This is a genomic window from Nocardia sp. NPDC051756, assembly GCF_040681495.1.
In the GTDB taxonomy this organism is placed as follows: domain Bacteria; phylum Actinomycetota; class Actinomycetes; order Mycobacteriales; family Mycobacteriaceae; genus Nocardia.
On the sequence record NZ_JBFAYV010000001.1, the window covers coordinates 906,733 to 960,604 of the forward strand.

Annotated in this window: 62 protein-coding genes and 5 tRNA genes (1 of these 67 cut by a window edge); 38 read left to right on the plus strand and 29 right to left on the minus strand. The window is 67.9% G+C overall.

Annotated elements, in window-relative coordinates:
- Positions 1-465 precede the first annotated feature (465 nt).
- A complete protein-coding gene (locus AB0M22_RS04435) occupies positions 466-663 on the plus strand; it encodes a hypothetical protein (protein ID WP_364720923.1) in 198 nt (65 codons plus the stop codon).
- On the opposite strand, the gene AB0M22_RS04440 is transcribed toward AB0M22_RS04435, so the two are convergent.
- Positions 660-1,823, minus strand: a complete 1,164-nt coding sequence (locus tag AB0M22_RS04440; RefSeq protein WP_364720925.1) for a saccharopine dehydrogenase NADP-binding domain-containing protein — start codon at positions 1,821-1,823, stop codon at positions 660-662. The two genes, AB0M22_RS04435 and AB0M22_RS04440, sit on opposite strands and share 4 nt — an antisense overlap.
- Before the next feature lie 53 nt (positions 1,824-1,876).
- On the opposite strand from AB0M22_RS04440, the gene AB0M22_RS04445 reads away from it, so the two are divergent.
- Positions 1,877-2,320, plus strand: a complete 444-nt coding sequence (locus tag AB0M22_RS04445; protein WP_364720928.1) for a hypothetical protein — start codon at positions 1,877-1,879, stop codon at positions 2,318-2,320.
- On the opposite strand, the gene AB0M22_RS04450 is transcribed toward AB0M22_RS04445, so the two are convergent.
- Complete coding sequence (locus tag AB0M22_RS04450; RefSeq protein WP_364721670.1) at positions 2,299-3,129, minus strand: PaaX family transcriptional regulator C-terminal domain-containing protein; 831 nt, start codon at positions 3,127-3,129, stop codon at positions 2,299-2,301. The genes AB0M22_RS04445 and AB0M22_RS04450 overlap by 22 nt on opposite strands.
- Before the next feature lie 124 nt (positions 3,130-3,253).
- Between AB0M22_RS04450 and AB0M22_RS04455 the strand changes: the two genes are divergently transcribed.
- On the plus strand, positions 3,254-4,300 hold the full coding sequence (locus AB0M22_RS04455; RefSeq protein ID WP_364720930.1) for an alpha/beta fold hydrolase: 1,047 nt from the start codon (positions 3,254-3,256) through the stop codon (positions 4,298-4,300).
- A 218-nt stretch (positions 4,301-4,518) separates the two neighbouring features.
- On the opposite strand, the gene AB0M22_RS04460 is transcribed toward AB0M22_RS04455, so the two are convergent.
- Positions 4,519-4,926, minus strand: a complete 408-nt coding sequence (locus AB0M22_RS04460; RefSeq protein ID WP_364720933.1) for a hypothetical protein — start codon at positions 4,924-4,926, stop codon at positions 4,519-4,521.
- A 198-nt stretch (positions 4,927-5,124) separates the two neighbouring features.
- On the opposite strand from AB0M22_RS04460, the gene AB0M22_RS04465 reads away from it, so the two are divergent.
- A complete protein-coding gene (locus AB0M22_RS04465) occupies positions 5,125-6,525 on the plus strand; it encodes a pentapeptide repeat-containing protein (protein ID WP_364720935.1) in 1,401 nt (466 codons plus the stop codon).
- A gap of 3 nt (positions 6,526-6,528) precedes the next feature.
- On the opposite strand, the gene AB0M22_RS04470 is transcribed toward AB0M22_RS04465, so the two are convergent.
- The 4 genes from AB0M22_RS04470 to AB0M22_RS04485 form a co-directional block, all read right to left on the minus strand.
- Entirely contained in the window at positions 6,529-7,629 is a 1,101-nt protein-coding gene (locus AB0M22_RS04470) for an SGNH/GDSL hydrolase family protein (protein ID WP_364720937.1), read from the minus strand.
- Positions 7,630-7,894: 265 nt separating this feature from the next.
- Positions 7,895-8,290, minus strand: coding sequence for a VOC family protein (locus tag AB0M22_RS04475; RefSeq protein WP_364721672.1), 396 nt, complete (start codon positions 8,288-8,290; stop codon positions 7,895-7,897).
- A 139-nt stretch (positions 8,291-8,429) separates the two neighbouring features.
- Positions 8,430-9,512 (minus strand): histidine kinase, encoded by a 1,083-nt coding sequence (locus AB0M22_RS04480; RefSeq protein WP_364720940.1) that lies wholly within the window; start codon positions 9,510-9,512, stop codon positions 8,430-8,432.
- A complete protein-coding gene (locus tag AB0M22_RS04485) occupies positions 9,509-10,156 on the minus strand; it encodes a response regulator transcription factor (RefSeq protein ID WP_364720942.1) in 648 nt (215 codons plus the stop codon). Before AB0M22_RS04485 ends, AB0M22_RS04480 begins: the two co-directional genes overlap by 4 nt.
- A 202-nt stretch (positions 10,157-10,358) precedes the next feature.
- Here AB0M22_RS04485 and AB0M22_RS04490 point away from each other — a divergent pair, with 202 nt between their 5' ends.
- Positions 10,359-11,717: a DUF418 domain-containing protein gene (locus AB0M22_RS04490; RefSeq protein WP_364720945.1), complete on the plus strand. Its 1,359-nt coding sequence runs from the start codon at positions 10,359-10,361 to the stop codon at positions 11,715-11,717.
- 47 nt (positions 11,718-11,764) lie between these two features.
- Positions 11,765-12,877, plus strand: coding sequence for an alcohol dehydrogenase catalytic domain-containing protein (locus tag AB0M22_RS04495; RefSeq protein WP_364720947.1), 1,113 nt, complete (start codon positions 11,765-11,767; stop codon positions 12,875-12,877).
- An 8-nt stretch (positions 12,878-12,885) separates the two neighbouring features.
- On the opposite strand, the gene AB0M22_RS04500 is transcribed toward AB0M22_RS04495, so the two are convergent.
- Complete coding sequence (locus AB0M22_RS04500) at positions 12,886-13,326, minus strand: MarR family winged helix-turn-helix transcriptional regulator (RefSeq protein ID WP_364720950.1); 441 nt, start codon at positions 13,324-13,326, stop codon at positions 12,886-12,888.
- Between the two features lie 92 nt (positions 13,327-13,418).
- Here AB0M22_RS04500 and AB0M22_RS04505 point away from each other — a divergent pair, with 92 nt between their 5' ends.
- From AB0M22_RS04505 to AB0M22_RS04515, 3 genes are read left to right on the plus strand one after another with little or no spacing between them, the layout of a single operon-like run.
- Positions 13,419-13,841 carry a hypothetical protein gene (locus AB0M22_RS04505; protein WP_364720952.1) on the plus strand — a complete coding sequence of 141 codons (423 nt, stop codon included), beginning with the start codon at positions 13,419-13,421 and terminating at the stop codon, positions 13,839-13,841.
- Between the two features lie 49 nt (positions 13,842-13,890).
- Positions 13,891-14,166 (plus strand): type II toxin-antitoxin system Phd/YefM family antitoxin, encoded by a 276-nt coding sequence (locus tag AB0M22_RS04510; protein ID WP_364720955.1) that lies wholly within the window; start codon positions 13,891-13,893, stop codon positions 14,164-14,166.
- Positions 14,163-14,588, plus strand: a complete 426-nt coding sequence (locus tag AB0M22_RS04515; protein ID WP_364720957.1) for a type II toxin-antitoxin system VapC family toxin — start codon at positions 14,163-14,165, stop codon at positions 14,586-14,588. The genes AB0M22_RS04510 and AB0M22_RS04515 overlap by 4 nt, the downstream gene beginning before the upstream one ends.
- Here AB0M22_RS04515 and AB0M22_RS04520 read toward each other — a convergent pair.
- The gene (locus AB0M22_RS04520; RefSeq protein ID WP_364720960.1) at positions 14,585-15,409 is read right to left on the minus strand and encodes an alpha/beta hydrolase; all 825 of its coding nucleotides are present in this window, start codon (positions 15,407-15,409) and stop codon (positions 14,585-14,587) included. The two genes, AB0M22_RS04515 and AB0M22_RS04520, sit on opposite strands and share 4 nt — an antisense overlap.
- Before the next feature lie 134 nt (positions 15,410-15,543).
- Between AB0M22_RS04520 and dapB the strand changes: the two genes are divergently transcribed.
- The 7 genes from dapB (at position 15,544) to AB0M22_RS04555 (ending at position 22,011) form a co-directional block, all read left to right on the plus strand.
- Positions 15,544-16,290, plus strand: a complete 747-nt coding sequence (gene dapB, locus AB0M22_RS04525; protein ID WP_364720962.1) for a 4-hydroxy-tetrahydrodipicolinate reductase — start codon at positions 15,544-15,546, stop codon at positions 16,288-16,290.
- A gap of 22 nt (positions 16,291-16,312) precedes the next feature.
- A complete protein-coding gene (locus AB0M22_RS04530) occupies positions 16,313-16,822 on the plus strand; it encodes a hypothetical protein (protein WP_364720965.1) in 510 nt (169 codons plus the stop codon).
- A 344-nt stretch (positions 16,823-17,166) separates the two neighbouring features.
- Complete coding sequence (locus AB0M22_RS04535; RefSeq protein WP_150405769.1) at positions 17,167-17,622, plus strand: flavodoxin family protein; 456 nt, start codon at positions 17,167-17,169, stop codon at positions 17,620-17,622.
- Positions 17,623-17,787: 165 nt separating this feature from the next.
- Positions 17,788-18,474 carry a response regulator transcription factor gene (locus tag AB0M22_RS04540; protein WP_150405770.1) on the plus strand — a complete coding sequence of 229 codons (687 nt, stop codon included), beginning with the start codon at positions 17,788-17,790 and terminating at the stop codon, positions 18,472-18,474.
- Between the two features lie 86 nt (positions 18,475-18,560).
- A complete protein-coding gene (locus AB0M22_RS04545; RefSeq protein WP_364720969.1) occupies positions 18,561-19,754 on the plus strand; it encodes an ATP-binding protein in 1,194 nt (397 codons plus the stop codon).
- Positions 19,747-20,766 (plus strand): hypothetical protein, encoded by a 1,020-nt coding sequence (locus AB0M22_RS04550; protein ID WP_364720971.1) that lies wholly within the window; start codon positions 19,747-19,749, stop codon positions 20,764-20,766. Before AB0M22_RS04545 ends, AB0M22_RS04550 begins: the two co-directional genes overlap by 8 nt.
- Before the next feature lie 45 nt (positions 20,767-20,811).
- On the plus strand, positions 20,812-22,011 hold the full coding sequence (locus AB0M22_RS04555) for a crosslink repair DNA glycosylase YcaQ family protein (RefSeq protein ID WP_364720978.1): 1,200 nt from the start codon (positions 20,812-20,814) through the stop codon (positions 22,009-22,011).
- Here the strand turns inward: AB0M22_RS04555 and AB0M22_RS04560 are convergent, their stop codons facing one another.
- Positions 22,012-22,455: a hypothetical protein gene (locus AB0M22_RS04560; protein ID WP_364720981.1), complete on the minus strand. Its 444-nt coding sequence runs from the start codon at positions 22,453-22,455 to the stop codon at positions 22,012-22,014.
- A 147-nt stretch (positions 22,456-22,602) separates the two neighbouring features.
- Here AB0M22_RS04560 and dapA point away from each other — a divergent pair, with 147 nt between their 5' ends.
- Together dapA and AB0M22_RS04570 are read left to right on the plus strand one after the other, a co-directional pair.
- Positions 22,603-23,511 (plus strand): 4-hydroxy-tetrahydrodipicolinate synthase, encoded by a 909-nt coding sequence (gene dapA / locus AB0M22_RS04565; protein ID WP_364720984.1) that lies wholly within the window; start codon positions 22,603-22,605, stop codon positions 23,509-23,511.
- 142 nt (positions 23,512-23,653) lie between these two features.
- A complete protein-coding gene (locus tag AB0M22_RS04570) occupies positions 23,654-25,693 on the plus strand; it encodes an RNase J family beta-CASP ribonuclease (protein ID WP_364720986.1) in 2,040 nt (679 codons plus the stop codon).
- A gap of 60 nt (positions 25,694-25,753) precedes the next feature.
- Here AB0M22_RS04570 and AB0M22_RS04575 read toward each other — a convergent pair whose 3' ends face one another.
- Positions 25,754-26,314 (minus strand): hypothetical protein, encoded by a 561-nt coding sequence (locus AB0M22_RS04575; RefSeq protein ID WP_364720989.1) that lies wholly within the window; start codon positions 26,312-26,314, stop codon positions 25,754-25,756.
- Positions 26,315-26,343: 29 nt separating this feature from the next.
- Positions 26,344-26,712, minus strand: a complete 369-nt coding sequence (locus AB0M22_RS04580) for a DUF4189 domain-containing protein (RefSeq protein ID WP_364720991.1) — start codon at positions 26,710-26,712, stop codon at positions 26,344-26,346.
- A 173-nt stretch (positions 26,713-26,885) separates the two neighbouring features.
- Between AB0M22_RS04580 and AB0M22_RS04585 the strand changes: the two genes are divergently transcribed.
- Both AB0M22_RS04585 and AB0M22_RS04590 read left to right on the plus strand, forming a co-directional pair.
- The gene (locus AB0M22_RS04585; protein WP_364720994.1) at positions 26,886-27,509 is read left to right on the plus strand and encodes a TIGR03085 family metal-binding protein; all 624 of its coding nucleotides are present in this window, start codon (positions 26,886-26,888) and stop codon (positions 27,507-27,509) included.
- A 222-nt stretch (positions 27,510-27,731) separates the two neighbouring features.
- Positions 27,732-30,305: a DNA translocase FtsK gene (locus AB0M22_RS04590; protein WP_364720997.1), complete on the plus strand. Its 2,574-nt coding sequence runs from the start codon at positions 27,732-27,734 to the stop codon at positions 30,303-30,305.
- Between the two features lie 21 nt (positions 30,306-30,326).
- Here AB0M22_RS04590 and AB0M22_RS04595 read toward each other — a convergent pair whose 3' ends face one another.
- Complete coding sequence (locus tag AB0M22_RS04595) at positions 30,327-30,896, minus strand: CGNR zinc finger domain-containing protein (RefSeq protein WP_364720999.1); 570 nt, start codon at positions 30,894-30,896, stop codon at positions 30,327-30,329.
- A gap of 120 nt (positions 30,897-31,016) precedes the next feature.
- Here AB0M22_RS04595 and AB0M22_RS04600 point away from each other — a divergent pair, with 120 nt between their 5' ends.
- Positions 31,017-31,505: a DUF417 family protein gene (locus tag AB0M22_RS04600; protein ID WP_364721001.1), complete on the plus strand. Its 489-nt coding sequence runs from the start codon at positions 31,017-31,019 to the stop codon at positions 31,503-31,505.
- A gap of 314 nt (positions 31,506-31,819) precedes the next feature.
- Positions 31,820-33,415 carry an ATP-binding cassette domain-containing protein gene (locus AB0M22_RS04605; protein ID WP_364721004.1) on the plus strand — a complete coding sequence of 532 codons (1,596 nt, stop codon included), beginning with the start codon at positions 31,820-31,822 and terminating at the stop codon, positions 33,413-33,415.
- A 30-nt stretch (positions 33,416-33,445) separates the two neighbouring features.
- Here the strand turns inward: AB0M22_RS04605 and AB0M22_RS04610 are convergent.
- From AB0M22_RS04610 to AB0M22_RS04640, 7 genes are all read right to left on the minus strand, one after another.
- Positions 33,446-33,521, minus strand: a tRNA-Arg gene (locus tag AB0M22_RS04610).
- Between the two features lie 28 nt (positions 33,522-33,549).
- Positions 33,550-33,623 (minus strand) — tRNA-Leu (locus tag AB0M22_RS04615).
- Positions 33,624-33,633: 10 nt separating this feature from the next.
- Positions 33,634-33,705 (minus strand) — tRNA-Arg (locus AB0M22_RS04620).
- An 11-nt stretch (positions 33,706-33,716) separates the two neighbouring features.
- A tRNA-Tyr gene (locus tag AB0M22_RS04625) sits at positions 33,717-33,795 on the minus strand.
- A gap of 27 nt (positions 33,796-33,822) precedes the next feature.
- Positions 33,823-33,895, minus strand: a tRNA-Trp gene (locus AB0M22_RS04630).
- Positions 33,896-34,164: 269 nt separating this feature from the next.
- Entirely contained in the window at positions 34,165-34,791 is a 627-nt protein-coding gene (locus AB0M22_RS04635; RefSeq protein ID WP_364721006.1) for a hypothetical protein, read from the minus strand.
- A 35-nt stretch (positions 34,792-34,826) separates the two neighbouring features.
- A complete protein-coding gene (locus tag AB0M22_RS04640; RefSeq protein WP_364721008.1) occupies positions 34,827-35,663 on the minus strand; it encodes a class I SAM-dependent methyltransferase in 837 nt (278 codons plus the stop codon).
- Between the two features lie 133 nt (positions 35,664-35,796).
- On the opposite strand from AB0M22_RS04640, the gene AB0M22_RS04645 reads away from it, so the two are divergent.
- Complete coding sequence (locus AB0M22_RS04645; RefSeq protein WP_364721011.1) at positions 35,797-36,780, plus strand: TerC family protein; 984 nt, start codon at positions 35,797-35,799, stop codon at positions 36,778-36,780.
- 15 nt (positions 36,781-36,795) lie between these two features.
- On the opposite strand, the gene AB0M22_RS04650 is transcribed toward AB0M22_RS04645, so the two are convergent.
- From AB0M22_RS04650 to AB0M22_RS04660, 3 genes are all read right to left on the minus strand, one after another.
- Positions 36,796-37,323, minus strand: coding sequence for a hypothetical protein (locus AB0M22_RS04650; RefSeq protein WP_364721012.1), 528 nt, complete (start codon positions 37,321-37,323; stop codon positions 36,796-36,798).
- A gap of 159 nt (positions 37,324-37,482) precedes the next feature.
- Positions 37,483-37,767 carry a YciI family protein gene (locus AB0M22_RS04655; RefSeq protein WP_364721013.1) on the minus strand — a complete coding sequence of 95 codons (285 nt, stop codon included), beginning with the start codon at positions 37,765-37,767 and terminating at the stop codon, positions 37,483-37,485.
- Positions 37,768-37,783: 16 nt separating this feature from the next.
- Entirely contained in the window at positions 37,784-38,350 is a 567-nt protein-coding gene (locus AB0M22_RS04660; protein ID WP_364721016.1) for an amino-acid N-acetyltransferase, read from the minus strand.
- A 143-nt stretch (positions 38,351-38,493) separates the two neighbouring features.
- Here AB0M22_RS04660 and pgsA point away from each other — a divergent pair, with 143 nt between their 5' ends.
- The 5 genes from pgsA to AB0M22_RS04685 all read left to right on the plus strand — a co-directional run bounded on the left by pgsA (position 38,494) and on the right by AB0M22_RS04685 (position 42,340).
- Positions 38,494-39,153 (plus strand): CDP-diacylglycerol--glycerol-3-phosphate 3-phosphatidyltransferase, encoded by a 660-nt coding sequence (pgsA, locus tag AB0M22_RS04665; protein WP_364721019.1) that lies wholly within the window; start codon positions 38,494-38,496, stop codon positions 39,151-39,153.
- Complete coding sequence (locus AB0M22_RS04670) at positions 39,150-39,698, plus strand: CinA family protein (protein WP_364721021.1); 549 nt, start codon at positions 39,150-39,152, stop codon at positions 39,696-39,698. The genes pgsA and AB0M22_RS04670 overlap by 4 nt, the downstream gene beginning before the upstream one ends.
- 115 nt (positions 39,699-39,813) lie before the next feature.
- Entirely contained in the window at positions 39,814-40,296 is a 483-nt protein-coding gene (locus AB0M22_RS04675) for a helix-turn-helix transcriptional regulator (RefSeq protein ID WP_364721023.1), read from the plus strand.
- 200 nt (positions 40,297-40,496) lie between these two features.
- Complete coding sequence (locus AB0M22_RS04680; RefSeq protein ID WP_357378723.1) at positions 40,497-41,327, plus strand: PspA/IM30 family protein; 831 nt, start codon at positions 40,497-40,499, stop codon at positions 41,325-41,327.
- A 137-nt stretch (positions 41,328-41,464) separates the two neighbouring features.
- Positions 41,465-42,340: a hypothetical protein gene (locus tag AB0M22_RS04685; protein ID WP_364721027.1), complete on the plus strand. Its 876-nt coding sequence runs from the start codon at positions 41,465-41,467 to the stop codon at positions 42,338-42,340.
- 161 nt (positions 42,341-42,501) lie between these two features.
- Here AB0M22_RS04685 and AB0M22_RS04690 read toward each other — a convergent pair whose 3' ends face one another.
- Both AB0M22_RS04690 and AB0M22_RS04695 read right to left on the minus strand, forming a co-directional pair.
- Positions 42,502-43,341: a hypothetical protein gene (locus AB0M22_RS04690; RefSeq protein ID WP_364721029.1), complete on the minus strand. Its 840-nt coding sequence runs from the start codon at positions 43,339-43,341 to the stop codon at positions 42,502-42,504.
- Between the two features lie 414 nt (positions 43,342-43,755).
- On the minus strand, positions 43,756-43,950 hold the full coding sequence (locus AB0M22_RS04695; RefSeq protein ID WP_150405801.1) for a hypothetical protein: 195 nt from the start codon (positions 43,948-43,950) through the stop codon (positions 43,756-43,758).
- Positions 43,951-44,332: 382 nt separating this feature from the next.
- Here AB0M22_RS04695 and AB0M22_RS04700 point away from each other — a divergent pair, with 382 nt between their 5' ends.
- Together AB0M22_RS04700 and AB0M22_RS04705 are read left to right on the plus strand one after the other, a co-directional pair.
- The gene (locus AB0M22_RS04700) at positions 44,333-44,500 is read left to right on the plus strand and encodes a hypothetical protein (protein WP_364721032.1); all 168 of its coding nucleotides are present in this window, start codon (positions 44,333-44,335) and stop codon (positions 44,498-44,500) included.
- A gap of 36 nt (positions 44,501-44,536) precedes the next feature.
- Positions 44,537-45,325 (plus strand): PRC and DUF2382 domain-containing protein, encoded by a 789-nt coding sequence (locus tag AB0M22_RS04705; RefSeq protein ID WP_364721035.1) that lies wholly within the window; start codon positions 44,537-44,539, stop codon positions 45,323-45,325.
- Between the two features lie 99 nt (positions 45,326-45,424).
- Here AB0M22_RS04705 and AB0M22_RS04710 read toward each other — a convergent pair whose 3' ends face one another.
- Together AB0M22_RS04710 and AB0M22_RS04715 are read right to left on the minus strand one after the other, a co-directional pair.
- Positions 45,425-46,336, minus strand: coding sequence for an AfsR/SARP family transcriptional regulator (locus AB0M22_RS04710; RefSeq protein WP_364721038.1), 912 nt, complete (start codon positions 46,334-46,336; stop codon positions 45,425-45,427).
- 2 nt (positions 46,337-46,338) lie between these two features.
- Entirely contained in the window at positions 46,339-46,833 is a 495-nt protein-coding gene (locus AB0M22_RS04715) for a cupin domain-containing protein (protein ID WP_364721040.1), read from the minus strand.
- Between the two features lie 100 nt (positions 46,834-46,933).
- Between AB0M22_RS04715 and AB0M22_RS04720 the strand changes: the two genes are divergently transcribed.
- From AB0M22_RS04720 to AB0M22_RS04730, 3 genes are all read left to right on the plus strand, one after another.
- Positions 46,934-47,866 (plus strand): LysR family transcriptional regulator, encoded by a 933-nt coding sequence (locus tag AB0M22_RS04720; protein WP_364721042.1) that lies wholly within the window; start codon positions 46,934-46,936, stop codon positions 47,864-47,866.
- Positions 47,867-47,991: 125 nt separating this feature from the next.
- Positions 47,992-48,162, plus strand: a complete 171-nt coding sequence (locus tag AB0M22_RS04725; RefSeq protein WP_191094238.1) for a hypothetical protein — start codon at positions 47,992-47,994, stop codon at positions 48,160-48,162.
- A 240-nt stretch (positions 48,163-48,402) separates the two neighbouring features.
- Complete coding sequence (locus AB0M22_RS04730) at positions 48,403-49,119, plus strand: PIG-L deacetylase family protein (protein WP_364721045.1); 717 nt, start codon at positions 48,403-48,405, stop codon at positions 49,117-49,119.
- On the opposite strand, the gene AB0M22_RS04735 is transcribed toward AB0M22_RS04730, so the two are convergent.
- Entirely contained in the window at positions 49,116-49,721 is a 606-nt protein-coding gene (locus AB0M22_RS04735) for an HD domain-containing protein (RefSeq protein ID WP_364721048.1), read from the minus strand. The two genes, AB0M22_RS04730 and AB0M22_RS04735, sit on opposite strands and share 4 nt — an antisense overlap.
- Before the next feature lie 142 nt (positions 49,722-49,863).
- On the opposite strand from AB0M22_RS04735, the gene AB0M22_RS04740 reads away from it, so the two are divergent.
- From AB0M22_RS04740 to AB0M22_RS04750, 3 genes are all read left to right on the plus strand, one after another.
- The gene (locus tag AB0M22_RS04740; protein WP_364721050.1) at positions 49,864-51,027 is read left to right on the plus strand and encodes a glycosyl transferase; all 1,164 of its coding nucleotides are present in this window, start codon (positions 49,864-49,866) and stop codon (positions 51,025-51,027) included.
- Between the two features lie 69 nt (positions 51,028-51,096).
- A complete protein-coding gene (locus AB0M22_RS04745) occupies positions 51,097-51,288 on the plus strand; it encodes a DUF3046 domain-containing protein (RefSeq protein WP_150405823.1) in 192 nt (63 codons plus the stop codon).
- Entirely contained in the window at positions 51,285-52,529 is a 1,245-nt protein-coding gene (locus AB0M22_RS04750; RefSeq protein WP_364721053.1) for a phosphotransferase, read from the plus strand. Before AB0M22_RS04745 ends, AB0M22_RS04750 begins: the two co-directional genes overlap by 4 nt.
- 3 nt (positions 52,530-52,532) lie before the next feature.
- On the opposite strand, the gene AB0M22_RS04755 is transcribed toward AB0M22_RS04750, so the two are convergent.
- Complete coding sequence (locus AB0M22_RS04755) at positions 52,533-53,051, minus strand: CGNR zinc finger domain-containing protein (RefSeq protein WP_364721056.1); 519 nt, start codon at positions 53,049-53,051, stop codon at positions 52,533-52,535.
- Positions 53,052-53,205: 154 nt separating this feature from the next.
- Here AB0M22_RS04755 and AB0M22_RS04760 point away from each other — a divergent pair, with 154 nt between their 5' ends.
- Both AB0M22_RS04760 and AB0M22_RS04765 read left to right on the plus strand, forming a co-directional pair.
- Positions 53,206-53,667 (plus strand): VOC family protein, encoded by a 462-nt coding sequence (locus tag AB0M22_RS04760; RefSeq protein WP_364721058.1) that lies wholly within the window; start codon positions 53,206-53,208, stop codon positions 53,665-53,667.
- Between the two features lie 47 nt (positions 53,668-53,714).
- On the plus strand, positions 53,715-53,872 hold the 5' portion of the coding sequence (locus AB0M22_RS04765; protein ID WP_364721061.1) for a pyridoxamine 5'-phosphate oxidase family protein. The gene runs 730 nt beyond the window's last position; 158 of the gene's 888 nt are visible here — the first part of the coding sequence; it begins with the start codon at positions 53,715-53,717; its stop codon lies off the right edge, out of view.

A 53,872-nucleotide genomic window follows, 5' to 3' on the forward strand; every position in this document is an offset into this window, starting at 1 on the left:
GACGTTCCCCGAACCACCGCAAATGTTGCCCGCCGCACACTGGACCGCCCGCCCGCACCCGCATCAGTCCGCTGTGCACGCATCGCTCCGCCCCACCTGAATTAGCCAAGCAATTCCGTGCACGACCGAAGGATTCGTGCGCGGGGGCGGGTAGCGGCGTTGAGGGCGCTGATGAGTGGAATGGCGGGAAAGCGATATAGATGGGCTTTTTATCGGAAGTGCGAAGAGTTGGTGCTGAGTGAGGATCGAGTGGTCCGCAACTCATCATCGGATCTGGAGATTCCACCATGCCGCACGACACTCAGGGCCGGACGCAGCAGTTGCTCGATTCGCTTGTCGAGTCGGGGCGGGAAGTCGGTTGTCAGGTGGCCGCGTATTACCAGGGCGAGTTGGTGGTTGATGCGTGGGCAGGTGCGGCGGATTCGGCGGGGGAGAAGACCGGATATCACAGCTTGACGTTCGGGTATGTGGTCGCGGAGTCGGTGCATCGACACGGCCACCGAGATCCGGCGGCGTGATGTCGACGAAATCCTGGGCGTACCGGCGACGAAGTCGCTCGGTTACGTGCATGCCGACGGTGTCTCCGGCGGGTTGGAGGCCGCGTTCGGGTTCGGCGGATTGGGTGGGGCGGAGGCGTATGCCGCACTGGGTATTTCGTACTAGGACTGTTCGATGACGACCCGGCAGGAGTGTTCGGCGAGATCGTCGAAGAACCGGTCGAGGTCGAGTATCGCCTCGGGTGGATGCACGCCCGGTCGCAGCACCGAACCGTCGATGAGCTGAGAAAGCCCGAGCGCCAGCGGGATTCCGGTGGCCTCCGCCATATTGTCGATCAGCCCACCATCGAGGTGCGCCAAGACCGTGAGTGCCACACCGTCTTTGCGGCCCGAGGCGGCGGCGAAGAACGGCGGCAAGGTTCCCGGCGCGGCGAATCGCCGGGAACGCACCATCGAACGCAGCCCACGCCGCAGGGAGGGCGCGGCCAACTCGGCGGCCGCGGACTCGTTGGTGAGGGTGCCGCTGTCGATATCAGTGCGCAATATGTCCAGGAACGCGGCGGTGCCCGGCGTGACGACCATCAGATTTGCCGCCCGCCCGGCTGGTGCGAGGGTCCAGTGCAGGGTGACCGGTTCGGGATGCCCGACGGTGTAGGCCGTCCCGGCCCGCCCACCGGGTAGTGACAACGGCACCGGACGCAGCGGCGACTCCTGCACCAGCTGTCCCGAGCGAACGACGGCGACCGTGCCGCTGATCTGCTGCATCCAATGCACCGCAGCGGCCGTCGGCGCCCCAGAAGGACCGGTGAGCTGGGCGTCGTCCGGATTGCCCGCACCGGGCACATCGACGGGCCAGGCGGTATAGACGTCCTCGACGTGGTCGAGTTGCCGAGCGGCGCGCGCCGCGAGCAGATTGCTCACCCCGGGACTCGCGCCGATCCCGACGATCGCGCAGACCCCCGCGGCCCGCGCGTCGGCGTCGTATTCGAGCATCTGCATCGTCGGTTCCCAGTCGTCGCAGATGTCGAGGTAATGCGTGCCCGTCTCGATCGCCGCCCGCAGCACCGCCAAGCCGAATCGGTAGTACGGGCCAACGGTATTCAAGACAACGTCGGCCTCCCGGAGCGCGTCATAGAGCGCCGCCCGGTCGGTGATGTCGACCCGTATTGCCCGCACCTCGGCACCCGGCAGCGTGCGAACGAGATCCTCTGCCGCGGCCGAATCGCGATCGGCGACGACGATCTCCCGCACGCCGGGCAACCCTGCCGCCGTCCGCACCGCCGCCGCCCCCATCGCACCCGCTCCGCCCAGCGCCAGCACCTTCATGTCTCTCCTCCGCCTACGCAATATCGTTCATTGCGGTTACGATCGACGGTAACATGAACGATTCGAGAGTGAGTTTCCTGCGCGGACGACCGCTCGGGCCGATGCGGCGACTAGTCCTCCTCGAGGCCGCGGGCGGCATCGCGTTCGCGGCTGTCGCGCTGCCGTCGAGCGGCCCCGCGGACCGGCTCCAGGACTGGATTCAGCTGCTCGGCCTGGGGTTGTTGATCGCGATGTTCGGCCTGACCGCGCATACCTGGCGAATAGTCATCAGCCCCCGTGCATGGTCGGGCGCTACTGCTCAGCAGCGGCAGATTCGCAGCGAGCGGCGGCTGCGACGGGCTGCGGTGCTCTATGCGGTGCTGGCGGTGGTCCTGACGCCGTTGCCGCCGGCCTGGACCCAGTTCTGGTTCGCGACGACAGTGTTCACCGCGATTTCGGCAGTCCTGGTCCTCGTGCCTGCGGTGTTCGGCGCGGCCTACGAAACCCGTCCAGCATGAACGGCCACATCGCGGATCACGTCGCCGTAAGCACGGAAAAGCCTTGTCGGAGCGTGTGTCTCGGTGGCAAGCAGCAACGACCAGCACTCCGCGACCATCCCGCGCGCCTTGGTGCCGGCCCACGGCTGCGGCAGCAACTGCGGCGGGAGCAAGGGATCGGGCTCCATCGCGCGGGTGAATTCGGCAGCCAGTTCGATTGTGACGGTGAGCAATTCGGTGTCGTCCAGCTCGGTCTCGCGCAACCGTCGCAGCGTGCGCCGCGCGAAATCCAGCAGCCGCCGATGCCGCGCCGCGATATCGTCCAGCGGCCACAGCCGTGCGGCGATCCGGCGCGGCGACTCGGTCTGCCCGATCCGCAGGTCCGCACTGGTGAACGTGGTGATGTGGTCGCTCACCTCGAGCCCAGCGGCGAGCGCGTCCAGCTGTGCCTCCCACGCGTTCGCGCTGACGTACAACCCGCCCTGGACCGGCGCACCGCCGAGCCGAACGATCCCGTCGCGCATGGCATCTCGGGCCGGCCGCGCGGCCTCGGGAATCGCGAACGCGACCAGATGCCAGCACCCGTCCCACGGGGCCGCACCGCGATCCTGCTCGAACATGAACCGCACGAACTCCACGTCCGGCGCGAGCGTGCGCATCGTCGCCGCGGTGGCGCGCAGGATCGCTTTGCGCCCCCGGCCCTGCTGGGTGAACTGACCGTCGGCGACCAGGCGGCGAACGCACAACCGGACCTGCTGATCCGTCATGCCCAGCGCGTTCGCGACCGTGTAGAGCTCACCGCCGTCGATGGTGGCGTCCTCCCGGACCATGCTCTCCACCAGGGTCCGGGTCGTCACCTCAGCGCTGTGTGTCGCCACCGTCCACCTCCCTCGATCGATGCTGATCCGCTCAGCATACAAACGATGGTTTCCAGAACGAACGATTGGAGCGGCCATGCCGTCGGAAACACCCCGCGCTGAACCCGTTTCGCGCCGCCGTCGAATACTCGTGCCGGTCACGGTGATCCTGGTGCTGATCGCCGCGGCGGGCGGCTGGGTCGTCTACCAGAACAGCTACGACCTGCGCGAACAACGGGTGACCATGCCCGGCAGCGCGCAGCCGCTGCACGGTGTTCTCGCGCTGCCGAAAACCGGCACGGCACCGTTCGGCCTGGTGGTCTTCGTCCACGGCGACGGCCCGGCCGACGCCACCCACGACACGTTCTACCGCCCGATCTGGGAATCGTTGGCGCGAGCGGGTTATGCGTCGCTGTCGTGGGACAAGCCCGGTATCGCGGGCGCGCCGGGCGACTGGCTGGACCAGACCATGGCCGATCGGACCACCGAGACCCTCGACGCGATCGCCTGGGCCAGAACACGATCCGAGATCGATCCGGCCCGGATCGGATTGTGGGGAGCCAGCCAAGCCGGCTGGGTCCTGCCCGCGGTCGCCGCGCGCGACCCCGGCGTGCAATTCATGATCGCGGTGTCACCGGCCGTGAACTGGCTCCAGCAAGGCCGCTACAACACGATCGCCGAACTGACTGCCGCGCACGCGAATCCGGCAGAGATCGATGCCGCGGTCGCGGCCAGCGACCGCACCCGCCAATTCCTGCGCGACGGCGCGAGCTACGAACAGGCCCGCGCCGCAGCGGTCGTCACCGCGGACACGACCCCGCAACGCTGGCGGTTCATCCAGCGCAACTACACCGCCGATGCCGCCGCCGACCTGGCCGCGGTCCGCATCCCGGTGCTGCTGGTCTTGGCCGACCACGACCTCAACGTCGACATCGTCGACACCGAAACCCGCTACCGCCAACTGATTCCCGCCGACCTGCTGCACGTGCGGCACTACCGCGACGCCACCCACGCCTTGATACGCAAGAACATCGAGGACAGCACGGTCAAGACCGTCGCCGTGGCGATCGCCGCACCCCGGTCGTTGTTCGCGGAAGGCTTTCTGAGCGATCAAGCCCAATTCATTCGGGATCTTCACCGATGAACACGAATCACGTCGACGTTCAGTAGCTTCGGCAACCCGCGAGGGCTCGATGGTCGCCCGCTGCCGACACGTCGTCCGCCACCCAGCTCGGGCTCGCGGCGGCCACGGTCGCGACGATGCGCGCGGGCCGGCGACCAGTCGTCCGCCGATGTAGCCGGTCGCGCCGAACACCACACATCGCATGGACAGTTTCCGGGGCGTTGACGGCACCGCGGGTGTCAGTCGCCGGGCGCCTCGGTCTCGTGCAGCACCCGCCAGCTGTAGCGGGGCGGGAGGCCCTCGGCGGTCAGCACCGCGGTCGTCCAGCGATCGGCGTGTTTGCCGTCGAAGTGGTGCCGCTCCATGAACCGGACGACGGTCACATTCCCCTCGGCGAAGAGCACCTCCACCTCGGAGATCTCGATATCGAGGCCGGGCCGGGCGTTGCGCGCGCGCCGCAGCCCGGACAGCAGCTCGGAGCGGCTCAGCCGCGTGCCGCCGGTGGTCACCATGGACATCGTGTCGTGCTGAGTCGCGGCGAAACGTTCGAGAACCTCCGGCTCGGCGTCGGTCCCCAACCAGGTGGCGAGCAGCGCGTGCACGGCCTCGACTTCGGCCACCGGATCGAGCGAATCGGAAGCAGACATGTCCGCAGACTACTCGAGCGGAACGTCCGAGTCGCCCAGCGACGCGACGGCCGAGCGGTGTCCGTTATGCGCCATCCGACGCCAACGAGCCGCATGCTGTGCCCTTCGTGGATAGAGGACATTTGAAAGGGTTTGGGGCGCAGGGATAGCCGATCTTGTCCGGTAGTCGGCGGGCGGCAATGCGGCTACCATGCGCTAATGCGATGGGGGAGGTTGGGCGACCGACTGCACCGCGCGGCGTTGCTGCTTGCGGTGCTGGTAGCGGTTGTCTGCGGCCTCGGCATCGCGGCGCTCACCTGGTGGCTGCTGTGGCTGGCGCTCGGGGCGAAGGCCGAGACGCCGAATCAGCTGGATCTGACCAAGATCGCGTTGGCGGTCGCGGCCGGCGTCGGTGGCGCCGTCGCGTTGGTGGTGGCTTATCGGCGGCAACGAGACCTCGAACGCGGCCGCTTCGCCGAATTGTTCGGGGCTGCCTCGCGGCAGCTGGGCGATTCGGATGTGGCGGTGCGGATCGCGGGGGTCTACGCGATGACCGGGATCGCCGACGAGTTCCGGTCAACGAGTCGGCGTCAGCAATGCGTCGACGTGCTCTGTGCTTACCTCCGTCTGCCCTATGACCCGGTCGCCGGTGCGAACCACCTTGTGTCGCAGGCGGAAACGGTCGACGAATCGGGCCTGAAGGTCGAGCGTGTCTACCAGTTCCGGCAGAACGATCGGGAGGTGCGCCGGACCATCGTGCAAGTGATCGCCGATCACCTCCAGCGGTCGGCCGAGGTCTCCTGGTCGAACTGCGATTTCACCTTCAACAACGCCGTCATCGAGCGCGCCGACTTCCGGCACGCGGTGTTCGCCGGGCGGAAGACCTCGTTCGCCCGCGCGGTATTCAGCGGTCGCACCACTTTCGAACACGTGACCTTCGCCGGTCCGCAGGTCACCTTCCGGGAGGCGACCTTCGACGGCGGACCCGTGTTGTTCGACCACGCGCACTTCGGTTCGACCCGGCCGGAAAAGGCCGTACGCGCCGAGTACGGCACCACTTTCGACGGTGCGCGGTTCGACGGCTCGGTGTCCTTCGAGCAGGCCACCTTTGTCGGCCCGCGCACCACCTTCGCCGGCATCCGCACGACCGGGAAGCGAACTTCGTTCCAGGACACCAAGTTCCACGCCGACCTCACCTCGTTCGAATGCGCCACGCTGGACGGTCAGCACCTCGCCTTCACCGGCGCGGACATCTCCAGCCCGCGAATCACCTTCTCGGGAGCCCAGTTCGAGGCGGGCACCGTCGCCTTCGACGAGACCCGGATCGGCACTCCCGCCCGCATGCGCAACCGCGGCACCCGCGACATCGACTTCAATCGAGCCGAATTCCACGGCGCGACCACCTTCGCGGGCACCACCTTCGCCGGCCGCTCTGTCGACTTCAGCGAGGGCGACTTCTTCGGCGACATCTCCTTCGTGGACGCCAAGTTCAACGCCGGCGAGATCACCTTCGACCGGCCGACGGCCTGGGTCGGCACCCATTTCGACTGGGACGACATCCCGACCCGCAAGCCGGCCAACGTCAAACCGAACCCATGGCCGCCGGAGCTGCCGGAGTAGGGGTTACACGTCCGCGTACGGTCGAATCCTGGTCCAGGACTGGGGGTTCAACCGTCCTAGCGTGTAACCCTTCAGCAGATCGTCGGCGATCTTCCTGGCGATCAGTTCATACACCGCTTGGGTGGGATGGGCCAGGTCACTGGTGGTGAGGCAGCGGCGGATCGCCGGTTCGACCGTGTCTTTCTCGCCGAGATAGGGCACCGCGACACCGTGCAGCTGCGCGAATCCGGTGAGGTCGAACGCTTTCGCGTTGTCGGCGACGTAGGTCATCCAGTCGCACATCCGCACTAGCGACACATGGTTCGGCGTGGCGCCCGGCTGCGGGTCCTTGGCGGTCATCGGCCAGTGCTTGGTGAGGTACTCGAGCACCTGGTTGAACCGGGCGGTGTTGGCCGAGAACTGGTCCACCTGTTTACGTTTGCCATCGGCGATCTGATCCTGGAACCGGATCGACACGGTCGGGCTGGGCAGATCGATCAGCATGAAATGGTTGCGATCGGGCGGCCCGGGGAAGGCGTTCGCGATGCTGTCGACCAGGCCCTTGATCTCCGCGACCACCGGCGTGATGCCGGTACCGGCCTTGTCCTTCATCCCGCGTGGCACCTCGAACACACCGTCCGGCGAGGTCATGACGTTGCCCTCGGCACGCTCGGCGGTGACGATGTCGTTCAGCCCGATCCAGATGATGTGCATGGTGTCGCCGGTGAACTGGTCGCCCAGCGCTTTTCGGGCCTTGATGTACTGCGCGACCTGCGTCTTCAGGTAGCCGAGCGCGCCCGCTTTGGGACTCCAGTCCGAGCCGGCGATCGCGCCGCCCTCGGCGTAATTGGCATAGCGGACAGGCGGATTCGAGTCGACGTCGGTTTTCAGCAGCATCGAGTGTTTGGTCAGGCTGCGGTGGTATTCGGTGGCTTGCTCGGTCAGCTCCTTGGTGGACTGGACCAAGGGGTCCGCGCCCGCCCACTCGATCAGGAAGTCCGTCCAGTTCTTTCCGTCGCTGTAGCGGCCGATCTCGTTGGTGCGCATCGCTTTGATGGCGCGCGCGAACAGCCCGGTCGGGGCCTCGCGTTTGTTCCCGACGTCGGACAGACTGTCCCCGAGCACGATCAAATTCTGCAGGGCGATAGGCATGGATTTACTCGCAGTCCTGTATCCCGCGCCACTGGCGCGAGTTTCGATATAAGAGTCGCAAAGTGCGAATCCCCGTAAGGCCTTTCGGAGTACGTCAAGGGTACTCAGCCGGGGGTCGCGCCACGCCCAACTCGAAAAACAAACCGCGACAACAGAAATCGTCACCAAGGGTGACAATGCAGAGGGATCAGTCGGTATGTCCGGGGCGGCAGCCGACCGGCTGCCGCCCCTGGATCATTTAACTCGGCCAGCCACCGTACGGGACGGTGATCAATTCCATGAAGTGGCCGTTGGGGTCAAGGAAGTAGACGCCGCGGCCGCCGTCGTTGTGATTGATCTGGTTGACGCCCTGTTGACGCGGATCGGCCCAGTGCTCCAGTTTGTCGCGCTGGATCTTGGCGTAGGCCACGTCGAATTCGGGCTCGGAGATCAGGAATGCGTAGTGCTGGGGCGAGATTTCTGTGACGTGCGGTGGCACGTTCGCGAAATCGAAGGTTACCGAGTTATCCAGCGGCAGTGGAATGAACGGGCCCCATTCGGCCCCCAGTTCCGTACCGAGGATGTCTGCCCAGAATTCGGCGGTCGCTCGATTATCTCGGCAACCGACAATGGTGTGATTGAACTGTACTGACAGGGGAATTTCTCCTTGTGCCGTGACGGTCCCGACCCCGGGCTCGGTACAAGGCGGCCAACGGGAGCACCGTCACGGTCAACGACGCTAGCAAACGTCCCATGGATTTCGCCAGTATCCAGTGACCCAGACCATGTTTCGGTCAGCGCGGCAGGCGCAGGGCCGCGCGATAGCCGCGGTCGGCGGTCGGGCCGGACTCGAAGGTGCCGCCCAGCAGCTCGGCCCGTTCCGTCAGGCCGATCAGCCCGTGCCGGGAGCTGGGCAGCGCGACCGCGGGGCGGGTCGACATGGTGTTGGTGACGGTGACGCCGAAGTGTTCGCTGTCGTGCCACAGCTCGATGGTCGCGCTCGCGCCGGGCGCGTGTTTGCGGACGTTGGTGAGGGCTTCCTGCACGGTGCGATAGATGGTGCGCTGGCCGGGCGCGGACAGTTCGTCGGGCAGCTGGCCGCGCAACTCGACCGGAATCCCGCTGGAGTCGAGCAGCTTTCGCAGATCCGCGAGCGTCGGCTGGGGGGTGAGCTCGGTGCTCTGACCGCCCGCGGCGCGCAGCAGCGTGACCATGTGGCGGAGTTCGTCGAGGGTGTCGACGCTGAGCCGGCGGATGGTGCGGGCGGCGTCGGCCGCGTCCGGATCGGTCGCCGCCACCTGGAGCGCGCCCGCGCGCACGGCGATCAAACTGACCTGATGGGCGACGACGTCGTGCATCTCGCGGCCGATCTGCGCGCGTTCGCGGGCCAGCACGGCTTGGGCGTGCAGCTGGCGTTCGTGGTCGCGCGCCTCCTCGATCTCGACCAATCGCTCGGACAGGTCGCGGCGGGTCCGCACGAGCTGACCGAGCAGCGCCGGCGCGCCCGCCCAGGCCAGCGAATAGGCGAAGGAGACGAGCGCGCCGCGTTGGTCGAAGGCGTCGCCGAGCGGCCACGGAGCGGACGCGGCGATCGAGGTGGCGAGCACGGCCGCCCACAGCAGCGCGCGATTGCTCGTGCGTTCGGCCAAGGTATACAGCGCGACCGCGGGGGCGACCAGGATGTCGAGCATCCAGCTCACGGGCAGCGTCAGGACGAAGGTCAGCAAGGGGAAGCGGCGGCGCAGCAGCAACGCGGCGCAGGCCAGAACAGCGGCGGCGAGCTCGAGCCGGGTGCTGACGCCGCCGTCGACGAGCACGTCGGCCACGGCGATCGCGACGAGCGCCAGGTCGATCAGCCACGCCGGGAACCGGTTCACGGCAGCAGACCGGCTCGCTGTGCCAGCAATGCCGCCTGCACCCGGCTGGTCACTCGCAGTTTGGTGAAGATGGCGCTGACATGGTCTTTCACCGTGCCGACGCTCAGGTGAATCTGCTGCCCGATCTCCGCGTTCGACAGCCCGCCGGCGATCAGCACCAGCACCGCGCGTTCCCGTCCGGTGAGCCGTTCGACGCGCGCGGCGTCGGCATCGATGCCCGCGGCGGTGGCGGGTTCGGCGTTGCGCAACAGGGCCGCCGAGGCCTTCGGGGACAGCACGACGCCGCCCGCGGCGAGGGTGCGGGTCAGCTGGGCGAGTTGCTCGGGTTCGGTGTCCTTGAGCACGAAACCCGCTGCGCCGGAACGCAATGCGGACAGGATGTAGTCGTCGGTGTCGAACGTGGTGAGCATCGCGACCACCGGCGGATCGGGCGTCGCCCGCAGCTGCCGCAGCACGGTCAGCCCGTCGACATCGGGCATCCTGATGTCGAGCAGCACGACGTCCGGCCGGGCCGCCGTCACCGCCTCGACCGCTTCCGCCCCGGTCGCCGTCGCGACCACCTCGATGTCGGCGGCCGCATTCAGGATCATCTCGAACCCGGACCGCACCAGCGCCTCGTCATCGACGACCACCACCCGAATCACCCGCCACACCTCCTTCGCCCATACCTATTCCTGCACGTGAGCCTAGATCCCGGCGAAGTGTGGACCCGTGGGCGAGGCGGGTGCGACGGCCGACCGGCGGGGGTGGTCCAGCCGGTCGGCGGGTTACCCGCCGCCACTGGGCGGAGCGCATCCGGACGCGTGCCGGATACCGGATGAATCGGGCGTTCTCAACGCTGGACGTATGGCACACAACGGAACTCCCGCATCGGTCGATGCCGAGATTGCCGGGCCGGCTGCGGGTGATGGCTCGGGTGGCCCGGTGTTGTCGGGTGGTGTCGAGCAGGCCGGTGCGCGGGTCGGTTATGCGGTGTTCGCGGACGCAGGGCGGCCAGGTGGTGCGTCGCGGGCGGATGGTGCCGTGGAGTGCGCCGCCGCGGTGCGGTCGGGCGACGGGATGCGGGCTGGCGCGCGGCTGCTCGGGGTGGATCTCGCGCGGGGTCTCGCGGTGCTGGGGATGTATGCCGCGCATGTGGGGCCGGATCCGCGGGAGGGCGGGGTCGAGGGGTTCGTCATGGAGCTGACCCATGGGCGGTCCTCGGCGCTGTTCGCGTTTCTGGCGGGGTTCTCGATTCTGCTGATCACCGGGCGGCGAGTGCCGAAGGTGGGACAGGCGGGGCGGCAGGCGCGGGTCAAGATCCTGATTCGGGCGGGGATTCTGCTGGTGATCGGTACCGCGCTGACCGCGACCGGGACGAAGGTGGAGGTGATTCTGGCCTACTACGGGATGTACTTCCTGCTGGCGCTGCCGTTCGCGCGGTTGCGTGCGGGCACGTTGGCGGTGATCGCCGCGGTGAGCGCGTTGGCGCTGTCGCAGCTCGTCTTCCTGGTCTTGCAGGATCTCAGCTGGACCGATGCGGTGAATCGGTTCGATCCGCTGGCCTGGTCGGGGAGCCGGGGCGATCCGATCGGGAGTGGTGACGGGGTGATCGGGCTGCTGATCACGGGCAATTACCCGGCGTTGAGCTGGATGCCGTTCGTGTTCGCGGGGATGGCGGTCGCTCGACTCGACTTGGCCGCCACCGTGATTCGGGTTCGGCTGGCGTTGACCGGCATCGGTCTTGCGGTGCTCGGGTACGGCGGTTCCGCGCTGGCACTGCATTTCGCGCCGGGCGTGCGGGAGCGGCCGGGAATCATGTACGCGCCGTGGTGGTCCGACATGGCCGAAGATCCCGCGGGCTGGCGATACCAGTTGGGGGCGATGCCGCACAGCGAGACCACGCTGTCGATCATCGCGAATACCGGTGTCGCGCTTACCGTTCTGGTCGTTTGCCTGGCCGCGTGCGACGGGTCTCGGCGGATCCTGAAGGTGGCTACCCCGCTGATCGCGGTCGGCAGTATGTCGTTGACCGCCTACGTATTTCACGTCGTCGCGATCGCCATTCTCGGCTTCGATGTGCTCCCGGCCGGTTCGCTTCCGGTCCTGCTCGGCCTGAGCGCGATCATCATGATGTTCGCCTACTGCTGGAGTCGCTTCTTCCGTCGCGGGCCGCTGGAGTGGTTGCTCCACCGAGCGACCACGGTGGCGGAACGGGTGCGGTAGCCGCTGCCCCCTGTGCCTGGGACAGTGCGGACGGTAGCGTCGGCGGAATGAAGATTCGTGGGGCGGTCCTGGAGCGGATCGCGGCGCCCGTGCCGTTCGCCGAATCGGCGCCGATCAGCGTGGGTGAGTTGGAGCTGGGCGAGCCGGGCGCGGGGGAGCTGCTGGTTCGGATCGAGGCGGCTGGGCTGTGCCATTCGGACCTGTCGGTGGTCGACGGGAACCGGGTGCGGCCGGTACCGATGCTGCTCGGGCACGAGGCGGCCGGGCGGGTCGAGGCGATCGGTCCCGGCGGTAGCGATCTCGCGCTCGGGCAGCGCGTGGTGATGACCTTTCTGCCGCGCTGCGGTGACTGCGCCGGTTGTGCGACCGACGGCCGGACGCCGTGCATTCCGGGCAGTGTCGCCAACAACGCGGGTGAACTGCTCGGCGGTGGGCGACGGCTGACGCGCGACGGTGACGAGGTGCACCACCATCTCGGGGTGTCCGCGTTCGCGACGCATGCTGTGGTGGACCGCCGTTCGGTGGTTCCGGTGGATGACGACGTGCCGCCCGAGGTGGCGGCGGTGCTCGGGTGCGCGGTGCTGACCGGTGGTGGTGCGCTGTTGAATTCGGCGAAGCCGGGGCCGGGCGACCGGATCATGGTGGTCGGGCTCGGCGGGGTCGGCATGGCGGCGGTGCTGGTCGCGGTGTCGTTGGCGGCGGATGGCCGGGAGGTCATCGCGGTGGATACGGTTGCGGAAAAGCTCACTCTGGCAAAGGAATTGGGCGCTACCGCGGCTTATACGCCGGCGCAGGTGGCCGAGCTGGGTGTGCAGGCGGAGATCGTGGTCGAGGCCGCGGGCAACATTCGGGCCTTCGAAACCGCCGTCGCGGCAACGGCGCCCGGTGGCACCACGGTGACTGTCGGGCTACCTGCACCGGATGCCCGGGCGAGCATCTCGCCGCTTGCGCTGGTCGCACAGGGGCGTTCGATTGTCGGTAGCTATCTGGGCTCGGCGGTTCCGTCGCGCGACATTCCTACCTATGTCGGCATGTGGCGCGAAGGCCGGCTGCCGGTCGAGCGTTTGGTGTCCGCGCATATCGGTCTCGACGAAATCAACCACGCCATGGACGAACTCGCCGCTGGTCATGCGCTGCGACAGGTGATCGTCTTCGACTGAGCCGAGTTTCAGTGCGGATTCGGCGCGTCCATCGCGTCGACGAAACGTTCTAGCAGGCGCGCGAATTCGGCGCGCTCGGTCGCGGTCCACTCGGACATGGCGGCGGCCATCGCGGTGCGGCGCCCGGTGCGGGCGGCCGCCATCGCCTGCTGCCCGTCGCCGGTCAGGCGGAGCACGGCGCGGCGTCCGTCGTGCTGGTCGGCGACGCGTTCCAGCAGTCCGTGCGAAACAGCCTGCGCGACAAGGCGGCTGGCGCGCGGCTGATCGACGCCCAGGGCGGGGGCCAGAGCGGTGACCGTGGGAGATTCGGTGGCGACGACCGCGTCCAGCACGCGATGCAGCGCCACCGGGATCGGGGAGTCGCCGGCCAGCGCCCCCCGCGTCTGTCTGCGCCGGATTCGGATCATCGCCGCTTCGACGGCTTCGGTGATCGCGTCGTGTTCCGTCATCGGTTGCTTCTTCCTGTTGCGCGCTCTTTCATCCGCCAAGGTTTCATGTAATAGTACATATAGTTGTTTGTATACATGCTTCTGGAGGAACAATGGCCGTCCGCCGCCACATCGGTTACTGGCTCGTCGAACTCGATCGCCTGATCACCGAGCGGTTCGACGAGGACCTCGCCGCCGGCGAGCTCAGCCGCAGGCACTGGCAGATCCTGCACTCATTGTCCGACGGCGCGCAGCAGTCGAACGAGCTATACGCCGCGCTCGACACGTTCTTGACCGACCGGGCGGAGTGGGACGCCGAACTCGCGGCGGTCCTCGCCCGGGGCCTGGTCGTCGACGAGCTGGGCACGCTCGCGCTGACCGATGCGGGCCGGGAGGTGCACGACCAGGCCTGGATTCGGATCGGCACGCGCCGCCGGAAGATGGCCGAGGGCATCACCGACGAGCAGTTCGCCGAGACCATGCGGGTGCTGGAGAAGATGGCCGCGAATATGGCTGGCGCCGACCCGGTTCGATAGCTATTCTGAATTGACCAGAGTAGTCAAAGTAGTCGAAACGGGTGATCAGATGGCTGGAAAGCGGTCGGCGCGACCCGATATCGCATGGCCCCTTGCCGACGCGAAGGCCAGGTTGTCCGAGTTGATCGACAAGGTGGAACGGGAGGGGCCGCAGGTGATCAGTAAGCACGGGCGAGAGGTCGCTGTTGTCGTGCACATCGATGAATGGCGGCAGAAGACGAACAGGCAGGGGAGTCTCGCGGAGTTTTTCGCGGCCTCGCCGCTGCGCGATTCCGGTGTCGAGATCGAACGCATCCATATGGATGTGCGCGACGTAGAACTGTGAGGAGCTATCTGCTCGATACGAGTGCGGTGTCGGAATGGGTGAAGCCCCGGCCGGATCCGGGCCTGAGCCTGTGGCTGCACACCGCTGACGAGGATCGCCTTCATCTCAGCGTCATCACCCTTGGGGAAATCCGCAAGGGTATCGAGAAGATGGTGGACTCACCCAAGAAGCGTCGGCTGGTGGACTGGCTGACGGAGTCACTGATCGACCGGTTCGAGGGACGCCTCCTCTCGGTCGATGGGATAGTCGCACAGGCATGGGGACGGATGGTTGCGCGAACCGAGGGGAGCGGGAATCCCGTTGAAGCCGCGGATGCACTGATCGCCGCAACCGCGGAATCCCATGGGCTCGAAGTGGTTACGCGCAACGTCAAGCATTTTGCCCCGACCGGGGTGCCAGTCGTATGCCCCTGGCGTGACTAGTCGGCGCGTGCGAGAAACTCCGTCACCAGGTCGATGTAGTCGGCGGTCCGGCTGATCAGCAGGGAGTGACCGCCCTCGGGGAAGGTGCGGAAATCGCAGTTCGGGTGCAGGTCGCGCAGGCGCCCGGTGTGGGTGGTGGTGATCAGCGGATCGTCGTCCGCGCGGAAGAGCAGTGTGGGTCCGGCCCAGGCGGGACCCTGCATGAGCTCGTCGACACCCTCGGCGAGTTCGAGCAGTAGGCGATAGGAATTGGCGGCACCGGCACTGCCCGCCGCGTCGGCGGCCGTCACCACCTGCTCGATCCAGAACTCGGCGTCGTCGGAGTCCTGCCAGGTGCTCCGCAACGCGGTCCGAATCGCCTCCTGCGTCTGCGGCCACGGCGTCGCCAAGGTGGTCTTCACCCGCATCCGCAGCCGGTCGACATCCTCCGGCCCGTACAACCCGGTGCTCGACAAGGTAAGCGACCGGACCCGCTCCGGTACCCGACGCGAAAGGAGTTCCGCGAACATGCCGCCCGCCGACTGCCCGATCACATGCGCCCGATCGATCCCCTCCGCATCGAGCACCGAGACCAAGCCGTCGACCAACTCGGCGCACGAACCGGCGCTCGACGGATAGTCGGGCGCGATCGTCCGGAACCGCGGCGTCAGCGCGGGCGCCAGATCGAGCCAGCCGATACCGATCCCCGAACCGCCACCGAGTAGTAGCACCGGATCGCCGGCGCCGCCGGTGTAGTAGTGCCAACTGGGTTGTCCGGCATCGAGTTTCTTGCGGTCGTGCTGCCCAAGGAAGATCGCTGCCCGTTCCCGAATCGAAGCCACGCCCGTGACGGTAGGGGAGATATCGGTGGTGCGCAAACATGCGCATGTAGCAATGTAAATCACAGAGGTCAGCAGACCGGCGCCCCGGCCAGGTCGATAGGCTGGCACCGACGAAAACGGAAAGAGGAGGTGCGGTGACCACACGGGTCGGAGTGCTCGGAGCGCGCGGCAAAGTCGGACAGGCCATCTGCGCGGCGGTAGACGCCGCAGCCGATCTGGAACTGGTCGCCGCCGTCGACAAGGAAGACTCGCTCGACGCGTTCACCGCGGCGAACGCCCAGGTCGTCGTCGACTTCACCCACCCCGACGTGGTGATGGCGAACCTGAAGTTCCTGGTGCAGAACGGCATCCACGCCGTCGTCGGCACCACCGGCTTCGACGCCGCCCGCCTCGACGAGGTGCGCGGCTGGCTGGCCGACCGCCCTGACACCGGCGTGCTGATCGCCCCGAACTTCGCCATCGGCGCGGTGCTGTCCATGCGCTTCGCCGAACAGGCCGCCCGGTTCTTCGAATCGGTCGAGGTCATCGAGCTGCACCACCCGAACAAGGCCGACGCGCCCTCCGGCACCGCCTACCGCACCGCGGGCCTGATCGCCGCCGCCCGCGAGCAGGCGGGCGTCGGCCGCAGCCCCGACGCCACCACCACCGAACTCGACGGCGCGCGCGGCGCCGACGTCGACGGCGTGCGGGTGCACTCGGTGCGCCTGGCCGGCCTGGTCGCGCACCAGGAGGTGCTGTTCGGCACCCAGGGCGAGACGCTCACCATCCGGCACGACTCGATCGACCGATCCTCGTTCGCCCCGGGCGTGCTGCTCGGCGTGCGCGAGATCGCCCAGCGCCCCGGCCTCACCGTCGGCCTCGACCCCTTCCTCGACCTGTGAGCGAGCGCATCGAGGTGCGAGCGTGAACGCCGCCGACCCCGCCGCGGACGGGGCCAAGCAGAACCGCGACGTGGTCAAGGTCGTCGCGTTCCTCGCCGTGCTGGTCCTCGTGCTCGGCTTCTACTTCCTGCTGCTCGGCCGAATCGCGTTCAGCCTCATCGGCACCGGCGGTGTCGCCGCGATCCTCATCGGCATCGGCGTGCTGATCCTGCCGTTCGTCGGCGTCTGGGTCGTCGCGGCCACCGTGCTCGCCGCGCTGGCCCACCAGCGCCTGGCCCGCCGCATGCACGAAGAGGGTGGCGAACTCGACGTCTCCGAACTGCCGCACCGCCCGTCCGGCCGCATCGAACGGGACGCGGCCGACGAACTGTTCGCCCAGGTCAAAACCGAATGGGAAGCGGACCCGGACAACTGGCGCGTCTCCTACCGCCTCGCCCGCGCCTACGACTACGCCGGCGACCGCACCCGCGCCCGCGCCACCATGCGCCGCGCCGTCGCGCTGGAAAAACTCGAACGCGACCAAGCGCGCTGAACCGGCCCCGGAGCTGTTGCGCATATTGCGATGTTTCTACGAACACTGATGGCCGCAGATTTCACCGACAAGCCGACTCGACGCGGTAGTGACGGTTTCAACTACGACTTCCGGACGTGCCATCGGCCGAATCGCCCGGAGCGCGCGCCGGCCGTCCGGTGAATTCGCTCACGTCCGAGGATATTTCGCGCTGCCATCCGCCGACTGCCATGACCGGAGGAGGCTGCGGACTACTTCGCCGGATATCCGCGAACCGACTCGGTGCGACCATTCGAGCAAGACCTGCGCTATCTCGCGGCGGCCTGCGCCGACCGGGATCCGCGCACGAACACTAAGCTCGTCGTGTGGCGCAGCTGCTGATCATCCATCACACGCCGTCCCCGCACATGCAGGCCATGTTCGAGGCGGTGGTCTCCGGCGCGAACGATCCGGAGATCGAAGGCGTACAGGTCGTCCGCCGCGCGGCGCTCGCGGTCACCGCCTCGGATGTGTTGGCCGCCAACGGATATCTGCTCGGTAGCCCGGCCAATCTGGGCTACATGTCGGGTGCCCTCAAGCACGCCTTCGACACGTTCTACTATCCTTGTCTCGACTCCACCACCGGTCGGCCCTTCGGTTTCTACTTGCACGGCAACGAGGGCACCGAGGGCGCCGAACGCGGGGTGGAACGGGTCACCACGGGCCTCGGCTGGCAACAGTCGGCCGCACCGGTCATCGTGTCCGGCCCACCCACCAAGGACGACATCCAGCGCTGCTGGGAGCTCGGTGCGACCATTGCCGCGCAACTAATGGGCGACTGACAGTTTTTGTCCCCGAAATAGCTGGCAGTGACAATCTCTGCCGGACGCGATTTAGGGACGGCCCCGATTTCTGGTGTCTGACCATTCGGTGCTTCGGCCCGGCATACTGACAGAACGTTGTTGCGGTGGGGATGTGACGAGTTTGCTCGGGAATGGAGATTTCAGGTGACGTTGGCCGAAGGGGGCAATAACGCACCGCGCCGGATCGGAGTGGTCGAAGACCACGAATCAGTAGCGATCGGACTGGCCGCAATGCTTGCGCCCGAACCCGATCTCGACCTGGTGCTGACCGCAGGCACGGTGCCCGAGTTATTGGCCGCCGCTCAGGATCTACCGCAACTGGATCTGGTCGTGCTCGACCTGCGCCTGGCCGACGGGTCGACGCCCGAGGACAACGTGCGCGCCCTGCGCGACCGTGGCATCGAGGTACTGATCTTCACCGGCGCGGACAACGCGTTCCTCGTGCGGTCCGCCGCGCGGGCCGGTGTGCTCGGCGTGGTGCGCAAATCCGAGGACGTGCAGACCGTGGTCGCCGCCGTGCGCCGCGCCGGTTCCGGCGAACAGGTGGTGACCACCGACTGGGCCGCCGCCATCGACGGCGATCCGCAGCTGTCCGACGTCGGGCTCAGCCCGCGTCAGGAAGAGGTGCTCACGCTGTACGCGTCCGGCGAGAAGGCTTCCCGGGTAGCGCGATTGACCGGTCTGTCCGAACAGACGGTCAACGACTACCTCGGTCGCATCCGGCAGAAGTACGCCGACGCGGGCCGCCCGGCGCCGACCAAGACCGACCTGTACAAGCGGGCAGTGGAGGACGGATGGCTTCCGGTGCCCGAGCGGCATCCACGCGGATGACTGCGTCCAGCATGCTGGACACCCCGACCCCAACCGTGTCACTCGAGCGCATCTCCCCGAGCCGTTGGCGCAGGGGAGCGGCTCCGGTGTCCAAACAGAGTGGGTACGAGGGCGCGTCCGATCGAATTCTGCGCCGCTTCGGGTTGGCGATCGGCATCGCCGGCGTGATCGTCGCGGTGGTGGAACTGCCGGAGATCGCGGACCAGAGCCGGTTTATCGCGGGCGGCTGGACGATCCTCACGGTGGTCCTGGCGTTCGGGTTGTTCCCGGTGCTGGCCGCGGTGTCGATCGCGTCGAGCAGGCAACTGATCCAACTGGTTTCGGGTGCGGCGGCGGTGAGTTTTCTCGCCGCGATGGCGGTGATCCCGTTCGCGTATCCGGATCCGGCGCCCGAGGCATCCTCGGTGTGGCTGTATCGGGTGCTCGCGCTCGGCGTGCTCGCGGCCGTGCTGGCCTGGCGGCCGCTGTTCGCGGTGATCTATCTGGTGATCGGTGCGGCGCTGTCGGCGTTCGCCAATGCCTTTGTGCTGCCGGACGCGACACCCGTGGTGTGGGCCGGCGACTTCGTCCGCGCGGCCGGGTTGTGCGCGCTGTTCCTGTGGTGCGCCATCTACGCGAAGGCCGCCGCGGATCGGGTGGACCGGGAGTCGGCGATCGAGAGCAGGCGTGCGGCGGCGGTGGCCGGCGCCGCGGCTCGTGATCGTGAACGTGCGCGTTTCGCGGCGCTGATCCACGACGCGGTGCTGTCCACGCTGCTCGACGCGTCCCGGGCGGGCACCGATTCGCCGGTGCTGCGCAGGCAGGCCGAGCGAACCCTCGAACAGCTCGACGAATGCCGGGTCGGCGACGTCGAACCGAATCGGCTGGACGCGCAGTCGGCCACCGGGTTCCTGCGGTCGGCGGTGCACGAGGTCAACCCCGGCATCCGCTTCACCGCGCGCCGCTGGTCCGGATTCGACGACCTGCGACTGCCGGTGGACGCCGCGGGCACCATCGCCGCCGCGCTCACCGAAGCGGTGCGCAACAGCCTGCGGCACGCGACCGTGCCGGGCCGGGAGGTGCAGCGCACCGTCACGGTGACCATCAGCGCGGGCGGCATCCGGGTCGTATTCCGGGACGACGGTGCGGGTTTCGATCTGGGTCAGGTGCCCGCCGATCGCCTCGGCATCTCGGTGAGCATCCTCGGCCGGATGCGTCAGCTGGCCGGCGGTGCGGGTTTCGTGGAATCGCAGCCGGGCGAGGGCACCACGGTGACATTGGTGTGGGGTAGCGATGGCTGACTCGGATACCGAATTCGGGCTGCGCGATCTGCTCGGACTGCGGGATCCGGCGGCCGGGCTGTTCCTGCTCATCCTCCAAGCGACCATCGTGCTGTACATGGTCCGCAACTTCGGCGATTCGCCGCTGGTCGCGGCGGTGAGCGCGCTGGTGCTGCTGGCCGCGGCCGGGGTGCTGGTGGTGGTCATCCCGGTCGATCCGCTGCCGTTGCCGGCCACGATTTTTGTGGCCGCGTCCGGACCGCTGGCCACCGCGCTCACCTCGTTCGACGCCGAACACGGCTGGTCCAAGCAGGTGTGGACCGCGTTCGCGTCGTCCTATGTGCTCGCGGTGCTCGTGCTGCGCGGACGGTTGGGTGCGGCGTGGCTCGGCGTCGGTGGCGTCGCGGCCGTGATCGCGACCGTCGGCGTGGTGAACGGGCTGCGCGGCGAGGTGATCGCCGGCTCGATCGTGCCGATCTCCACCGTCGCCGGGGTCTCGCTGTTCGCGGTGATCATGCGGCCGACGCAACGCTCGTTGCGCCTGCTGCGCGAGGAGTCGACGATGCGCGCCGCCGCCGAGGCCACCATGGCCGCGGAGAACGGCGAACGCGACCGTCAGCTGGCCCGCCTGGACAAGGTGGCCCGGCCGATCCTGGAACGCATCGCCGACGGCGTCGAACTCACCGCCACCGAACGCGAACAGTGCCGATTGCTGGAAGCGGAGCTGCGCGACGGCCTGCGCGCCCCGCAACTCGTCACCGACGAACTCAGCAGCGCCGCCCGCGGCGCCCGCTCCCGCGGCGTCGAGGTGGTCCTGCTCGACGACGGCGGCTTCGCCGGCGTGCCCCGCTGGGTCCGGCAACAGGTAATCGAAGCCGCGACAAAGGAATTGGACGCCGCCAACACGGGCTCGGTCACCGTTCGAGTGCTCCCCATGGGCCGCCGCATCCTCGCCACGGTCCTGGCCAACGCCCCCGAACAAGACCGGCGCACCGAGATCGACGCCGCCGGCAGCATCAAGATCTCCACCTAGGCCCGCTCGGCGAAGCTTGTCGGACCCCCGTGGCATATTGCAGGGATGCGGAAGTTCAGTGTGGCGGCGGCGCGACGGATTGCGCTGGCGGCGCAGGGGTTCGCGGCGCGGCGGCCGGCCCGGGCCACCCGGCGCGCGGTCCTCGGGGTGGTCGAGAAAACCCAACTGCTGCAGTTGGATTCGGTATCGGCGGTGGTGCGGGCGCACTACGCGCCGGTGTTCAGCCGGATCGGCGCCTACGACCGGTCGTTGCTCGAGGAAGCGGCGTGGAGCCACAACGCGCGGCGGCCGCGGCGACTGGTGGAGTACTGGGCGCACGAGGCCGCGCTGATCCCGGTCGAGGACTGGCCGCTGATGCGCTGGCGGATGAAGCGGTTCGAGAACGGCCGCTGGTCGGCCGCCACCAAGGTGGTCGAGCGCAATCCCAGCCTGGGCAACGACATCCTGGATGTGCTCACCGAGGTCGGCCCGTGCACCGCCGGTGACGTCGAACGGCATCTGGAGTTGGACAAGCCGCGCGGCGGCGGTTCCTGGTGGAACCTCAGCGACACCAAGACGATCTGCGAGCAGCTGTTCGCCGCGGGCGCGCTGTCGATCGACAAGCGGGTCAGCTTCGCCAGGTACTACGACCTCGCCGAACGGGTGATCCCGCCGGATGTGCTGGCGCGCACCGTGTCCGAGGAGGACGCGATCCGCGAACTGATGCTCCGCGCGGCCACCGCACACGGCATCGGCACCGAACCCGACCTGCGCGACTACTACCGGCTACAGCGCAGCCAAACCGAACCGGCCATCGCCGATCTCGTCGATGCGGGCGAGCTACATCAGGTCCAGGTCGAAGGCTGGGACAAACCCGCCTATCTCCGCGAGGGCACGCCTATTCCGCGCCGCATCGAAGGCGCGGCACTGCTGTGCCCGTTCGACCCGCTGATCTTCTTCCGCGCCCGCACCGAACGACTCTTCGACTTCCACTACCGGCTGGAGATCTACACGCCGGAACCCAAACGGGTGCACGGCTATTACGTCTTCCCGTTCCTGCTGAACGGCGAACTGGTCGGCCGGGTCGACCTGCGCGCCGAACGCGCCGCAGGCCGGCTCTCGGTCCCCGCCGCCTTCGCCGAACCCGGCTTCGACACCCCCGCCACCGCGCACGCCCTCACCGAGTCGCTGCGGGAAATGGCCGACTGGCTCGAACTCGACAAGGTCGTGATCGGCGCCAAGGGCAATCTCGCCCCGTTCCTCTGATCAGACGTCGCGCTTCTGCCCGTAACCGCGCATCTGGTCGCGCAGGGCGCCCGAGACCGCACCGGACAACCAGGAGTTCAACGACTGGTTGCTCTGTGCGGCAGCCTCTTCGGCCTTGGACTTCAGCGTTTCGACCAGTCGCAGGGTGACGCGGCTGATGTCGCCGGTCATTTCGTCGAAGGTCGGGTGATCGTCCGCGGACGACTTCTTGCGCAGATCGACCTTGGCCTCGGTGCCGTCGAACGAGAGGTGCACCGTGCGGTCACCCAGCTCGGTGCTGAGCTCGGTGGCGAGTTCGGACAGCGCGGCAAGTAGCACCAGCCGGGCCGAGCTCTCCGTCGCCGCGGCCAGCGCCGCCGCGGTGGCCTGGGTCTTCTCGTCGCCGAGGGTGGCGGCCGCGATCAGGTCCTCGCGCAGGCGGGCGGTGTACTTGTTCAGATCCATGACATCAGTGTGGCGTCATATTTGATGTCACGCAAGGAGGGGAATGACATCACGATCGTGCCGCGGGTGACCGCGCACCGAACCGGCCGGTCCATTCGGTGGCGACGGTGTCGAGGGTGTTCCTTCGACCGGGTAGCCTTTCTGACCATGACGAACGGTGAATCGACGCAGAACGAGCTGCGCGCGTCCGGCACGGTCGGTGTCGCGATGGTGACCCCCTTCAGTGCCGACGGCAAGCTCGACGTCGATGCCGGGGTCGCGCTCGCGGCCCGCCTGGTCGAGCGCGGAGTCGACCTGCTCGCGATCTCCGGCACCACCGGCGAGTCGCCGACCACCACCGAACAGGAAAAGGCGGACCTGCTGCGTGCCGTCGTCGATGCCGTCGGCGACCGCGCCACGGTGATCGCGGGCGCGGGCACCTACGACACCGCCCATTCCATCGAACTGGCCCGCAACGCCCAGCGGGCGGGCGCGCACGGCCTGCTGGTGGTGACGCCGTACTACTCGCGTCCCTCGCAGGAGGGTCTGCTCGCGCACTTCACCGCGGTCGCCGACGCCACCGACCTGCCGGTCACCCTCTACGACATTCCGCCGCGCTCGGTGGTGCCGATCGCCAGCGACACCATCCGCCGTCTGGCCGAGCACCCGCGCATCGTCGCGGTGAAGGACGCCAAGGGCGACCTGAACGCCGGCGCCGACCTGATCGCGAACACCGACCTGGCCTTCTACTCCGGCGACGACACGCTGAATCTGCCCTGGCTGTCGATCGGCGCGACCGGATTCATCAGCGTCATCGGACATCTCGTCCCCGAGCGGCTGCGTGAGCTGCTCACTGCCTACACCGCGGGCGCGGTCGCGCGCGCCCGCGAGATCAACGCCGGCCTGGTGCCGTTGAACGCGGCGATGTTCCGTTTGGGCGGTGTCGCGATGAGCAAAGGCGGCCTCCGCCTGCTCGGGATCGACGCGGGCGAGCCGCGGTTGCCGCAGTTGATGCCGAACCCTGAACAACTCGAGTTCCTCGCCGCCGATCTACGGGCGGCCGGGGTGCTCGGATGAGAGAGCGGAGCGAGCGAATCACCACACAGCAGAGCGAGCTAAATACCCAGTGCATCGAGGTGCCCATGAGGGAGCGCAGCGAGCGAATCATCGACACAGCGACGCCGGTCAGGCCGGAACCGAGCGCCAGCGAGGTGCAGGCATGACCGAACCTGTCGCACGTCGTCCCCGTCGGACCGCGTCCCGTACCGCGGGACCGCCGCCGCCGGTGCCGGCCGAGCAGCCCAAGCGCGTCGAAAAGCCCGCGGCCCAGCCCGAAGTCGCGGTGCAGCCGGAGGTCGCGCAGGCCCCGGCGACCACGCCCGAGCCCGCCGTGACGAAGACCTCGCAGCCGCGCAAGTCGGCGGCGAAGAAGTCCGCGCCGGCCAAGCAGAACGCCCCGCGCGCGGAAGCGCCACAAAACGGCCAGCCGGCCCGCAAATCCGGCCGCGGCCGTCAGCAGTCCGGTCGAGGTCGCGCCGAACAGTCCGCGCCGCAACAGGATCCGCGCGCCGCAGCGCTCGCGCACGATCGCCTCGGCGCACCGCCGAAGCTGGCCAAGAACGGCCTGCGCATCTTCGCGCTCGGCGGCATCGGCGAAATCGGCCGCAACATGACCGTTTTCGAATACGGCGGCAAGCTGCTCATCGTCGACTGCGGCGTGCTGTTCCCCGAGGACCAGCAGCCCGGCGTCGACCTGATCCTGCCCGACTTCCGGCCGATCGAGCACCGGATCAACGACGTGGTCGCCGTCGTGCTCACGCACGGTCACGAGGATCACATCGGCGCGATCCCGTTCCTGCTGCGGCTGCGCGCCGACATTCCGGTGGTCGGCTCCAAGTTCACCCTCGCGCTGGTCGCGGCGAAGTGCCGGGAGCACCGCCAGCAGCCGAAGCTGATCGAGGTCATCGAGGGCCAGCACACCAACCACGGCCCGTTCGACTGCGAGTACTTCGCGGTCAACCACTCCATCCCGGACGCGCTCGCCGTCGCCATCCGCACCCCCGCGGGCGTCGTGCTGCACACCGGTGACATCAAGCTCGACCAGCTGCCGCTGGACGGTCGCCTCACCGACCTGGCCGGTTTCTCCCGGCTCGGCGACGAGGGCGTCGACCTGTTCCTGGTGGACTCCACCAACGCCGAGGTGCCCGGCTTCGTCACGCCGGAACGCGAGATCGGCGGCGTGCTCGACACGGTCATCGGCAAGGCGCGCAACCGGGTGATCGTCGCCTCGTTCGCCAGCCACGTGCACCGCATCCAGCAGGTGGTCGACGTGGCCCAGAAGTACGGCAGGCGAATCTGCTTCGTCGGCCGCTCGATGGTCCGCAACATGCAGATCGCGCAGGACCTCGGCTACCTGACCGTGCCGGACAGCGTGGTCGTCGACCTGGACCAGGCCGCGACCCTGCCCGGCGATCGCCTGGTGCTGATCTCGACCGGTTCGCAGGGCGAGCCGCTCTCGGCGCTGTCCCGGATGGCCCGCGGCGATCACCGCCAGATCAACATCCGCGAGGACGATCTCGTGGTGCTGGCCTCCTCGCTCATCCCGGGCAACGAGAACTCGGTGTTCGCGGTGGTGAACGGCCTGGCCAGGCTCGGTGCCACGGTGATCACCCAGCAGAACGCCAAGGTGCACGTCTCCGGGCACGCGTCCGCGGGCGAGCTGCTGTACCTGTACAACGCGGTGCGCCCGACCAACGCGATGCCCGTGCACGGCGAATGGCGGCACCTGCGCGCCAATGCCGCGCTGGCCATCGCGACCGGCGTGCCGGAGGACCGGGTCATGCTGGCCGAGGACGGCGTGGTGGTCGACCTGGTCGACGGCATCGCCTCGATCGTCGGGCGGGTGCCGGTCGGGCACGTGTACGTCGACGGCCTCTCGGTCGGTGACGTCGGCGAATCGACGCTGTCGGACCGCCTGGTGCTCGGCGAGGGCGGTTTCATCTCGATCACCGTCGCGATCGACGAGACCACCGGCAAGGCGGTGAGCGCGCCGGAGGTGAGCGGACGCGGTTTCTCCGACGATCCGACGGCGCTGTCCGACGCGGCCGAACTGGTCGAGGCGGAGTTGCAGCGGCTGGCCACCGAGGGGGTCACCGACATCCACCGGATCGCGCAGAGCGTACGGCGCGTCGTCGGCCGCTGGGTCGCCGACACCTACCGCCGCCGCCCGATGATCGTGCCCACGGTGATCGGCGTCTGATCCCATAACGCCGAAAGCGCCGGAAGCCATTGGCTTCCGGCGCTTTTCGTTTGAGCTAGCTCATTCCTCGCAAGCCGCGGAGGCGATCTTCGCGCTCTTGACGATGTTGCAGGCGAAGGTGTGGTCGACCTTCCATTCGCCGCCTTCGGAGACGAACGAAACGAACGCGTCGTCGACCGGGCTGCCGTTGATGGTGACCTTCGCGTCGGCCTTCAGCTTGCCGTCGGTGGGATCGTTCACCTTGGTGATCTCGACCTTGACGCCCTGCTTCTTGGCGGCGTCGACCAGGTTGGCGACCAGGTAGGGATCCTGCTCGGCGGCCTGGATCCAGCTGATCTTCTCCTGGTTCGGCACGTTCGGATCGAACGCCTTGGTCAGGCGGTCGTTCAGCTGCTGGGTGGACGGCTTGGCCAGGGCCGGCGAGGACGGCGTGGTCGGCGCGGAGCCGGTTTCCTTGTCGCCCTTGTCACTTCCGCCCTGGAGCTCGCCGGGCTTGGTGTCGGGATTGGCGGAGGTGCTCGGCGACGAGGACTCCTTGTCGCCGGAGGCGCAGGCGGTGAGCGTGCACGCGGCGGCGGTCAGCACGACGGCCACGGCGGTCCGGAAAGTGCGGTGTTTCACGATGTTTCCCCTGAATCGATTCGCGGACATCAGCCGTGGTTGGACGTGCAGTTCCAGTGCACGATGTAGGCGTCGGAGGAGTTGTTCACCCGCGCCTTGCTCTGCGCGCCGCTGCGCGACGCGGCGTAACCCCAGCTGTAGGCGCCGGTCCGGCTCGAATAGGCCACCGCCCCACAGCCGTTGGCGAACCAGACCACCGTCTCGCAATCGCCGGCGCCGCAGCTGCGGATCGCCCGCGCCTGCGCGGACCCCGAATCGGGGTAATCGTAGGAGTACCCGATCAGTCCGGTTGAGGTGGACAGTGCGATCGCGCCGTAGTTGTAAGCCTTGGCTTGTGCCGTAGGCGCACTGATAGCCAGCGCGCAACCTGCGGCGGCCACGACGGCTGCACCAGTCATAAACTTCTTCACAGGGAATTTGCCCTTCTTGTATTTAGGTCCACGACCCGATGGACCGAGTGACAAGGTACATAGCGAACACTCATTGCGCTACCCAAGAATTCGGGGGTCTCGCGTGTCGGTATCCGCGACGCCGGGGCGAGGATGCCCGGGTTGGTCGGTATGTTCAGGGGGTGAGCATCGCGCAGCGGGAACGTCAGAAGCTCGTCGAGACCATGACCGCGGTCGGGCCGGAGGCGCCGACGCTGTGTGGGACCTGGACGGTGCGAGACCTCGCCGCGCACTTGGTCGTTCGCGAGCGACGCCCCGACGCCGCGCCGGGCATCATGCTGAAGCCGTTCGCCGGGTATCTCGACGGGGTGCAGGCCAAAACGGCGAGCCGGCCGTTCCCTGAGCTGCTGGAACTGGTCCGGACCGGGCCGCCGTGGTGGTCGCCGCTGCGGCCGGTCGATGCGATCGCGAATGTGACCGAAATGTTCGTGCACCACGAGGACGTGCGGCGCGGTAGCCCGGGCTGGGAGCCGCGTGCGCTGTCGCAGGTGGACGAGGACAGGTATTGGCAGTTGGTCCGGCGGATGGCCCGGCGGTCCTACCGGAATTCGCCGGTTCAGGTCGTGCTGGAGACGTTGGACGAGCGGCGCGCGGTCGTCCGGTCGAAGTCGGGCGAGGAAGTGGTGCTGACCGGGGCGCCTTCGGAGCTGCTGCTGCACTCGTTCGGCCGGGACGAGGTCCGGATCGAGACCACCGGGACGCCGGAAGCCGTACAGGCCGTTTTGACGCTGGATCGCTCCGTCTGATCGTTCGCACACCGGGCAGTCCGGTCGCGGCTTGCGCGAACCGGCGGTTTGCTCGACGTTTCAGGCCCGACCGGTCGGCTTCGACACGCTGGATCGGCCGCTGGGGGCGTGCGCAGTCGGATCATCGGCGACCTGGGCATCTGCACAGTTCGGCACTGCTGAGACGGGGGATACCAGTGTTGCGGATGGTCTGGGAGGGGCGTTTGCGGCTAGCCTGGGTCCATGGCAGGTAAGTCCCGCAGCACCACGACTACTCGGGCGCGGGCGGGATCGGCGCGGGGAAGGACCACGGCGGCTCGGTCCCGTTCGGCAACGCCCCGCACCACGCCGACCACTCGCGCGCGCCGCGCACCAGCTCGCAGGCCGGTTCGGCGCACGTCGAACACCGCGCCGCTGGCCGTGCTGAGCCGCGGCATCAGCAGCGGCTGGAACATGCTCGCGCGCGGCCTCGGCGCTACCACACGGACGTTGAGCAAGGCGGGGGAGATCGAGCACGGTCATCGTCGCGACGGCATCGCGCTGGCCCTGATCGCGTTGAGCGCGGTGATCGCCGCCGCGGTGTGGCTGTCGGCGGGCGGCCCGGTGGGGCACTGGGTGGGCGAAGCCATCCGCGCCGTGTCCGGCTCGGCCTCGGCGGGTTTGCCGTTCGTGGCCACCGCGATCGCGGTCATCCTCATGCGGACCGAGGCACATCCGGAGATCCGGCCGCGGCTGGTGCTCGGCGGGCTGCTGGTCGGTCTGCCGGTGCTCGGGCTGTGGCACGTCATCGCCGGTGCGCCGACCGATCCGCACGGGCGTTCGCGCGCCGCGGGTTTCGTCGGTTTCGTGGTGGGCGGGCCGCTCACCAACGGACTCACCGCCTGGCTGTCGGTGCCGATCCTGTTGCTGGCCATCGTCTTCGGTGTGTTGCTGCTGACCGGTACGACGGTGCGGGAGGTGCCCGCCCGGCTGCGTGAGTACTTCGGCACCGGCAGCGGTGGCGACGAATACGGCGAGTACGAGGGTGAATTCGGTTACGACCCGGCCAAATACGACGCCGACGGGTTCCCGCTGCACTCCGCCAAGGCGAAGCGCCGCGGCCGCACGCCGGTGGAGAACTACCCGCCCGACGAGTTCGGCGATCCCGACGCGGTGACCGAGGTGATCGGCGAGCCGCCGTTGCAGGACGCCAAGCCGATCGCGACGGAAGAGCCTGCCGCCAAGCCGAAACCGAAGAAGCAGCGCCCGGTCCCGAAGGTCGAGGATCAGACCCCGCCGCCGCCGAAGCAGCTCGAATTCGTCGCCGACCGCGAGGTCGAAGGCGACTACGTGCTGCCGCCGATGTCGCTGCTGACCGACGGCGACCCGCCCAAGAAGCGCAGTGCCGCCAACGAATCGATGATCGAGGCGATCACCGAGGTGCTGGTGCAGTTCAAGATCGACGCCGCGGTCACCGGTTTCGTGCGCGGCCCGACGGTCACCCGCTACGAGGTGGAACTCGGACCCGGCGTGAAGGTCGAGAAGATCACCGCGCTGGCCCGCAATATCGCGTATGCCGTTGCCACGGAGAACGTTCGGCTGCTCGCGCCGATCCCCGGTAAGTCCGCCGTCGGCATCGAGGTGCCCAACTCCGATCGCGAACTGGTCCGCCTCGCCGACGTGCTCAAGGCGCCGTCGACCCGAAACGACCACCACCCGTTGGTGATCGGGCTCGGCAAGAACATCGAGGGCGACTACCTCGCCGCGAACCTGGCCAAGATGCCGCACCTGCTGGTCGCCGGCTCCACCGGTTCGGGTAAGTCGAGTTTCGTGAACTCGATGCTGGTCTCGCTGCTGCACCGGGCCACGCCGGACGAGGTCCGGATGATCCTGATCGACCCGAAGATGGTGGAACTCACCCCGTACGAGGGCATTCCGCACCTGATCACGCCCATCATCACCCAGCCGAAGAAGGCGGCCGCCGCGCTGACCTGGCTGGTCGAGGAGATGGAACAGCGCTATCAGGACATGCAGGCCAACAAGGTTCGCCACATCGACGACTTCAACAAGAAGGTCAAGTCCGGCGCGATCACCGCGCCGCTGGGCAGCGAACGGGTGTACCGGCCCTACCCGTACATCCTCGCCATCGTCGACGAGCTCGCCGACCTGATGATGACCGCGCCGCGCGACGTCGAGGACGCGATCGTGCGGATCACCCAAAAGGCCCGTGCCGCAGGCATTCACCTGGTCCTGGCCACCCAGCGTCCCTCGGTCGACGTGGTCACCGGCCTGATCAAGACCAACGTGCCGTCCCGATTGGCCTTCGCCACTTCGTCATTGACCGACTCGCGGGTCATCCTGGATCAGCCCGGCGCCGAGAAACTGATCGGCATGGGCGACGGCCTGTTCCTGCCCATGGGTGCGAACAAGCCGACCCGCCTGCAAGGCGCGTTCATCAGCGACGAGGAAATCCACGCGGTCGTCGACTTCGCCAAGAACCAGGCCGAGCCCGAATACCAAGAGGGCGTCACCGCCGCCAAACAGGGCGAGAAGAAAGACGTCGACCCCGACATCGGCGACGACCTCGACGTCTTCATCCAAGCCGTCGAACTCGTCGTCACCTCACAATTCGGCTCCACCTCCATGCTGCAACGCAAGCTCCGCGTCGGCTTCGCCAAGGCCGGCCGCCTCATGGACCTCATGGAAACCCGCGGCGTAGTCGGCCCCAGCGAAGGCTCCAAGGCCCGCGACGTCCTCATCAAGCCCGACGAACTGGATGGCCTGTTGTGGACCATCCGCGGTGGTGGCGACGAGCCGCCCCCGGAGGAGTCCGAGTAGGGTCCGTCGGCGGCAGTGCGCTCAGTCGGCGTGCTCGCCCGAGCGGACCCGTTCGCGCCAGGTGCGGTTCTTGGCTCGATTGCCGCAGTTGGTCATGTCGCACCAGCGGCGCGAACGGTTGCGTGAGGTGTCGAAGTAGACCCAGCGGCAGTCGGCCGCGGCGCAGGATTTGACCCTGGCCCAGTCGCCGGAGGCGCGGACCGTGAGGTAGGACTGCGCCACGGCGGCAACCGTGTGCCGCACCGGATCCGCGCCGGAATCGGCGACCAGGTGCGGGCCCTGCTGGTTGTCACCGAGTTGCAGGATCACCGGCGCGGACGCCAAAACCGTTGCCGCGCTCTGGATCACGTCGGTGTCGGACTGCTGCCCGTTGTTGGCCGCGGCCAGTTCGCGCATGCCCTCACGCAGATTGCGCAGCGCCAGTAGCTCTTCCGGCTCGACGGACAGTTCTGTGTCGTCGCGCCCGAGCCAGGCGGCCAGCCAGCCCGGCGCGCGCTCGTCGGTCAGCACGTCGTCGCCGTCGGGGCAGTGCCGTGTGTTGATGAACGCCACCAGTCGCTGTACCGGTGCGGGCTGACCCTCCATCGTCATGAGACCAGTGTAACCACTTGACCGGTCACGGTGCCGCGGGTCACAATGACCAGTGTTCCGATTTAGCCGGTCACTTCAGGAGTGAGAACCGGCACTATCACTGAAAGCAGGGAGCATGTCATGGCAACCATCACCCGGACCTCGACGTTCGACCGAGTAGCGGCACTGCCGAGGATCGGCGCCGCGCTGAGCCGCTACGGCTTGGCGTTGGTCATCATCTGGATCGGCGCGATGAAGTTCTTCTCCTTCGAGGCGCAGGGCATCCAGCCGCTGGTGGCCAGCTCGCCGCTGATGTCCTGGCTCTACGACCTGCTGAGCGTCGACGCGCTCTCGGCGGTCCTCGGTGTCGTGGAAATCGCGATCGGGCTGGCGATCGCCGCATGGCGCTTCGCCCCGCGCGTCGCCGTGCTGGGCAGCGCCGGCGCCGTCATCCTGTTCCTGACCACCCTGAGCTTCCTGCTCAGCGCCCCCGGCGTCTGGCAGCCCGGCTACGGCTTCCCGTTCCTCGGCTCGGGCGGCGGCTTCCTGATCAAAGACTTGGTCCTGCTCGGCGTCTCCGTCGCCACCGCGGGCGAGGCCCTCACCGCTCTTCGCGCCCAGCGGCGCTGACGTACCGATCGGCCGCGGTGGCCGCCCGCGCTACCGCGGCCGATCACACGTCGGGGATAGGGCCAAATGTTAGGGTGATTACGTGATCATGGAGGAAGTCGACAGACTGTAGCCGCCCAGTCGGAGGCGGCGTATTGATTGCACATTCTGTCCGGTGTCCCGGATCGGGGACCGCCTGAGGTCTTTCGTGCCTGCGCCCATTTCGCCTCCGTCTGTTTCCGCAAAGTTCCCACATCACCGCGCCCACGGTCTCTGTGACCTCGGCGCGAAACTTGCGGCCCGCTCGTTCGCGAGCAGGAAAGAGTCGACGAATCATGGCTATATCCACGCAATCCGCGATCACCTTGCAGCAGTTGACCTTCGAATGGCCCGACGGCACGGTCGCGCTCGCCGGGGTCGACGGCACCCTCGGCACCGGGCGCACCGGTTTGGTCGGCCGAAACGGCTCGGGCAAATCGACGCTACTGCGGCTGATCGCCGGAATCCTCACCCCGACGTCCGGACGCATCGAAACCACCGGTGCGGTGGGCTATCTACCGCAGACCCTCACCCTCGGCCGCGACGCCACCATCGCCCAATTGCTCGGCATCGCCGACACTCTCGCGGCGTTGCGCGCGATCGAATCCGGTGACAGCGCGGAGCGGCATTTCGAGACGATCGGTGACGACTGGGACATCGAGGCCCGCGCCGACGAGGCGCTCGACGACATCGGTTTCAGTGCGGCCGATCTGGATCGGCGGGTGGGGGAGATCTCCGGCGGCGAGGCGGTTCTCGTCGCGATCACCGGCCTGCGGGTGCAGCGCACGCCGATCACGCTGCTCGACGAGCCGACCAACAACCTCGATCGCGAAACCCGTGCCCAGCTGGCCGAATTCGTGGACACCTGGCCCGGCACCCTGGTGGTGGTCAGCCACGACCTCGAGTTGCTCGAACGCATGGACGCCACCGCGGAACTGCACGGCGCGACCCTGGACGTGTTCGGCGGTCCCTACAGCGACTGGCAGCGGCACATCGAGCAGGAACAGGCGGCGGCCGCGCAGGCGGCCCGAACCGCCGAGCAGGCGTTGAAAGTCGAGAAACGACAACGGATCGAGGCCGAGACCAAACTCGCCAGACGCGAACGCACGGGGCGCAACACCCAGCAGAACGGCGGCATTCCACGGATCCTGGCGGGCAACCGGGCCAGCAAGGCGCAGGCCTCGGCCGGGGCGATGCGCACCACGCTGGACGCGAAAGTCGTTGCGGCCCAAGATGCCCTGGCGTCGGCGGCGGCGCGGGTGCGCCGCGAGGAGCACATCCATCTCGAACTGCCGGATCCCGATGTGCCGCGCAGTCGTCGCATCGCGGAACTGCGCGATGCTGATCGCGGCTTCGTCATCCAGGGTCCGGAGCGCGTCGCCCTGATCGGCCGCAACGGTGCGGGCAAGACGACGCTGATCGAGAACCTGATCCACGGTCGCGACCCAGAACACGGCACCCTGCTCACCGACCGGGTGGGTTACCTCCCACAACGCCTCGATGATCTGGACGAGCACGTCGGCGCGCTCGACAACGTACACGCGGTCGCCGCCGCCGCCCCGCCGGCCACCATCCGCAACCAGCTGGCCCGCCTGCTCCTGCGCGGCAGCGGCGTCGAGCGGCCGGTATCGACGCTGTCCGGCGGCGAACGGTTCCGAGTCTCGTTGGCGCGCTTGCTCCTCGCCGACCCGCCGGCGCAGTTGCTGATCCTCGACGAGCCGACCAACAACCTGGACATCGCCAGCGTCGACCAGCTCGTCGACGCGTTGGCCGACTATCGCGGCGCGATCCTGGTGGTCAGTCACGACTATCCGTTCCTGCGCAGGATCGGCGTCGACACCGTGCTCGAACTCGATTCGAACGGCGGTATCCACCAGCGGGATTCGCTGTAGCCGGGCACGGTTCTCCGCAAAGCCTTGAATTGGTGTGCCCGAAAGGATTTGAACCTCCGACCTCCTGCTTCGTAGGCAGGCGCTCTCTCCGCTGAGCTACGGGCACTCGGCCCCGGGTGGGGCCGGAAAGCGGGTTCCCTCGGCGAGATTCGAACTCGCACCTCCCGGAATCTAGGTCCGGTGCCTCTACCGATTGGGCTACGAGGGATCGGGTTTCGTATCCGTGAGTGGAGTCGAACCACCGACCTGCACCTTCGGAGGGTGCCGCTCTTCCACTGAGCTACACGGATATGAAACACGGTGGCAGCAGGAGGATTCGAACCTCCGGTGTATATACCTGATTTACAGTCAGGCCCCTTCGGCCGCTCGGGCATGCTGCCAAGTTTCGTCGCTGTTCAGTTGTCGAGCACGGACGGCGGGACTCGAACCCACAACCGGCGGCTTTGGAGGTCGCTGCTCTTCCAGTTGAGCTACGTCCGTATACACGAAAAAGGGGTCACCCCTTGGCTTTTGCCGCGGAGTGACCCCTTTCTCGGGTCTATGAGCAGACACGAATCAGGGGCAGCTCCGCACGGTCAGCCGTCGATAGGCGACCGTCGATAGCACGGCATCGGCGCACGACTGCCAGGTCCCGCTTAGCGACAGCTGTCGCTGCTGGATCCCGGTCATCGTCTTCGCCTTCCTGGTCGTGTGTTTTGTTGGTACCGACGTTAACATCCGGATTTCGCGATGGGAACCGAATTTTCCACTCAGAAGGTTCGGTTGGACTCCCGCGAGATCGTGAACCCGGCACCGGTGGTGTCGTTCGTGCAGGTCACTCCGTTTTCGGCGGAGTCACAGGTGAACGCTCCCACGGTGAGCATCCCACCGTACGGCAGCACTCGGCCGCCGCCGCGGTTGCCGCCGTCGGTCGGCGCGCCGACGAACACGCCCTGGTTCAAGCAGAGCGCCTCGGAGTGTGTGCCGACGGTGAGCGTGCTCGCCTGCGGGTGCTTGCTCCAGCAGTCCTTGAACTGTGCGGGCGCGGGGGAAGTCGTACCCTGACAACCGGCTTGGGCGTTGTCATCGATCGGCTGATCGAGGATCGCGCACAGGAACGACCCGCTCGGCGATTGGAAGTAGTACCCCATCGACTGCCGGTACTGCGCCGGATCGACCGGACCGGACACGGGCCCACGCGTCGTGGTGGGCGCGGCGGAGGAGGTCGTCGCCGGAGTGGTCGGCGCGACCGGGGAACTGGTCACGGCCGAACTCGGCGGCACCGAGCCGCGGGTGGTCGGTGTGCCCGAACCCTTGTCGTCATTGCCACACCCGGCCAGCAACGCCAGCGCGACGGCGCAGGGCACCACAGCGATACGAGCTCCTCGGATTTGCATGAGGGGCATTCTGTACCGCGTGCGCGAGCTTTCGGTCAGGACGCGCCGGGCGGTTTGCGCGCCTGCACCGTGAAGCTGAGCGGCAGCCGCTCCGGATGCTCGGTGAGGTGCCATTCGTCACCTTGGCCGCGCGTCATCATCCCGGGCAACGCCTCCCACGGCACGGTTCGGTGCTCGGTCAGCCCGGTGATCGTCAGGCCGGCGTGCAGCAGCGCGGTCACGATCTCGCCGAACCCGTGATTCCATTCGTGGGTCGTGGTCTGGACGAACTCGGCGTCGGTCTCGACGTAGGTGCCGCCGTCGGAAAACACCATCGGCTCCGGCGTTTCGAAGTACGGGTAGCCGACAACCAGTCGGTCGGTGTGGGTTTCGTCGATTGTGCTCAGCATCGGATGGCTGTCCCGGATGAACAGCTGTCCACCGGGCCGCAGGAGTCCGGCGACGGTCTGCGCCCAGCGTGCGATGCTCGGAAGCCAGCACAGCGCACCGATTCCCGTGTACACCAGATCGAATTGTGCTCCGCCGAGCGCGGATACCGCGTCGTAGACGTTCGATTCGACGAAATCGATATGCGCTCCGGTCTTTTCGGCGAGCGTCCGCGCCAGCGCCAGCGACGCTGGGGAGAAGTCGAGCCCGGTCATGGTCGCGCCGAGCCGGGCCAGCGAGAGCGTGTCGGTGCCGATGTGGCATTGCAGATGCACCCCGCGCAGCCCGCCGATGTCGCCGAGCAGCGGCCGATCGAACCGGACGACCTCGCTGAGAAAATCCGGTTCGTCGATGAACCGTTGCACCGCGTAGTCGCGCGCTGCTGCGTGCACCGGTGCGCGCTCGTCCCAGTTGGCCTTGTTCAGGCGGAGGTAGTCGTCGGTCACGGACGCCACTCTGGCACGGACGCCACGGCGGGCGCATGTGAAATTATGGTCAGCAACCAACCCGCTAGCCAACCAGAACGGACAAATCGGGCATGATGGACGCCATGACCTTCGCTACCGATCGACGCACCGCATGCAGGTAACCGCTCTCGAATGGGTGATCACCTGCGTGGTGATCCTCGGCTTGTTCGTCTTCGATTTCTTCGCCCATGTGCGCACCCCGCACGAACCGAGCTTCCGCGAGTCCGGCTTCTGGTCCGCCGTCTACATCGGAATCGCCCTGGCCTTCGGCGGTTTCGTCGCCTGGCGCTGGGGTTCGACGTTCGCGGGGGAGTACTACGCGGGCTTCGTCACCGAGAAGGCGCTCTCGGTGGACAACCTGTTCATCTTCCTCATCATCATGTCCACCTTCGCGGTGCCACGGATGTATCAGCAGAAGGCGCTGCTGATCGGCATCGTGATCGCGCTGGTGATGCGTGGCGTGTTCATCGCCGTCGGCGCGGCCGCGATCAGCGCGTTCAGCTGGGTGTTCTATCTGTTCGGCCTGTTCCTCGTCTACACCGCGATCAAGCTGGTCACCGAGAGCGGCCACGAGGCCGAGCACGAGGAGAAGCGCGACAGCCGGGTGGTCGCGCTGGCCAAACGGGTACTGCCGACCACCGACAGCTACGACGGCGACAAGCTGGTCACCCGCGTCGACGGACGTCGCGTGGTAACCCCGCTGCTGCTGGCGTTGCTGGCGATCGGCTTCGCCGACCTGCTGTTCGCCCTGGACTCGATCCCGGCGATCTACGGTCTGACGAGCGAGCCGTACCTGGTATTCACCGCAAACGCGTTCGCGCTCATGGGTTTACGGCAGTTGTACTTCCTGATCGGTGGACTCCTCGATCGTCTGGTCTATCTGTCCTACGGCCTGTCCGCGATCCTCGCGTTCATCGGCGTGAAGCTGGTGCTGCACGCGTTGCACGAGAACACACTGCCGTTCATCAATGGCGGCAAGCACGTCAGCGTGCCGGAGATCTCCACCGGCGTCTCGCTCGGTGTGATCATCGGCATCCTGGTCATCGCGACGGTCGCCAGCCTGCTGCGCACCCGCACTCGCGCCCGATCGGGCTGAGCGGGGCGCGAACGTTCAGAACACCCGGTTGCTGTCCGGCGCGATCTCGAACCCGTGCCCGTCTTTATCATTGCTGCAGGTGACGCTGAAAGTGTCGGCGCGGCAGGTGAATCCGTGCGCATGCAAGGCGGATCCGGCGGGCAGCACCGGGCCGGCCTCGACCTGCGGTCCGGTGTAGAAGCCCTGATTCACGCAGAGGTATCCGGCGTCCTCGCCGACCGCCACGGCCGCGGCCGTCGGATCGGTGCTCCAGCATTTCTGCATGTGCGGCGGCGCGGGACCGGTCGCGCCTTGACAACCCGCAGCGCGGCGCGGCTGGCCGGTCGGCTGGTCGAGGATGGCGCAGGTGATCTGCCGGTCCGCCGTCTGGAAGTAGTAGCCGTCGGCGTTGCGGTACCACACCGGGTCGGCGACGCCGGGCTGGGTCAGCGGCCGGGCCGACGAGGAAGTTGCTGGGTCCGATTTGTCCGGTACGCCCAGGTACGCGTACAACAGGCCAGCGGTGGCAGCCGTCGACGCGAAAACCGCTACGTATGTGCGCATGGCCGCGAGTCTGCCGGTGGGGTAGGCGGTATGTCCGTATCGCGCGCGGTGTGTCGCCGGAAGTTAGCTGTCTTCGGCTAACTACCCGGCCTCGCCGCCTGATTCCCCGCAGGCAGAACCGGCAAACGGGGAATCAGGACGGGCGAGCGGGTGGCACGTTCAGGACGCGAAAGCGCCGAGCACCGGCAGCCATTCGACGACGCGCACGTCATCGATCAGCCGCTCCTGCGCGAACGGATCCACCGCGAGCAACGCGTTCAACGCCTTCGCGTCCGCGGCCTTGAACAGCAGCAGCGCACCGGATCCGTCCGGATACGGCCCGCTGGTCAGCAGTGCGCCGGCCGCGAGCTGATCGGCGAGCCAGCCGCGGTGCGCCGGGCGGTGGGTGTCCCGGCCCGGAACCGTGGCCTCGGAGTAGGTGTAGTGAACGGCGAAGATCGGCACGGCGAATCGCTTCCTGTCAGAGAGTGAGCAGCATCCGAGTATTGCCGAGGGTGTTCGGCTTCACGTAGCTCAGGTCGAGGAACTCCGCGACACCGGTGTCGTAGGACCGGCACATCTCCGCGTACACCTCGGCCGTCACCGGCGTCCCCTCGATCTCCGCGAAGCCGTGCCGCGCGAAGAAGTCCACCTCGAAGGTCAGCACGAACACCCGCCGCAGTTCCAGCTCGCGGGCCACCGCGATCAGATGCTCCACCACGACCCGGCCGACGCCGCTGCCCTTGACATCCGGATGCACCGCGACCGTGCGCACCTCGCCGAGATCGGCCCACAGCACATGCAGCGCCCCACAGCCGACCACCCGGCCGTCCAGCTCGGCCACCCAGAATTCCTGCACGGCCTCATAGAGCGTGACCAGGTTCTTTTCCAGCAGTATCCGGCCGGCGTAGACATCGACGAGGCGTTTGATCTCGGGCACGTCGGAGGTTCGCGCGCGTCGGACAACCAGTGCGGTGCTGTGCGCGCCTAGAGGCACGCCCGGATGTGCGTCGCTGGTCGAACCACCTAGTGGTCCCCGAGAGTTCATGGGGTGCAGAGTAGTCGGGTGGGTTACCGATAGGCTGAACGTGTGCCACACATCCAGTCGTCCCACTCACCGCAGTGGGTCAGGCATGACGCGCGCCGGCCCGGTGCTGGTCATCGTCGTGCCGTGTTGAGTCTGGAGTGTCGATGAGCGCACAGCCGGAAGAGATCGAGCGGCGTTGGACCGGGGCCAGTCCGATCCGATCCGGCATGGCCGCGCCGCACGCCGAACCCGTCGTGCCGCTGATGAATATCGCGAACATCCTGACCATGCTGCGGATCGCGCTGGTCCCGCTGTTCGTGGTCGCGCTCTTCGTCGACGGCGGGCACGACCCGGCCTGGCGGATCATCGCGGCCGCGCTGTTCGGCATCGCCGCGATCACCGATCGGTTCGACGGGCAACTGGCGCGCAAGTACGGCCTGGTCACCGACTTCGGCAAGCTCGCCGATCCGATCGCGGACAAGGCGCTGATCGGTTCCGCGGTGATCGGGTTGTCCGTGCTCGGCGACCTGGCCTGGTGGATCACCCTGGTCATCTGCGGTCGCGAGATCGGCGTGACCCTGTTGCGGCTGGCCGTGGTGCGCCGCGGCGTGATTCCCGCCGGACGCGGCGGCAAGCTGAAAACCCTCGTGCAATCCCTCGCGATCGCGGTGCTGCTGCTGCCGTTGGGCGGCTGGCTCGCGAGCGCGGGCATGTGGCTGATGTATGTGGCCGTCGCGCTGACCGTGCTCACCGGCCTCGACTATGTCGGCCAGGCGATGCGGGTGTGGTTCGCGGGCGGGCCGGGCCGAACGCGCGGCGCATGACCGCGACGTCGTCGGTGTCGGCCGATCCGTTGACCGCCGACGCACCGGTCGCCGAGCTCGTGCGCGCGCTGACCGCGGTCGGCCAGACCGTCGCGACCGCCGAATCCCTCACCGCCGGGCTGTTGTCCGCGACCATTGCCGGTGTTCCGGGCGCCAGCGCCGTGCTGCGCGGCGGCCTCGTGGTGTACGCCACAGACCTCAAACACAGCCTCGCCGGCGTCAGCGACGAAGTACTGGAGACGGAAGGTCCGGTCGCCGCGAGCACCGCTGAACAACTGGCGGTCGGCGCGCGAACGAATTGCGGGGCAGACTGGGGAGTGGCACTGACCGGTGTGGCCGGGCCGGACGCGCAGGACGGACATGCGGTCGGCACGGTTTTCCTCGGTCTGGCCGGTCCGGGGCACACCGAGGTGATGCGGTTGAAACTCGTCGGTGACCGATGGACGATCAGGATCAGTGCGACGCACACCGCGGTGCGCGAGTTGCTGCGCTGTGTACGACGGCCGGACCAGCGTCCGGCCGGGCAGGACGGGCAAGGTGAGTGATTTGCGCCGGGCGGGAACCAACCGGCCCATGTCCGACGTTGTGCCAGAAAGAACGGCGTGCGTGGCACTCGTGAGTGTCATGCAGGTCCCCTGACAGGGAGCGAAGGAGAACGAGATGACGCTGCTGCGAGAGGCCATCGGGGACAGTCTGCGGCGTGCTCGTCTCGCCCAGAGCCGGACCCTGCGCGAGGTGTCCACCTCGGCGCGCGTGAGCCTGGGCTATCTCTCCGAGGTCGAGCGGGGCCGTAAAGAAGCCTCCAGTGAGCTACTGGCCGCCATCTGCGCGGCCCTGGACGTGCCGCTGTCCCGGGTGCTCTGGGACGTGAGCACGATCATGGCCGGCGCCGACGGCCTGCCCACGCGTACCCCGGCCGACGCCGCGGCCGCGCCGTTGCCGGTCGACGCGGAGCAGACCGCCACTCCGGCCGAGGCCGCGCCCGCCGCGGACGCACCCGCCGCCGAGCCCGCGCTCGCGCCCGCGAGTGCCAGTCTGTCGGTGGCCGGTGCGGGCGCTCGCCCGCTGCCGCTGGCCATGGACACCCGAATCGTCATTCCCGCACCCAAGGCCGACATGCTGGTCCTGGTGAAGGGCATGTGACACCTAGCGACAGGTGGCCACCGCGGCAACGCTGCGGACCGGCGCCCAAAGCGGATAGATTCTCACTAGGCGTCGGTTGGGCCGGGTATACCCGGCCCAGCGGCCGCATGGTGGAGGATAGGCATATATCGAGTGCGTGACGGTCGCGCACTGGAGCCGCGTCGAGGGCGCGGCACGTCAGATGGAGGCGGGATCAATCGATGGCTAATCCGTTCGTCAAGGCCTGGAAATACCTGATGGCCCTCTTTGATTCGAAGATCGAGGAGCATGCGGATCCGAAGGTCCAGATTCAGCAGGCTATCGAGGAAGCTCAGCGCCAGCATCAGGCCCTCTCGCAGCAGGCCGCATCGGTCATCGGCAACCAGCGTCAGCTGGAGATGAAGCTGAACCGGCAGCTCGACGAGGTCGAGAAGCTCAATGCCAACGCCCGGCAGGCGGTCACGCTCGCCGATCAGGCCGCCAACGCGGGCGACACCGAGAAGGCGATCCAGTACACCAACGCCGCCGAGGCGTTCGCCGCGCAGCTGGTCACCGCCGAGCAGTCGGTCGAGGACCTGAAGGTGCTGCACGACCAGTCGCTGCAGGCGGCCACCCAGGCGAAGAAGGCCGTCGAGCAGAACGCGATGTTGCTGCAGCAGAAGGTCGCCGAGCGCACCAAGCTGCTCAGCCAGCTGGAGCAGGCCAAGATGCAGGAGCAGGTCTCCGCGTCGCTGCAGCAGATGGACTCGACGCTGTCCGCGCCGGGCAGCACCCCGAGCCTGGACGCGGTGCGGGAGAAGATCGAGCGCCGCTACGCCAACGCGCTCGGTTCCGCCGAGCTCGCGCAGAACACCGTGCAGGGACGCATGCTGGAGGTGCAGCAGGCCAGCATCCAGATGGCCGGGCACAGCAAGCTCGAGCAGATCCGCGCGTCGATGCGCGGCGATCAGCTGCCCGCGGGTGGCGCGGCGCAGCCCGCCGTCAATCCCGCACCGGCCCAGGCCAATCCGGCGCAGCCGCAGATGAACAAGGGCCAGGCCGCACAGCAGTAACGCCTCGGACGCTCGGTGAGGACTTTGTCGGTGGTGGATGGTTCACTGGCAGACACTGCACGGGTACCCGGCGGGCCGGCCGTCGGCCGCGCCGGGACCGTGCTGGTCCGATCCGCGCTAGCAGTGGGAGAGATGGCATGACTCGGGATAAGTCGCTTCCGGGCCGCAGGCGCGATGCGGCGATCGTGCGGGCGCAGGCCGCGCTCGCGCCGCAACCGGGAAGCCTGCCCGACAGTCTGCGCGAGGTCGGCGAGCACGCGCTCGTCGCGGTGCGCCGCTGGGCCGATCCGCGCGAACGGGAACTGCGCCGCCGGCGCCGGGTCCGCCGCCGCAGCTTCCAGCTCGGCACCGCCTCCGGCCTCACCACCGCGGGAGCCGTTGGGCTCGTGGTCATCTCGGCCCCCGCCTGGATCGTCGTGGTGCTCGGTGGCGGTGCGGTCGCGCTGGTCACCGGCACCGCGCTCAGCGCCCGCCGCTATCTGCGGTTGCGCGGCGTACCCCTGCCACAGGCCACCTTCATTCCCCGCAAACAACCACCCATGTGGTCCCGCGCGCGCGGACCCATCGCCAGACTGGTCCGCGCCGAACGCGCGCTGCACGGTCTCGGCGCACAGATCGCCCGCGGCAACCGCCTGCCCGACGACGAACTCACCGACATGCTCGAAACCGCAGGCTCCGGTTCCGCCGCCCTGCACGCCCTGGCCGCCGACGTCACCGCGATGGAACAGGCCCTCGGCGCCATGGGCCGCGCCAAATCCCCTGCGGCAGACGCCCTCACCGACAACCTCCAGTTCGCCCTCGGCCGCCTCGACACCGGCGTCGTCGAATACGAACAGGTGGTCGCCGCCGCGGGCCGCATCCTCGCGGTCCCCGAAAGTGCCGTCCTCCGCCACAATTTCGACGCCATCGTCGCCGACCTCCGCCACGCCGCCGACCGCCTCGACGGCTGGGCCCAGGCCCTCACCGAGGTCGCCGACCAGCAAGTCCCGCTCTCCCAGCCCGGACAGCACTAAGAGTCGCGAACGCACGGTTCGATCGGCTATTGCTGAGCCATCTCATCCGAATACGGTGTGGGCCACCTTCCTTCGATTGCAGGCGCGAAGGAAGGTGGCCGTTGGTCTGTCCGGCGGGAGGAGTTGCCGGACAGACAGTCACCGGTCGGTGATGACACCCCCTACTGCCGGCCGGCCAGCGCCTTGTCCACGGCGGGATCACCGAGTTGACCGAGCCAGGCCAGTAGGCCCGGATTCGCGGCGGGGTTCGCCGCGACCGCGGCGCGCAATCCCGGCCAGCGCTGGGCGATTTCACGCAACGCGGTCGGCGAGGTCTGCGGATCCGCGGCGCGCACGGCATCCGGCCGGACATCGGGTGCGGATGTCGCTGCGTCAGCGGCGTGGCTGCTCGGTGAGTTCGGCACGATGCCGGGCCGCGTGTTCGGCGGAGTGGCACCGGGAATCGGCTGCGGTACCGCGGAAACCGTTGTTGCCGAACTGCTTACGGTCGCGGTATCGCCGAAGAGCAACGCGTCGAGGCATTGTCGAGCCTCGTCGACCAGGCGGCGTTCATTGCGTCCGGCGGGCGCACGCAAGACGCCACCGCCGTGATTGCGCACCCAGATGCCGATGTGCATCGAAGTCAGCAACAAATACGCCGATATTCCCAGCAGCACCAGCCCGATGAGCCTGCCTGCCACGTCCGGGATCAGCACACCGAACAGCGAAAGCAGCCCGGCCAGCAAGGATCCGGTCCCGAAGAAGAGGTGTGGCGTCGATACTGCCTCGCCCGCGGCGATCTCACTGACCTGGGTGAGTGGGGTGGCCTGCTCGAAAAAGCCGCGCGGAATTACCGCGAAGATGGTGTTCGGTCTGCGCACGACCACCCGGCGATCGGTCACCGCGAGGGTGATCTTCAGGTGGGTCAGGATCAAGAACGGGCTGAACTGAGTCGAGAGTCGCAGCGTTTCGCCGGGCATGAGGGTGATCGGAGTGCGGTGGTGCATGGCGGGTCCGGACATGCTGTTATGTCCGATGCTGGAGTCGACGTGTTGCCGACTGTGCCCACGTCGGCAGCTTGCTGAGCGGGCGTGCGAGAACAGCCGCCAGAAGCACGAAAAGTGCTGTGGCCGTGAGTTTTACGACGTTCGGCAGCGCGGTTCGGCGCGCCTCCGGCTGACCCGGGTGCCGTATCGCCGGGTGCTCGGGCACGGTGTTCTGCGGGGGTGCGTACGGCGGGCCCAGGTACTGTTTCGCCAGGTATCGGGGGATCGGGTCGCAGAGGGGCAGGCATGGTGAATCCCGATGGTGCGATACCGGGGAATCGAGGGGTGAGGCATCGCTCATGGGTTCATCGTGGCTGTTCGGCGGACTTCGCTGTATCCGCCGAACAGTCGACACGGGCTACCGGTGAATCGCGCGCTACCGGTGCTGATTCAGCGCAGGGTGTCCTTGCGTCGTAGTTCTTCGGCGCGGGCGCGTAGGGCGGCGTTCACCAGTTCGCGGCCCTCGGCCATCAGGTCGAGTACCTCCCAGGAGGCCTTGCGGGCCGCGCCGCCGACGATTCCGGCGATCGCTCCGCCGTGGCGACGAGCCGCCGCGGCCAGTTCTTGTGCGAGTTCGTTTTCCATCAGCCACCGACCGTCACGTGGGATTCAGTGTATGAGTGTGTGCCGAACAAGGTGTGTGCATAAGTCGACCATCCCTTCCTGACTGCGGCTATCCGGAAAGCTGCGCGCAAGATCAGAGTACAACCGTACACTGACCGACGGCGCGGCCGGGAGCGTGCAGAACCCAAGCCTTTCGCGAAGCGTAATAGGCGACGGGGCCGTCCGGAACACCGACTTTCGCGCCGCCGCACTGCTCGCCCGTGACACATCGCCCGGTCCGAGGCCGATTTCACCGACGAGGAGTTTGGTGTAGATCACGCCGGGTAGTTGCCTTCATGTAGCTGATCGGCCGGATTCCATCACTGGGATCGGGAACATTCAGTACAAGGGCAGGAGCAGACAGATGCTTGATATTGCCTACCGAAAATCCGCGATCGACCAGGACACGCAACGCCTGGATATCAGCAGATATCTGGCCTGGGGCAACGTCGACGATCCGGTCCGACGCTCGCGGCAATCGCAGCGAATCGCCGAGGATCTCGACCAGTCCGATCACCGAGCAAGTGCCTGAATCACTCTCATCGAACGCACGCGGAGGAATCGAACCATGACCGGAATGCTGGAAGAACTCATCGGAAGCGCTGTGTACTCGCCGGAAGGCGACAAGATCGGCAAGGTCAAGCGGATCTACGTCGACAACACCTCCGGCGCCCCGACCTGGGTGTCGGTGACCACCGGAATGTTCAGCGGCGACTCGCTGGTCCCGCTGGCCGGCGCGCAGCTGCGCCACGACCCGGAAGCGTTGCAGGTGCGCGTGGAGAAGGAGGAGGTGAAGACCGCGCCGCATCTCGAGCACGACGGTCTGATCAGCCCCGAGGCCGAACGCGAACTGTTCGACCACTACCACATCGACCCGAACCGGGCCGGCATGGACATGGGCGGCAAGCAGCAGATGCGCGGCGGACGCCGCCCCGACGAGCAGACTCGCCGCCCTGATCAGGCTCGTCGCGCCGACGACGAGGGCATGGTCCGCTCCGAGGAGCGCCTCGCGGTCAACAAGCAGAACGAGGAGGTCGGCCACGCGCGGCTGCACAAGTACGTGGTGACCGAGGAGCAGACCGTCACCGTGCCGACCACGCACGAGGAGGTCCGGATCGAGCGCGAGCCGATCACCGACCGCTCGCAGGTCGGCCGCGCCGACATCGGCGAGCAGGAGGCCGAGGTCACCCTGCACGAGGAGCGGGTGACGGTGCAGAAGGAGACGGTGCCGGTCGAGCGCGTCCGCCTCGCCGTCGACCAGGTCCAGGACGAGCAGACCGTGTCCGAGACGGTGCGTAAGGAGCGGATCGAGACCGAGGGCGTCGACCGCGATCGGCGCGACCCGCGGCGTAAGTGACCGTCGCTGCCTCGATTGATATCACCGGGTGAGGATCAGGGTGGACCTGATCCTCACCCATATCATTCGAATCATCCAGGGCGGCAACAGCATCGCCGATCAGTAGCCGGGCTCGGACCGCCGGAATCGATGCGCCGAGGTCGCCACGTCGCGGTACCGGACGATCCGCCGAACGGTCGAATGCGCTGGGCTGCTCGGCCTTACCACCGGCGGAGCTGGATGCAGACCCGGATCGTGCCGCAGGATGCGCACCTCGAGCTCGACGGTTTCCGGCGCGAGTGCCGCACCGAATTGCGCAGCGAGCGTTGACCGTAAGCCGCGCAGGCGATCGAGCGCATCGACCTGCCGCCCTGCCCGATAGAGGGCCAGCGCATGCAGCCGGGCCAGCGGTTCGTGCAGCGGATGCTCACCCGCCAGAATGCCCATCTCCCTGAGGCATTCGAGACCGGAGCCCAGCTGCAGCGCCGCTTCCTGTCCGGCGACGGTCAATTCGAGCCGCCACGCATCCAGCCGCGCGGCCTCCACCGCCGCATACGGCGCCCACAGCAGATCGGCCAGCGCCGGCCCGCGCCAGAGCCGCCGCGCTTCGTCGGCCGCCGCCCAGACCTCGGTAAATCGACCGGCTCGCTGCGCGGCATGCAACCGATCCGCGATGGATTCCGCGGCGAGCAGATCGCCGACGACCATCGTCGTCCGGTACCCCGCTGGAGTGCGCAACACGGTTGCGCCGTACTGCCCCAACGCCGTTCGCAACCGGGACACCACCACCCGCAATCGTTCGACCGGCCGCGACAGCTCACCGTCACCCCACAGATCGGCCGCCAGTCGCCGATCGGGAACGGGAACCCCACCCGCGAGCGCGAGCCGGACCAGCACCGCCCGCTCCAGCGGACGGTCCACCCCGATCGTCCGCGCCCCGTCGGTCACCGACACCGGTCCGAGCACGCGCACCTGCGCGTACCCCGGCTCGGGGACCCGGGCCGAATAGACAATGCCTTGCGGCACAGTCATTCTCACTCCTCCTTCCGCTTCGACGGCGCGGGCCCGACGACGGTGACCCCGTAGCGCGCGAACTCCGCCTCCACCTCCGCACCCGACGGCCGCCGGGTATCGGCGGGCGGCAACACCAGTTCGGTTGCCGCGGTACCGAACGCCCGGTGCGCCCGCTCCACCCCCGCGGGCAGGTAGTGGTGCAGCACCCGCGCCGTCGCGGTATGCACCGCGAACCCGTGCGGAATCCCCCGCGGCAGCCACACCGAGCTGCCCGGCCCGGCCTGGATGCGGGCCAGCCCGCGATGCACGGTCAGCTCACCCTCGAGCACGAAGCACAACTCGTCCTCCCGCGAATGCAGATGCACCGGCGGCTCGTCACCCTGCGCCAGCACGACCTCGGCCAGCGACAGCACCCCGCCGGTGGTCTCGGCGCGCTGATGCCAGATCACCAGGCGGCCGAACGCCCACTCCGCGATCGGCTCGTGCGGCCCGAGTTCCTGACGCTGTTCCGGCAAGGTGACACTCCTCGATTCGAATAACCCGCTGTGACCATGCTCGATCCGGGGAGCCGAGAACGGAAACACCGATCGGCTGTCGGATCTACAATCCACAGTTGTGGATGTGGAATTCCGGCACCTGCGTGCGTTCCACGTACTGGCGACCGAGCTGAACTTCACCCGGGCGGCGGCCCAGCTGCACCTGACCCAGCAGGCGTTGAGCAATCAGATCAAACAGCTCGAAACCCGCATCGGCGCGACGCTTTTCCAGCGCAACAGCCGTCAGGTGACGCTCACCGACGCCGGCCGCACGCTGCTGGCCCGGGTGCCCGACATCCTGGATACCGTCGGCGCGGCGATCGCCGACACCCGCGACACCGAGTCCGGTCAGCGCACCGAGCTGATCGTCGGCATCCGCGGCGTCACCGGCCTGGACATCACGCCCCGGGTGCTGCGCGCCTTCGCGACCGAGTATCCGCACGTCGCGGTCACCGTCGGGAAGGTCGGCTTCGACGATGCGAGCGCGGGCGTGCTGGTCGGCGCCGCGGACGTCGGGCTGATCTGGTTGCCCGCGCCGGACGGGCTCGACGTGACGCCGCTGCTCGGGGAGGAGCGGATCGCCCTGCTCCCCGCCGACCATCCGTTCGCGGCGACCACCGCGGTCCCACCGGCCGAGATGGCCGTTCAGCCGTTCGCGTGGTGGACCGACAACCGCGACCTCGCGGCCCGCGACTTCATGACCCTGGCCGACTATCGCGACGGTCCCGCGACCATCGGCGCCGAGGTGGCCACGCTGGAAGATCTGCTCGCCGCCGTCGGCAGTGGTCAGGCGGTCGCGGTCTCGGTCGCCTCGGTCTCCCGCTTCTTCCCGTGGTCCGGCGTGATCACCCGGCCATTGCTCGATGTTGCGCCGTCGGTGCTGGCCGTCGCCTGCCGCGCGGGCGAGGACCGTCCGCTGGTCGCGGCCTTCATCCGGATCGCGACGAAGGTCGCGGCCGAACTGATCGCCGAAGGCGCGGCGACCGCGGTACAACCTACGACGGGTAGCTAGTCAGGGTTCACCCTGATCTTCCCCGGATATCGTTGCTGACCTGGTGATTTATCGTCGCCGAGCTGCCAGAGTGGAACCTGTCGGATCGTGGGAGACGGTTCGCTTACACCCTCGGAGGCTGGCACATGTTGTGGAAGATTATCGGAATCGTCGCGGTCGCCTGGATCGCGTTGGCCATCATCGGTGCGCTGATCAAGGGGCTGTTCCCGATCCTGGTGATCAGCGCCATCGTGTTCGGGCTGTACCTGCTGTACAAGGCGGTGTCGGGCTCGGACAACTCGGTCAGCAAGCTCTAGCTTCCGCCTGCGGAACGGCTGGCGCGCGCCGGGTAGCGCTGCGCCGTCGTGCGGGCGGTCGTCGGACGGATCCAGGTGTGGCCGGGATGCCACCGGGAGGCGCGAGCGAAGTCGCGAACCGTCCGGACCGGGGCCGTGCGCTCCCCGATGAGGGGAAAGCGCACGGCCCCTTCGTCACTGCTGCCTGCGCGCTGATCCAGGCCCTCTAGGCTGGCCCGACGACTAGGAAAGGGTCAGCACGTGGAGCAGGTACCGGAGGATTGGCAGCGCGGCATCGTGATCGTCGCGCATCCGGACGACATCGAATACGGTGCCGCCGCGGCGGTCGCCCGGTGGACGGGACAGGGCAAGGACATTCGCTACGTCCTGGTCACCAGCGGCGAGGCGGGGATCGCCGGACTGCCGCCCGCGGAATCCGGGCCGGTGCGCGAGGGGGAGGAGATCGCCTCCGCCAAAGCCGTTGGCGTGCAACAGGTCGAGTTCCTCGGGTACCCGGACGGCCGGGTCGAGGAGTCCTTGCAGCTGCGTCGCGATTTGGCCGCCGCGATCCGTCGGCATCAGCCAGAACTGGTGGTGCTGTTCAACTTCGGCGACACCTGGGCTCCCGGTTTCGCCAACAGCGCCGATCATCGGGCCGTCGGCCGGGCCGCGCTCGACGCTATTTCCGACGCCGGTAACGAGTGGATCTTTCCCGAGCTGACCGACGTGCCGTGGTCTCCACGGTGGGGAGCGGTGGTGGGCCCCAACGTGACTCACGCCGTCGACGTCGGCGCGCACATCGATCAGGCGAAGGCTTCCTTGGCCGAACACCGCCGCTACCTCGAGGTGCTCAGCTCGGAGCCGGTGGCGGATCAGGTCAGTGCGATCGTGGATCGAGGGACCGGGCCGATCGAAGGATTTCCTGCCGAACGTGCCGTCGGGTTCGAGCTTTACTACTTCAGCGGTTCCGCCCACTAGGCCTGTCGCGAGCGGCTGGCCTCCTGCGCCAGGTCGTTTTGATCTCGGGAACGCGCCCGTTGGGTCGCGGCGACGCGGTCGATGACCGGAATCCAGGAGTTGAGCGGAGCGACGGTGAGGCCGACGACCTTGCCCGCGTCATCGGCGCGACGCAGGGCGAGGGCGGCCTCGAAGTCCGGATCGGCGCGGAACTCGGCGACTTCGGCGGCGTTCATCGGGCCGCCCTGAGCGATCAAAGTGCGTTGGCTGGAGGGGGAGAGGCCCTCGGTGTGCGCCGAATCCGTCGCTGCCAGATAGCGTTTCGCGACCACATGCAGCTCGACCAAACGGGCCACGCGCGCGCCGAGCAACTCGCGGATCGCGTCCGCGCCGTGCCGGCCGTGCCCCGCGTCATCGCCGGGCACGAGCTGATGGCCGATGTCGTGCACCAGCCCCGCGACCTGCAACTCCTCGTCCTGCGGATACCGCTGCCGCAGCAGTTCCGCGCACTGCCGGTCGTGGTCGAGGATGTCGACCGGATCGCCGCTGCGGTCCGGCATGTCCCAGACGTCCTCGCCGTTCGCCAGCAGCACCATCAATTCGTCCACGGTGGACACCCGCACGATCTGCTCCCTCTCCGACACTAATTGGTCTAGACCATATCGCGGTGGGCGTCGGAGGTCACGTGAAGTTCAGCTGTCGAGCAGGTGAAGACGCGGGACGTGGGTGTGACCGAGCCGTCGAGCGGTGTGGCACGCTATGCGGATGCGAGTAGCCGTAGTCGCGGGACCCGATCCGGGACATGCGTTTCCCGCCATCGCGTTGTGCTTGCGTTTCCTGGCCGCCGGTGATGAGCCGGTGCTGTTCACCGCCCCGCGCTGGTTCGAGGCCGCGCGGGACGCGGGCATCGGCGTGCGTCGCCTGAAGGGCCTGGCGCCTCGCCCCGCCGACGACGACACCGACGCAGGCCAGCGCATCCACGAACGCGCCGCGCACATCTCCACCGAGATCATGCCCGACCTCGGCGCCATGCTGCCCGAACTGGTCGTCTCCGATGTACTCACCGCAGGCGGCGGTCTGGCCGCGGAACGCCTCGGCGTGCCCTGGGTGGAGCTGTCCCCGCATCCGCTCTATCTACCGTCGAAAGCCTTGCCGCCCATCGGGAGTGGCCTCGCGCCCGGTGAGGGGTTGCGCGGTCGGATGCGCGACGGCGTGCTGCGCACCATGACCGCGCGGGACATCCGTAATGGTCTGCGTCAGCGCGAACACGCTCGCGAAGGCATCGGCCTGCCCGCCACCGACCCGGGCCCCGCCGCCCGCCTGATCGCCACCCTCCCCGCGCTGGAGGTGCCGCGCCCCGACTGGCCGGACAACGCCCACGTCATCGGCCCGCTCTTCTGGGAACCGACCGACTCGATCCTCGAACCTCCGCCGGGCGACGCTCCGTTGGTGATGGTCGCCCCCTCCACCGCCCATACCGGCGTAATCGGCATGGTCGAAACCGTGCTCGACGCCCTCGCGGGAGCCGATGTCCGCGTAGCCATCTCGACCCTCGACCCCCCACCAGCCGACCTACCCCCTTGGGCCACAGCAGGTCTGGGCCGCCAAGACGAACTCCTCACCCACGCCGCGGTGGTGGTCGGCGGCGGCGGCCACGGCCTGCTCGCCAAATCCCTCTCCGCGGCAGTCCCGATCGTCACCATCCCCGGCGGCGGCGACCAGTGGGAACTCGCCAACCGAGCCGTCCGCCAAGGCAGCTCACTCCTCGTCCGCCCCCTGACCCCCGCCGCGGTCCGCGCCACCGTCCTGGAAATCCTCGACACCCCAACCTTCGCCGCCGCCGCCGAACAAGCAGCCGCAACCGCCACCGACATCACCGACCCCATCCACCTCTGCCACCAGATCCTCGACACGGTCCGAGCGGGTTAGCCGGCGTCGGCTCCGTGCGAGTAGCGGGGGCGGTGGGGGTGGTGGGGGAGCGCGGGTATCTTGGGCACGGTGCGATTGACGGAGTTCCAGGAGCTGTTGCATACCGAATTCGGGTCGGCGCGGGGCGATGCCCTGCTGGCCGATCATGTGATCCCGTCGTTGGGGCGGACGGGGTCCGATGCCATCGAGGCGGGGGTGGATCCGCGCGACGTGTGGCGGGCGCTCTGCTCGGAGTTCGACGTGCCGCGGGGGCGGTGGTGAGCGTGCCGGGCCAGGCGGTGGATCGCGACGGTCCGCTGTATCGGTTCGACGAGCGGGAACGGATGATCCCGGTCGATCCGGAACGGCTGGCCGCGCGGCTGGCGAAGGCCGAGCCGGCCGACTTCGCCGGATATCGGCAGACCGGGATCGAGGCGATGCTGCTCGGCCGCTACGACCAGGCCCTCGATCTGCTCGACCGGGCGCTGGAACTCGTGGACACCGAGGAACGCCGGATCACGGTGTGGATCAACCTCGGCGACGTCTACCGCTATCAGGGCGACGCGTTCACCGCCGAGACGCTGTACCGCCGGGCCGTCGAGCACGCGCGGGCGGCCGTGCCGGACGTGCTGTCGTTCGCCGTGCAACATCTCGGCAAGGCGCTGGCCGAACAGGATCAACTGACCGAAGCACACACGCTGCTGCGCGAGGCACTCGACTTGCGTACGGCCGAGGGCGATTCCGAAGAGATCGAATCCACTCGGGTCGCGCTGGAACGACTTGCCTCGCTGCCGATTTCGTTGCCGCCGAAGGTCGCCGCGTTGCTCGGCACGGACTCGACGTGGTCGGACGAGCACGAAGGGCAAAGCGGCGGCGTCTCGTTCGTCAACGAGGCGTTCTGGGTCAAGCGGGGGCCGAAGGCCGTGGCGGAGCGCCGGCGATTGAACTGGTTGCGCGACCGCGGAATTCGACTGCCGGAGATCCTCGTGTTCGACGGTGACGTGCTGGTCCTCGCCGATGCGGGTACGTCGAGCCTGGCCGCGCGCGACGACGCGGGCTCGGGCGACACCTCGGTCGGCACGGTCATGGGTGAGCTACTGCGCCGGTTGCACAGCATTCCGGTCGCCGAATGCCCGTTCGACGGAAGTCTCGACGTCGTGCTGGCACAGGCGCGTCGTCAGGTGATCGAGGGCTTGGTCGATCTGGACGACTTCGAAGCGGAGAACCGGGGGATCACCCCGGAAGACGTTCTGGCACAACTGATTGCCGAGCGTCCCGACCATGAGGATCTGGTCGTGGCACACGGCGACTTCACTCCGCCGAACGTGCTCGAAGGCTCGATCCTGCTCGATGTCGGCGCGCTCGGCGTCGCCGACCGCTATCGCGACCTCTCCCTCGCCGTGCGTGACCTGCGCGACGACTTCGGCGAAGCCGAGGTGACCGCCTTCTTCGCCGCCTACGGTCTCACCGAACCGGATCACCGTCGCCTGGAGTACTACCGCCTGCTCGACGAATTGTTCTGAGGTTCAAGGCTTCTTCGCGTAATGCCGGGCCGCCTTGGTGCGGTTGCCGCACGTTGCCATCGAATGCCAGCGTCGGGTGCCGTTTTTCGAGGTGTCGTAGAAGAACAGCACGCAGTCGGGGTGCGCGCACTGGCGGATGCGGTCCGGCGCCTCGGCGAGTAGCTGGAGCAGGTTGTCGGCCGCCAGCCAGGCGGGCAGCCAGGTGGGGTCGGGGACGTCGATGACGTTCTCGGGTCCGGCGTCGGTGAGCATGCGCCGGATTCGTCCGTGCTCGAGTACCTCGTTCAATGCTTTGTGTGTGGCGCTCTGCACCACGTCATAGATGGCCGTGCGCGCCGTCAGGACCGCGGCGAGCGTCGCCTCGTCGGCGGTCGCGCGATCGGTCAGCCCCGCCGAGGCCAGCCAGATGCCGAGACCTGTCACGTCGGTGAGCAGGTCCTGCGGCTGTCCGTGCTGGTTCCACCGCGTGTCCAGCAGGTCGAGCGACAGCGGTTCGCCGAGGTGGGGGCGTGGATCGTGCATGACTGAGGGTATCCAGCTCCTTCCGGTAACCAAGGCAACGGCTGCGTCTCTAACCGTTTATAGTCATTTTACAGGTTGACTGCGAGGCTGGGTGGTGGTTATCTTCTAACCAGTTAAACCGTTGAAGACGGTTTCACCCGTCGAGGAGGATCACATGACCACGGTCACCGCACCCCAGCTCGCCACCGGACACATCGGCCTGAACGTCTCCGATCTAGAGCGTTCGGTCGATTTCTACCGTCGCGCACTGGGTTTCGAGCAGCTCGCCGCGAGCACCGACGGCGAGCGGAAATGGGCGTTCCTCGGTGCGGGCGGCAAGCTCTCGCTGACCCTGTGGCAGCAGAGCGCGGGCTCGTTCTCCGGTGAAACGCCGGGCCTGCACCATCTTTCGTTCCAGGTCGACTCGCTCGATCAGGTGCGCGCGGTCGAGGCGGCGCTGCGCGAGCAGTCCGTGCAGATCCTCCATGACGGCGTCGTCGCGCACGGCGAGGGCACCGCGTCCGGCGGCATCTTCTTCACCGACCCCGACGGCATCCGGCTCGAGGTCTACGCGCCGACCGGGGCCGAGTCCGCGCCCGCGCCCAGTGGCGACGCGCCGACCTGTGGATTCTTCTGAGCCGCAGCATCGTTGAACGGATCACCCAGCTCGACAGGAGTATTGCGATGGCGCCCTTCCATTCCGGTGAACTCGCGGTCCAGCAGCGGATGGGGCAGTCGGAGATCGCCGACCGGGTCGGCCGGTCGATCCGCGCCGACATCCCGGCCGTCGCCGCGTCTTTCCTGGCCGAGCAGCCGATGGTGGTGATCGCGGCCGCCGACAC

What these genes read in the sequence shown, in the direction of transcription:
- AB0M22_RS04555 (WP_364720978.1), top strand. Translation starts at nt 20,812, where the DNA reads ATGCGGAAGTTCAGTGTGGCGGCGGCGCGACGGATTGCGCTGGCGGCG.
- AB0M22_RS04760 (WP_364721058.1), top strand. Translation starts at nt 53,206, where the DNA reads ATGACCACGGTCACCGCACCCCAGCTCGCCACCGGACACATCGGCCTG.
- AB0M22_RS04450 (WP_364721670.1), bottom strand. Translation starts at nt 3,129, where the DNA reads ATGGTCCGGGAGGACGCCACCATCGACGGCGGTGAGCTCTACACGGTC.
- AB0M22_RS04495 (WP_364720947.1), top strand. Translation starts at nt 11,765, where the DNA reads ATGAAGATTCGTGGGGCGGTCCTGGAGCGGATCGCGGCGCCCGTGCCG.
- AB0M22_RS04440 (WP_364720925.1), bottom strand. Translation starts at nt 1,823, where the DNA reads ATGAAGGTGCTGGCGCTGGGCGGAGCGGGTGCGATGGGGGCGGCGGCG.
- AB0M22_RS04680 (WP_357378723.1), top strand. Translation starts at nt 40,497, where the DNA reads ATGGCTAATCCGTTCGTCAAGGCCTGGAAATACCTGATGGCCCTCTTT.
- AB0M22_RS04560 (WP_364720981.1), bottom strand. Translation starts at nt 22,455, where the DNA reads ATGGATCTGAACAAGTACACCGCCCGCCTGCGCGAGGACCTGATCGCG.
- AB0M22_RS04695 (WP_150405801.1), bottom strand. Translation starts at nt 43,950, where the DNA reads ATGGAAAACGAACTCGCACAAGAACTGGCCGCGGCGGCTCGTCGCCAC.
- AB0M22_RS04635 (WP_364721006.1), bottom strand. Translation starts at nt 34,791, where the DNA reads ATGCAAATCCGAGGAGCTCGTATCGCTGTGGTGCCCTGCGCCGTCGCG.
- AB0M22_RS04700 (WP_364721032.1), top strand. Translation starts at nt 44,333, where the DNA reads ATGCTTGATATTGCCTACCGAAAATCCGCGATCGACCAGGACACGCAA.
- pgsA (WP_364721019.1), top strand. Translation starts at nt 38,494, where the DNA reads ATGAGCGCACAGCCGGAAGAGATCGAGCGGCGTTGGACCGGGGCCAGT.
- AB0M22_RS04605 (WP_364721004.1), top strand. Translation starts at nt 31,820, where the DNA reads ATGGCTATATCCACGCAATCCGCGATCACCTTGCAGCAGTTGACCTTC.
- AB0M22_RS04580 (WP_364720991.1), bottom strand. Translation starts at nt 26,712, where the DNA reads ATGACTGGTGCAGCCGTCGTGGCCGCCGCAGGTTGCGCGCTGGCTATC.
- AB0M22_RS04660 (WP_364721016.1), bottom strand. Translation starts at nt 38,350, where the DNA reads ATGAACTCTCGGGGACCACTAGGTGGTTCGACCAGCGACGCACATCCG.
- AB0M22_RS04645 (WP_364721011.1), top strand. Translation starts at nt 35,797, where the DNA reads ATGCAGGTAACCGCTCTCGAATGGGTGATCACCTGCGTGGTGATCCTC.
- dapA (WP_364720984.1), top strand. Translation starts at nt 22,603, where the DNA reads ATGACGAACGGTGAATCGACGCAGAACGAGCTGCGCGCGTCCGGCACG.
- AB0M22_RS04595 (WP_364720999.1), bottom strand. Translation starts at nt 30,896, where the DNA reads ATGACGATGGAGGGTCAGCCCGCACCGGTACAGCGACTGGTGGCGTTC.
- AB0M22_RS04710 (WP_364721038.1), bottom strand. Translation starts at nt 46,336, where the DNA reads ATGACTGTGCCGCAAGGCATTGTCTATTCGGCCCGGGTCCCCGAGCCG.
- AB0M22_RS04460 (WP_364720933.1), bottom strand. Translation starts at nt 4,926, where the DNA reads ATGTCTGCTTCCGATTCGCTCGATCCGGTGGCCGAAGTCGAGGCCGTG.
- AB0M22_RS04755 (WP_364721056.1), bottom strand. Translation starts at nt 53,051, where the DNA reads ATGCACGATCCACGCCCCCACCTCGGCGAACCGCTGTCGCTCGACCTG.
- AB0M22_RS04455 (WP_364720930.1), top strand. Translation starts at nt 3,254, where the DNA reads ATGCCGTCGGAAACACCCCGCGCTGAACCCGTTTCGCGCCGCCGTCGA.
- AB0M22_RS04445 (WP_364720928.1), top strand. Translation starts at nt 1,877, where the DNA reads ATGAACGATTCGAGAGTGAGTTTCCTGCGCGGACGACCGCTCGGGCCG.
- AB0M22_RS04670 (WP_364721021.1), top strand. Translation starts at nt 39,150, where the DNA reads ATGACCGCGACGTCGTCGGTGTCGGCCGATCCGTTGACCGCCGACGCA.
- AB0M22_RS04500 (WP_364720950.1), bottom strand. Translation starts at nt 13,326, where the DNA reads ATGACGGAACACGACGCGATCACCGAAGCCGTCGAAGCGGCGATGATC.
- AB0M22_RS04705 (WP_364721035.1), top strand. Translation starts at nt 44,537, where the DNA reads ATGACCGGAATGCTGGAAGAACTCATCGGAAGCGCTGTGTACTCGCCG.
- AB0M22_RS04685 (WP_364721027.1), top strand. Translation starts at nt 41,465, where the DNA reads ATGACTCGGGATAAGTCGCTTCCGGGCCGCAGGCGCGATGCGGCGATC.
- AB0M22_RS04690 (WP_364721029.1), bottom strand. Translation starts at nt 43,341, where the DNA reads ATGTCCGGACCCGCCATGCACCACCGCACTCCGATCACCCTCATGCCC.
- AB0M22_RS04435 (WP_364720923.1), top strand. Translation starts at nt 466, where the DNA reads ATGTGGTCGCGGAGTCGGTGCATCGACACGGCCACCGAGATCCGGCGG.
- AB0M22_RS04505 (WP_364720952.1), top strand. Translation starts at nt 13,419, where the DNA reads ATGGCCGTCCGCCGCCACATCGGTTACTGGCTCGTCGAACTCGATCGC.
- AB0M22_RS04510 (WP_364720955.1), top strand. Translation starts at nt 13,891, where the DNA reads ATGGCTGGAAAGCGGTCGGCGCGACCCGATATCGCATGGCCCCTTGCC.
- AB0M22_RS04570 (WP_364720986.1), top strand. Translation starts at nt 23,654, where the DNA reads ATGACCGAACCTGTCGCACGTCGTCCCCGTCGGACCGCGTCCCGTACC.
- AB0M22_RS04600 (WP_364721001.1), top strand. Translation starts at nt 31,017, where the DNA reads ATGGCAACCATCACCCGGACCTCGACGTTCGACCGAGTAGCGGCACTG.
- AB0M22_RS04675 (WP_364721023.1), top strand. Translation starts at nt 39,814, where the DNA reads ATGACGCTGCTGCGAGAGGCCATCGGGGACAGTCTGCGGCGTGCTCGT.
- AB0M22_RS04550 (WP_364720971.1), top strand. Translation starts at nt 19,747, where the DNA reads ATGGCTGACTCGGATACCGAATTCGGGCTGCGCGATCTGCTCGGACTG.
- AB0M22_RS04740 (WP_364721050.1), top strand. Translation starts at nt 49,864, where the DNA reads ATGCGAGTAGCCGTAGTCGCGGGACCCGATCCGGGACATGCGTTTCCC.
- AB0M22_RS04590 (WP_364720997.1), top strand. Translation starts at nt 27,732, where the DNA reads ATGGCAGGTAAGTCCCGCAGCACCACGACTACTCGGGCGCGGGCGGGA.
- AB0M22_RS04650 (WP_364721012.1), bottom strand. Translation starts at nt 37,323, where the DNA reads ATGCGCACATACGTAGCGGTTTTCGCGTCGACGGCTGCCACCGCTGGC.
- AB0M22_RS04490 (WP_364720945.1), top strand. Translation starts at nt 10,359, where the DNA reads ATGGCACACAACGGAACTCCCGCATCGGTCGATGCCGAGATTGCCGGG.
- AB0M22_RS04725 (WP_191094238.1), top strand. Translation starts at nt 47,992, where the DNA reads ATGTTGTGGAAGATTATCGGAATCGTCGCGGTCGCCTGGATCGCGTTG.
- AB0M22_RS04465 (WP_364720935.1), top strand. Translation starts at nt 5,125, where the DNA reads ATGCGATGGGGGAGGTTGGGCGACCGACTGCACCGCGCGGCGTTGCTG.